A 48,277-nucleotide genomic window follows, 5' to 3' on the forward strand; every position below is an offset into this window, starting at 1 on the left:
TCACCGATACGGCAGCCAAGGATGCGCTGCGCGAAACGCAATCGCGGATCAATGCGATCTCGCTGATTCACAAGAGCCTCTATACATCAGGAGATGTGACAAACGTGGCGCTGGACGATTATCTGGGCACCATGCTGGGCAACCTGGAAACGGCGATGAGGAAGGACGGCCACACCGCCATCCTGAAGTGCTACCTGGAGCCGATGTCGCTAAGCACGGACGCCAGCGTCAACCTCGGCGTGGCCGTACAGGAACTGGTCACCAACGCTTTCAAGTATGCCTATCCCGGTGAAAAGCCCGGCGAGGTGCGCGTGCGGCTGAAGCGATTGGCCGACGGCAAGGCCGAGCTGACGGTCGAGGATGACGGCGTGGGGATCGCGCCAAACGCCGCCCGTGCGGGCACGGGCCTGGGCAGCAAGATCATCCAGACGATGGCGTCGGCGCTGCACACGCGGGTGGAATACATCAATCGCGCGCCGGGTACGTTGGCGCGGCTGGTGCTCACAACGGCGAATGCGTAGGGCATGGGGATGAAATTCACGCCTTCTGCGGTTGCTTTATTTCTGTGTCTCAGCGGCGCTTCGTTTGCCTCTGGCGGCGAGGGGCTGACCACGCCGGTCAAGTTGCCCGCATTCGATGCGGCACGGGCTTCCTGCAAAGCGCCTACTGGTTTGCAGAAGAAGCTGGTATTCGTGCAGGACAACAGGCGCGAATTCATGCAGGGCGCCGGACGCGGGCTGGAGGCCGCGGCGCGGGCGCGGGGCCTCGGCTATAGCGTCGCCTTTGCCAACAACGATCGTGCGCTGATGATCAGACAGGTGGGCGACATCGCGACCGACAAGACGGGCGCGATCGTGGTGGCGCCGATCGATCCGCCGTCGCTTGCGCCTGCCTTAAAGAAGGTCATCGGCGCGGGCGCCGCTGTGGGTGCCATCGTGCCACCGCCGGCGACGACGGTGCTGAACGCGCCGCAATACCTGACCGGCAAGGTTTTGGCGGAAGCGGCGGCGAACTACATTCGCGCGCGGCTTGGCGGAAAGGCCAAGGTCGTGCTGCTGACGCATGACGGCCTGCAATTTCTGGCGCCGCGTTTCACCGCCATGCGCGATACGCTGCGGGCACTCCCGGGCGTGACGATCGTGGCCGACATTTCGCCCGCCACGGTCGACAAGGAGGGCGGATATCGCACGATGAAGACGATCCTGCTGGCGCAATCGAGCGTCGATGTGGTGCTTGGCGCGGACACGGTGGTGCTGGGAGCCCTGGCGGCATTGCGCGAAGCGGGCAAGGCGCGGGCGGACCAGTTTCTGGGCGGTATCGACGGCGAGCAGGAAGCGGTCGTCGAAATCAAGAAAGGCGACAGCCCCTACAAGGCGAGCATCAGCCTTGCCTCGTCCATATTCGGCTATGCGATGGGTCAGCAGGCCGCCGATTGGCTGGACGGTAAGTCCATTCCACAGGCCATGGACATTTTGCCCAGGGCGCTCACCAGCTCCAACATCGCGGACTATGAAAGGGATACGGCAAACCCCGGTGCGGTGTATGCCGACCCGTCGCGGCGCGCGTTGTATCTGAAGATGTACGGCAACATCTGTTTCGATACACGCGAAAACTTCATCAATTTCCCCTGGTCATCAGAAGCCAAATAGGCCGCACCGAAGTGGCCGGCCTGCGTTGCCCACGATCTTCCGCGAGCGTGTCGAGACGGGGCTCCATGAGGGCAGCGGCCCGCCCCAGTTGCAAGATCGCACAGAATCGAGCAGCCGCCAGCCATGACCGCCAACCCTTTCGTCATCCTCTATGTCGAAGACAACGACTACATTCGCGAGTCGTTCGCCGAGCTGCTCGCCGCTGCGGATCGCCGGATCGTGAGTGTGGCTGACGGCGCCGGCGCGCGCGAGGCGATGCGCGAGCAGAAGGTGGACCTGCTGATGACGGACATCAACCTGCCCGACGGCTCCGGCCTCGACGTGGCGCGCGAGGCCCTTCGGCAGAACCCGAGGCTGCCGGTGATCGTCTGCTCCGGCGATGACTTGAGGGACGTCGCCCGGTCGCTCGGCCCGACTGCCCATCCGCTGAGGAAGCCCTTCGATCTGGACGAACTCGAGGCGCTGGTCGAGCGGCTCGCGCGACGATCGACTTGACTGCCGCCGCTGCGGCCGCCGGGCGGCGGCGCGGCTTTTGTGGGCCGTCTGATGCACCGGTGTCGCAGCTCGAGGACGTCGCCGGCATTCGCCACTCGGCTGCGCCCATTGGATCTCGGTGGCTGATGGCTTTGCGCTGTCCGGTTCTGCCCGGCAGTGATCGTTCGCAGCTGCGCCAGGGAGCTGCCGCTCGACAAGCACCTGGCAGACCGCCTACCCACCGAGATGTGTCGACTCGAATGCGATGCGCATCTCTCTTGCCCGTTGAGCTGATGGGACTCCATCATGAGATCGGGTCAGCGATGGTCACCGTCAGCCATGGAACAAGGGCAAGACCTACGGCCAAAGGGCGGCTTCCAATACTCGATGACATCTGGGCACTTCGAGTTCGCCTGCGGACAGTGGCTTCAGCTCAGCGGTAACCGTACCTCGAACACGCTGCCTCGACCCACGCCCTCACTGCGTGCCTGGATCGAACCTCCATGCAATTCAATCAAATGCCGTGCGAGCGCAAGGCCAATACCTTGCCCCCCCTGCGCCATGTCGTGGGCTGACTCGACTTGCCCAAACATGCGAAAGACCTCGTTGAGGTGCTCTGGTGCGATGCCTATGCCAGTATCGGCAACGCTGATCACGGCGAGCTGCCCTTCGCGCCTCGCAGCCAAGCCGATAAGACCTCGAGGCGGGGTGTACTTGGCCGCGTTGATCAAGACGTTCGAGAGCACTTGCGCCAAGCGCGTCAGATCGCCGTTCACTAACATGGGCTCGTGCGCGATGGCAACGCTCAGGTCGTGTCCGCCGTTGTCAATGAAAGGCCGGGCCGTCTCGACCGCTTGTTCGATCGCCGCGCCCAACTCGACCTGTTGCAGTCGGAGGTTCAGTTGCCCCCTGGTTAAACGGGACACGTCGAGCAAGTCGTCGAGGAGACGCGTCATTTGCGCGGTCTGGCGCTCGAGCAGGCCGAGGCACTGAACGGCACGCGGGTCCGATGCTCCGACGCGCCGGAGTACAGCCACGGCGTTGCGGATCGGCGCCAAGGGATTGCGCAGCTCGTGCGACAGGGTGGCAATGAAGTCGTCCTTCTGGCGGTCCGCGTCGCGCAGCAGCTCCTCGGCCCGCTTGCGTTCCGTGATGTCCATGACGATGCCGAACGTGCGTGTCGGCCGTCCCGACGGGTCGTACTCTGCCTGGCCCCGGTAGGCGAGCCACACTTCGTGTTGGCCGGGTCGGCATATTCGAACCTCATCGAAAAAAGGCGACCGTTGAGCAATGGCGTCCGTCCGTCTCTGGATGAAGCCGGCGCGGTCCTCCGGATGGACGAGTTCCATGATGCTGTCGGGGCTTGGAGCGAAAGCCGACGGATCAACACCGAACAATCGATACGTCTCAGGCGACCACCAGAGCGCGCCAGTGACGATGTCAAGCTCGTACGCCCCCATCTGACCCGCCGTGAAGGCGAGCCGGAGCCGCTCCCGCTCCTGGCGGAGAACTTGCTCCGCGTTCCTCGCCTCCGTTACATCGGCCATGATGCTGACAAGTCGCAGAGGCTTCCCGTCAGGCGCGCGGAGGGTGACCGCGCCACGACCGGACAGCCAGAGGATGGCTCCGTTCGGATGCACGATGCGGTACTCGGCCGCAAATGAATCTTGTCGTTCCGCCAGCTCTTGGAAGTTCTGGGCCAGGTACCGGTCCTCAGGATGGAGTGCGGCGACATACTCGTCGTCGGGCCCGCCGAGTCGACCTTGTCGATTGGCCAGATCGAGGCCGAACAGCTTCATGCCTTCATCGGACCAGGTCCTCGTTCCCGTGACGTGATCTGTCTCCCAGTAGCCCATGCGGCCGGCCTTGAGCGCCGCGCGCAGCGTGGAGTCGGCTACACGGGTGGACTCCTGCGCTCGCACGCGATCCGTCACGTCGGCGCCGACGACGAAAATGCCGGCCACATCGCCGCTTGCATGCTTGATCGGTTGGTAGACGAAGTCGACAAAGCGCTCGTCGATTGCCCTGCCCTCTTCAACCCACCGTTCGTACCGAGCGCCACTCGTGCGGTAGGCGGTACCACTGGCGAAGACGCCGTCCAAGAGACCGAGATACCCCTGCGCAGCCGCCTCCGGCCAAGCATCTGCGACCGTCCTTCCGATGACCGCCCGATCGCCGATGTGCTGCAGGTAGGCGGGATTGGCGATCGTGATCCTGTGCTCCGGCCCTTCCAACAGGGCCATGAAGATCGGTGCTAGCTCGAACAAGTGGGCCAGACGATCGCGCTCGAGCAACAACTGACGGGCGGCCACGACGTGCTGGGTCGTTTCTGTGCACACCACCAGGACACCCCCGATCCCTCCGGGCGAGCTTTCGTCGTCAATCGGGCTGTAGCTGTAGGTCCAGTAAACGTCGTCCAGGTGCCCGTGGCGGGTAATGGGCACCAGGTGATTCACGTTCCACGTGGCACCGCGACCTGCCATCACATGCTCGATCTGCGGCCCGATGATCGGCCAGATCTCGCTCCAGACCTCGCGGGCGGGACGCCCGAGCGAGCACGGGTGCCGCTCGGGGCCGATGGACTTCCGATAGGCGTCGTTGTACAGGCAGGCGAGCTGCGGGCCCCACCAGATGTACATCGGATGCCCCGTATTGAGCATGAGCCGGACTACGGTGCGAAGCGACTGCGGCCAGCGTCCAGGTGGCCCGAGCGTCGACGCGGACCAGTCGTGGCCACGCATCAGACTGCCCATCTCGCCGCCGTCGCGCAGAAAGTGCAGAGAATTCGAGCCAGTCACGGAGGGTCTGTGTGAGTGAGACGAGTCTTCGATGGCTGAGCGCCTGTACGGATCGTACCGTGCAGACATTGCAAGGCCGGGGGTGTCGAGGACAGTGCGATCGCCGCGCGTGCGCCCTTCCACCGGCAGCGTCGGCGACGCCTACGACAACGCCATGGCCGAGAGCTTCTTCGCCAGCCTCGAGTGGGAGCTGATCGACCGCAACAGCTTCACGACCAAGACCGAGGCCCGACTCGCGCTCTTCAGCTACATCGAGGGTTGGTACAACCCGAGGCGACGGCACAGCGCGCTCGGCCAGAGCTCGCCGATCGACTACGAACGTTCCGCCGAACACGACTTGACCACCGCCGGCGTTTGCTTGGCTGGCGCCACGCCGCAGGTGGACAAGTCTGCATCGCGACACTCCACCGAACCCGCTCGAATCCAAGCGCCTACCCGTCCGCGAAAGGTAGTCAACTCCAACTCCAGACTGAAACTACGTGCGGGTTGCAGCGCCCTTTAGAGCCCTGTCGGCGGACCAGTCACTGCCTTGCAGACCCCTGCGCCACGCCGCCGACCCGGCGCATCTGTCGCGCCTCGTGAAAACCAAACGAAAAACCGCTCTTGGTTGAGCCGTCGACGACGTTTGCCGGGGACACTCTGCCTCGAATGTCCGGCAGTACAAGTTCGACGCATGACGGCGATGAGGCGCGACAGCGCGCCCTCGAGCGCCTTCGCATTCTCGATACCCTGCCCGAACAGGTGTATGACGACCTCGTGCTGCTCGCCTCCGAGATCTGCGGCACCCCGATCGCACTGGTGTCGCTGATCGATCACGAGCGGCAGTGGTTCAAGGCGCGCCTCGGGCTCGACGTGGCCGAGACGCATCGGGATCTCGCATTCTGCTGGCACGCCGTCGTGGAGCCGGCCTCGGTGCTCGTGGTGCCCGATGCCCTGCAGGACCCCCGCTTCGCCGGCAATGCCCTGGTCACCGGGGCGCCGAACATCCGCTTCTACGCCGGAGCGCCGATCGTCCTCCACAGCGGCGAGGCGCTCGGCACGGTCTGCGTCATCGACACCGAACCGCGCAAGGTGAGCCCCAGCCAGTTGCGGGCGCTCCAGGCGTTGGCGCGGCAGGCGGCGGCGTTGCTCGAACTGCGCGAACGGACGATGGCTGCCGAGCAGAACAGTTCGGACCGCGCCCGCGCGCAACGCGCGTTGCAGCAGGCGACCGACCTCCTCGGTGAAATGGGTGCCATGGCCCACGTGGGCGGGTGGGAGCTCGATCTTCGGACCCATACCATCCAATGGACCGACGAGGTCTATCGCATTCACGATCTCGAACCCGGCAGTCCGATCGCGCTGGCGAGCAACATCGACTTCTACGCGGCCGAGGCGCAGCCCGTCATCCGTGCTGCCGTGCAGGCCGCGATCGATCACGGCGAGCCCTGGGACCTGGAGCTCCCGTTCGTTACGGCGCGCGGGCGCCAGTTGTGGGTGCGGGCCCAGGGCAAGGCGGTTCAGGAAGGTGGAACCACCACCCGCCTGATCGGTGCGTTCCAGGACATCACGGATCGCAGGCGAGTGGCTGACGCCCTGGCCGGCAGCGAAAGGCGCTTGCGCATGATCGCCGACAACCTGCCCGCCATGATCAGCTACGTCGACCGTGAACAGCGCTATCGCTTCGTGAACGCGCACGTCGGCAAGATCTTCGGCAGCGATCCTGAGGCCATGCTCGGGAGGACGATGCGGGACTGCCGCGGCGATGAGTTGCACGCCGAGCTGGCTCCGCACTTCCAGGCGGCGCTCGCTGGCGAGACCGTGACGTTCCAGAGCTCGGCCAGCGTCGGCGGGCGGCTCTTCCACTACCAGTCCGACTACATCCCGGACCGGGATCCAGCCGGCTCGGTCCAGGGGTTCTACGCGCTGACCTTCGACATCACCGCCCTGAAGGAAACGCAGCGCCAGCTCGACCGCCTGGCCCGGGTCGACGGACTCACCGGCCTTGCCAACCGGCGCCAGTTCGAGGAGTCGCTGCATCAGGCGATGGCGCGGACGCGACGCTCCGAGCTGCCGATGGCCGTCATGTTCCTCGATGTCGACCGCTTCAAGGACATCAACGATGCCTACGGCCATGCCGTGGGCGACACGGTGCTCCGCGGATTCGCGGAACGGATGAATACCGCCACGAGCAAGACCGACCTGGTCGCGCGCCTGGCCGGCGACGAATTCGTGATCGTGCTCGAGGGAATCGACCGGCAGAGGCTGGCCGATCTTGCGCAGACCATCCTTTCCGCCCTTCGCGCCCCGTTCGACGTGGACGGCAGGCCCCTCGCGGTCACCGTGAGCATCGGCGTGGCCCGCTACGAAGGCGGCGCGCTCGATGCATCCGCGCTGCTCAAGTCGGCCGATGCAGCGCTGTACGCCTCGAAGGACCAGGGCCGAGACCGCTGCACTTTCGCGTGACCGGCCCGGTTTCATCCTCGAGGGCGGCTTGTCCGCCTCCCAGGGCGCCGTCGGGCTGCATCCAGAACCGCGGCTCGACTCACGACGCGATCGCCTACGGGCCGACGGTGCCGGCGTCCGAGCTGCAAGGACCGGTCACCTACCCGCCCGCCGCCGCAGCACGCCGGGCGGGCGACGATGCTGCGCCGCCTGGTGGCCTCGGGAACCTCGGTGGCGTCAGGCGGTTCGCGCTTCGCGCAGGCCGAGCAGGTTCATCATCTCCTTCCTCATCTCGAACTTCTGCGCCTTGCCCGTCGCGGTGAGCGGGAACTGCTCGACGACACGCACGTAGCGCGGTACCTTGTAGTGGGCAATCTGGCCGCGGCAGAAGTCGCGCACCGTCACGTCGTCGAGCGCATGGCCGCGGCGAGCGATCACCCAGGCGCAGACCTCCTCGCCGTACTTCGGGTCTGGCACCCCGAAAACCTGCGCATCCTGGATCGCCGGATGGCGCAGCAGGTACTCCTCGACCTCGCGTGGATAGACGTTCTCGCCACCGCGGATGAGCATGTCCTTCACGCGACCCACGATGTTGGCGTAGCCGTCCGCGTCCAGGGTCGCCAGGTCGCCGGTATGCATCCAGCCGGCCTCGTCGATGGCCTCGCGCGTGCGCGCCTCGTCCTTCCAGTAGCCGCGCATCACGGCGTAGCCGCGCGTGCACAGCTCGCCGGCCGTGCCCACCGGCACCATCCGGCCGGCCCCGTCGACGATCTTCACCTCGATGTGCGGCTGGATCCGGCCGACGGTCGATACGCGCCGCTCGAGCGGGTCGTCGAGGCTCGACTGGAACGAGATCGGAGCCGTCTCGGTCATTCCGTAGGCGATCGTCACCTGGCTCATGTGCATCCGCGAGATCACTCGCCGCATCGTCTCGATCGGGCACGGCGCGCCGGCCATGATGCCGGTGCGCAGCGATGAAAGATCGTGGCGGGCGAGGTCGGGATGCTCGAGCATCGCGCCGAACATCGTCGGCACGCCGTGCAGCGCCGTGCACCGGTGGCTCGCGATCGAGCGCAGCGTCTCGCCGGCGTCGAAGCTCTCGCCGGGGAACACCATCGTCGCGCCCGACGTCGTCGCGCACAGCACGCCGAGGACCATGCCGAAGCAGTGGTAGAGCGGCACCGGGATGCAGAGCTTGTCGGCAGGCACCAGCGCCATGGCCTTTGCGCAGAAGCGCGCGTTGTTGACGATGTTGAAGTGCGACAGCGTGGCACCCTTGGGCGACCCCGTGGTGCCGCTCGTGAACTGGATGTTGATCGCGTCGTCGGGATCGAGCGCGCCGGCGAGGGCGTCGAGGCGCGCCCGCTGCGCCGGGCCGGCCAGGGCGAGCAGGCTGCGATAGGAGAGGCAGCGCGGCGGCACCGGCTCGTCGCCGAGCAGGACGACGTGCTTCAGCTCGGGAAGGCGCACGCTGTCGAGCACCTCGGTCCGGCCCTTCAGGTGGATCTCGGGTGCGATCTCGGCGAGCATGCCGAGCCAGTCGGTGCCCTTGAAGGCCCGGGCCATGACGAGCGCGCGGCAGCCGACCTTGGCGAGCGCGTACTCGAGCTCGGTCCGGCGGTAGGCCGGGTTGATGTTGACCAATACCAAGCCGATCCGCGCGGTCGCGAACTGGGTGACGATCCACTCGTGCCGGTTTGGCGCCCAGATGCCGACGCGGTTGCCGCGACGCAGGCCGAGCGCGAGCAGGCCCGCAGCCATCTCGTCGGCGCGCTGCTTGAGGTCGTACCACGACAGGCGCAGGTGCTCGGCGTCGAAGATGGCCGCGTCGCGGGGGCCATGGCGGGCGACCGTCTTGTCGAGCTGGTGGGAGAGGGTGATGAAGCGGAGCGGCTCGTCGGTCGAGCCCGACACGTACGACAGCGTGCCTGGGGGCCGCTGCCGGTCGTCACGACCGCCGGCGAGCCAGTCGGAGCGGAACGGGTTTGCCGACATGTGGATCCGGTCGCCCTTGCCCCTCAGAAGTTGCGCCAGTCGCCGAGCTGCTCGAAGGCATGCGCGGCGCGGTAGATCGTGGACTCCGCGTAGTGCGCTCCGACCAGCTGCATGCCCACCGGCAGCCCGGCCGACAACCCGCAGGGCACGTTCATGGCCGGATGGCCGCTGACATCGAACGGCGCGGTGTTCGCGAGCATCTCGAAGGCGCGCTGGCAGTAGAGCGCGAGTGGCGCGTCCTGCGCCGGGATCGGCGTCGCCTTCATCGGCGTGGTCGGCATCAGCAGCAGATCGTGGCGGGTCAGTGCCTGGTCGTAGGTCTTCCTGAGCAATCTAGACAGGTTCTGCGCCTTGGCGTAGTAGTGGCCGCGATAGGTCTTCATGAAGTACTCGCCCGCCATCATCGAGATCTTGAGCGTGCGCGAGAGCTGGTTGGCGCGAGCCCGCCAGTTGGAATGCGCGTCGAGCAGGCTGGTCGTGTACAGGCCCTCCCAGTTGAAGCCCATGCCGTTGCCGTTCATCATCTGCGCCTGCAGGCCTTCGAGAGCGATCGGCGTCCAGATCGCGACGCCGTCGAGGTGCATCGGTATCGAGATCTCGTCGACCAACGCGCCCAGGCCGCGCAGCCGCTCTGCGGCCTGGCGGACCTTCTGCACCACATCGGGCTCGCAGTTGTCGTGCTGGAAGCCTTCGGTCAGGACGCCGATCCGAAGCCCGGCGACGCCGCGGCCGAGCGCAGCGGTGTACTTGTCCACGCGCACGTTGTACTGTCGCGGGTCGAGACCGTCGGAACCGGCGATCACCTCGAGCAGCAAGGCGCTGTCGGCGACCGTGCCGGTCATCGGCCCGAGATGGTCGATGGTTGCCTCGATCGGCATCGCGCCCGTATAGGGCACGAGCCCATGGGTGCCCTTCATCCCGTAGCAGCCGGAAAACGAGCCAGGCATGCGGACCGAGCCGCCCTGATCACCGCCCACCGCCATCTCGACCTCGCCCGAGCCGACCAGCGCGGCGCAGCCGCTGGACGAACCGCCGGCGGAATAGCCCAGCTTGTACGGGTTGTGCACCGGACCGGCCTGCGAGGTGTGGCTGCCCCCGGACAGGCAGAAAGATTCGCAGTGCGCCTTGCCGACGATCGTGCCGCCGGCATCGAGGATGCGCGTGATGACGGTCGCGTCGATATCGGGGACATACCCTTCGAGCGACGAGGCACCGTTCATCATCGGCACGCCGGCCAGGCAGATGTTGTCCTTGATCACGATCCGCTTGCCCGCCAGGGGGCCGTAAGGTGCGCCCTTGATCTCGGTCTTGACATACCAGGCGCCGAGCGCGTTCTCCGCCGCCGAGGGCCGGGTTCCGGGCGTGCGCGGGTAGCGCACCTCCGGCAGGTAGTCGGGCAGCTGATCGACGCGGTCGTAGGCGAGCATCGTGCCTTCGAGCACTTCGAGGTACTCGCCGACCTCTTGGTCGGACATACTCATGTGCAGCTTTTCGACGATCCGCTTCATCTGTTGGAGCGTGGGTCGCTTGACCATGGTCATGGAATCACCTCGGGAAACTGCCGAAGGCGAAGCCGTCGACTGGGAGCGGGACAGTGGCGCGGTGCGAGCCGATACGGGCGGTGCCGGAGCCGCGACGCGACCCGCCGGCAGCCCGGGAAGGGCGTAGGTGTTCATGTCGGCACGACCCGCGGACAAAGTCGCGGCCGCATCGCCGGACCTGGCCTCTCCGCGCGCTGACGGGGCTGGGGTAGGACGGGACGGCGCGCCAGGCCCCGAACCCGCCGGCCGCGTCATCCTCATCTTGCCCATCCCCAGCAGCTCGGCGATGCCGCCGGCCTGGGCCGTGTGCGCGTCGACCTCCCGCTCGATGCGACCGCGCTCCATCACGACGATGCGGTCGGCGACATCGAGGACGAGATCCAGGTTCTGCTCGACGACGACGAGCGACAGCTTGTCGCGCTTGCGCAGGCCGGCGAGGATCTCGCCGATCTCCTGCACGATCGACGGCTGGATGCCTTCCGACGGCTCGTCGAGAAGGAGCAGCCAGGGCACCGCGATGAGGGCACGGCCGAGGGCGAGGATCTGTTGCTCGCCACCCGAGAGCGCTCCGCCCTTGCGATCGAGGATGGTCGCCAGCCGTGGCAGGGTGTCGACGACACGCTCGATCGCCGCTGGCTCGGTGTCGCCCGAGTCGGCGGTCCACGCGAGGCGCAGGTTCTCGAGCGCGGTCAGGCCCGGCAGGATGCCGCGCCCCTGCGGCACGTAGCCGATGCCCAGCCGGCTGCGGTCGTGCGCCTTCATCCGCGTCACGTCGATGCCGTCGATCGAGATCCGGCCGGCGGTCGTCGGCACCAGGCCGATCAGCGCCTTCATGAAGGTGGTCTTGCCGACGCCGTTGTGGCCGACGATGCCGATCGCCTCGCCGGGCCCGAGCTGGAGGTCGATGCCGTGCAGCACCGGCACGTGGCCATAGGCGGCCCGCAGGCCGGCAACCTCGAGGACGACGTCGCTCGCCGCAGCGGCTGCACCGATCGGAGATCCGGCTTCGATCACTTGGCGCGGCCCCCGATGTAGACCTCGCGCACCTTTGCATCGGCGAGCACCTCGTCGACCGGTCCTTCGCGCAGGACCGCGCCCTGGTGCATGACGGTGACCCGGCCGCCGAGCATGCGGACGAACTGCATGTCGTGGTCGACCACGACCACGGTCGCCTTCTGGTTGACCTCGTGGATGATGCGAACGAGCTGATCGGCCTCGGCGCCGGTGATGCCGGCGGCGGGCTCGTCGAGCAGCAGCAGCCAGGGCCGCTGGGCCAGGACCAGGCCGATCTCGACGAGCTGGCGCTGGCCATGCGCGAGCTCGCCGACCAGGCGCCGGGCGATCGGCTCGAGGGCCATCTGCTGCATCACCTCCGCGACGGCGTCCTGCGTCTGCTCACGTGTGCCGACACGGCGCGCTGACAGCCAGAGGTTTTCCTCGACGGTGAGGCCGTTCATCACCGACGGCACTTGCGTCTTGATGCCGACGCCGAGGCGGACGATCTCGTAGGCGCGCCAGCCGGTCACGTCCTGGCCCCGGATGAAGACACGGCCGTGGCTGTGGTCGAGCCGGATCTGGCCGGTAAGGCACTTGAAGAAGGTGCTCTTGCCGGCCCCGTTCGGGCCGATCAGGCAGCGCAGCTCGCGATCGGCGAGCGAGAAATTGACACTGTTGACCGCCTGCACGCCGCCGAAGCGCATCGACAGGTCACGGGTGTCCAGCACCGTCTCGGTCACTCGGTCCCCTCGGGCGCGGTCACTCGCCGTACCGCCTTCACGGCTTGTCTCCGCGATGGCCGCGCCGGCGCCGGGTGCTGCTCGCCTGGCGGCGGCTGACGCCGGCCTGCTCGCGCCGGGCACGCCAGCGTGCCAGGGTCGGCAGCAGGCCGCTCGGCAGAAGCAGGACGACCAGGATCAGGATCGCGCCGAGGACGAGCGAGTTGTCGATCAGGGTCTGCTGGCCCAGCAGCAGCTTCAGATAACCGAGGACGATGGCACCGAGCAGCGGCCCGACGAGGGTGCCGAGCCCGCCCACGATCGTCCAGATGATCACCTCGGCCGACTGGCCGAGGCTGAACACGCCCGGCGTGACGATCTCGGCCCAGTTCGCGATCAGGCAGCCGGCGAGGCCGGCCATGCCGGCGCTGATGGTGAAGATCGCCGTCTTGTACGCCGGCGCGCTGTAGCCGAGCAGCTCGACGCGCGCCTCGTTCTCGCGGATCCCGATCAGCACCTTGCCGAAGAACGAGCCGAGGATCCAGCGGCAGAGCAGGTAGCAGAGCACGAGCGCGCCGCAGACGACGTAGTAGAACGGCGTGCCGAAGGCCGTGACGCTGGGATCCCCCGGCAGGTTCAGGACGGGGAAGGCCGGAATGCCGTTGAAGCCGCCGAGCCGGACCGGGCCGATGCGATAGGCGTCGCCCGCCGTCGCATTCATGAACTTGAACAGGATCAGCGTGACGACCAGCGTGATCACGCCCATGTAGACGTCGCTGATCCGGCCGTAGAACATCATCGCGCCGATGACGGCCGCTGCCGCGGCGGGAAGAACGATCGCGAGCAGCAGCGGCCCGGTGCTCTCGCCCACCGTCATCGCCGCGATCGCGTAGGTGTAGGCGCCGAGCCCGAAATAGGCGGCATGCCCGAAGCTGAGAATGCCGGCGAAGCCCCACATCAGGCCCAGCGACATTGCGAATAGGGCCCAGATAAGGAGCAGGGTCGGTGTGTTCGTCCCGGTGACCGCCGGCAGGACCAGGGCAACGACGCAGCCGACGATGAACCAGCCCCATCGGATCCGCCCGACACCGAATGCGGGTCCGCCCGTCATGTCGAGTTCTTGAAGAAGCGGCCGGTGATGCCCTGCGGCATCAGCCGCAGGAGGATGATCGCCAGCGCCAGCATGGCGATCTCCCCGATCACCGGCGTCGAGCCGAACGAGACGATCTGGTTGACCGTGCCGAAGATCATCGAGCTCGCCAGGGTGCCGGAGATGATCGCCGCGCCACCGGTGATGACCGTGATGAACGACTTGGCGATGTAGAGCGCGCCCGAGGAAGGCAGGAGGCCCGTGAGGGGCGCCAGGACAGCGCCGGCGAGACCCGAGAGGGCGGCCCCGGCGGTGAAGGTCCACATGTAGATGCGTTGCGGGTTGTAGCCGAGCGAAGAGGCGACGTCGGCGTTCTGCATCGCTCCGCGCGCGATCAGGCCGACCCGCGTGTAGCGCAGGATCATCCAGAGCACGAGCATCGTCAGCGTGGCGACGGCGATGATGAAGAGGTTGTAGCCCCCCATCTGGTACGCACCCGCCTGGTAGGCGCCGATCGGCGCCGTGACGCTCACCGCGGTGTTGCCGAAGATCAGCGTCACCAGGCCGACCATAAGCAGGCTCAAGCCCCAGGTGGCGAGCATCGTGTCGATCATGCGTCCGTAGAGACGGCGGATGACGAGGCGCTCGACGACGAGGCCAACCAGGCCGACCACGAACGGCGCCAGAACGAGCATCGCGAACCAGATGTCCAAGCCCGCGCGGTGGGCGAAGATGGTGACGTAGCCGCCGAGCATCACGAACTCGCCGTGGGCGAGGTTGATGACCCGCATCATCCCGAACACGACCGCCAGCCCCGCGCTCGTCAGCGCGAGGAAGGCGATCATGTACAGGATCTCGAGAAAGACGACGGCTGCGTAGTCCAAGGCGGGCTCGGGTCGCCGCTGCGCTTCCTAGATGGTCACCTCGAACTGCTTGTTCTCGTTCGGATTCTTGGCCAGGTTGCACGAAGCGGCCGTGTCGCTCGGGGCGCGCTGCTTGAAGGCCTGCTTGATCGTCAGCTTCTGGCCCTTGACCTCCATCACCTTGATGTCGAGCGAGGCGTGGTGGGTGACGGGGTCGATCTTGACCTGGCCGCCGGGGCCCTCGATGCTGATCCCGGATTCGATGGCCTTCAGCATCTTGTCGCGATCGAGCGAGCCCGCCTTCTTCACCGCCTCGGCCCAGAGCTTGATGCCCTGGTACTGCGAAACGGCGATCTCGTGGACGATCTTGGTGTCACCGAAGCGCTTGGCCCAGCGCGCGAGGAACTCCTTGTTCGCGGGCGACGGGTCCTCCTGGCTGTAGTTGCCCGCGATGAGGATGCCGTCGCCTTCGGCCGGCGAAAGCGCCAGATGCTCGTTGCCCACCCCGAAGGTGGTCGAGAAAAGCGGAATCTTCTTGTTCATCCCTGACGCCGCCCACTGCCGGAAGAACGAAAGATGGGCGCCACCGACGAGCGCGGCGCAAACCGACTCGGGCTTCGCGGCCTGGATCTTCGCGATCGTGGAGCCGAAGTCGGCGACGTCGAGTGGGAAGAAATCGGTCTGCAGCACCGAGCCGCCGCGCTGCTTCACGTAGTGCGCGACCCACTTGGCCGTGATCTGCCCGTAGTTGTAGTCGGCGGCGAGGACATAGACCTTCTTGCCCCACTGCTTCTGGGCGATCTCGACGATCGGCTCGACCGCCTGCGCCGGCGTCGTGCCGGTGACGACGCAGTTGCGGTCGCAGACACCGCCTTCGTAGAGGACGTTGTAGAAGTAGAGGATGTTGGCGCGGCGGAAGGTCTGGCGAATCGCCTCGCGCGAGGCCGAGGTGATGCCGCCGTGGACGACGTCCACCTTGTCGTCGCGCGCCAGCTGCTGTGCGTACTTGGTGTAGAGAGCGATGTCCGATTGGGTGTCGTACTGGACGACCTGGATCTTCCTGCCGAGCAGGCCACCGGCGGCGTTGATCTCTTCGGCCGCCATCGTCGTCGCCAGCACCATCGGCTTGCCGTAGGCATCGAGGTTGCCCGAGTTGTCGAGGACCGAGCCGAGCTTGATCGCCGCGCCCTGGCCGAAGGCATGGAAGGGCAGCGCAATGCCGGCGGCAGCGCCGGACGTCGAAGCGATGAAATGACGACGTGAGAACTTCATGGAAATCTCCTGCTGTGATTGAGGCGCCGGATGGCGACGAACGACGCGAGCCCGGCGTCAGCCCTTGGGCGACGACCTGTCGCCTTTGGAATCCGGAGCGTCCGGACCCGGGGCTCCTCCCTTCGGGCCACCCACCGCCGCAGACAAGTCCACGCCGATCGAATCGCCGATGCTCTTCATGGCCGGCAGCTGCAAGGCCATGCCCAGAATGCTGTCCATCACCTGCGTGACCGGGGCGCGCTGGGCCCCTTCTCCGCCGGCGCCGCCGCTCCACTGGCCGTTCGACGAGCCACCGAAGCCGGTAACCTGGTGGATCCGGATGCTGTCGATCTTCTCCGCCGGCTTCATCATCTGGGCGATGATCTCCGGCAGCCGGTCGAGGCGGTGCTGCTCGAGCTTGAGGTGCATTAGCTCCGTGGTGCGTGAGTTCTCGGCGTCGATCATCGCCCGCGCCCCTTCCGACTCCGCCTTCAGGCGCACGCGATGCGCCTCGGCCCGGGTCGTCGTGGCCGAGGCCGCGGCCTTGGCGTTCATCAGCAGCACCGCCGTCTCGCTCTGGGCTTTGGAGGTCTCGACCTCGCCACGCTCCTGCTCGCGCTTGATGGCGATCTCGCGCGAACGGTCGGCAACGGCGCGCTCGCGCTCGGTCTGCAACTGCTCCTGCGCCAGCACGATCTCGGTACGCGCCAGCTCCGCCTGCGCCTGAGCCCTCGCCTCCTCGGCATGCTTGGTCGCCATGGCGATCGAGCTGTCGACCTTCCTCACCTCCGAGCTGAGCTGGGCCTCGATCTCCAGCTTCCTCAGCTCGCGAGCTTTCTGGATCTCGGCCACGCGAGTCGACTGCTCGCGCTCGATGCGCGCGTTCTCGGAGGCGACGGTCGACTGCTCGCGGGCCCGGGCGGTCTCGGCGTCGCTGGACGACTTCAGCTTCTCGATCTCGAGCCGCTGGCCGATCTGCGCCTCTTCCTCCTCGCGGGACAGGCTGAGCCGCTGCTTGGTCGCCGCGAGCTGCGTCTGCCGCACCGAGATGTCGGCGTCTGCCTCGATCTCGGCCCGCTTCTTCTTGCTGTTGGCGATGATCTCGGCCAGCTTGCGCAGGCCGACCGCGTTGAAGGCGTTGTTGTCGTCCAGCGAGGCGAACGCCGCCTGATCCATCCGCGTCAACGAGACCGATTCGAGCTGCAGGCCGCTGTGCGCCAGGTTCTCGCGCACCGATTCCCGGATCGTCCGGACAAACTCGGCGCGCTTGTCATGCAGGAAATCCATGGTGAAGGTGGCGCCGGTCGCCTGGATGGCGTCGATGAAGCGGCCCTCGAGGAGGTTGCGGACCCCGTCCGGGCTGAGCGACTTCGAGCCGATCGCCTGCGCGGCCGTGGCGACTCCCTCGACGGTCGGCTGCACGCGCAGATAGAACTCGAGCTCGACGTCGACCCGCATGCGGTCTTCGGTGATCAGCGACTTGGCGCCGGTGCGGCTGACTTCGATCCGCAAGGTCCGCATGTTGATCTCGTCGACCTTGTGCAGGAACGGCAGGGCCAGCGTGCCGCCCGTGAGGACGATCTTCTGGCCGCCGAAGCCGGTGCGGATGAGGGCGATGTCTCTCGACGTCTTGCGATAGAAGCGGTTCAGGAACGCCACCGCGACGGCGATGACGACGATCGCGACGATCAGGCCGAAGAGCCAGGCCAGCAGGGTCATGGGTCACTCCCTCGAACGACAGGGCGATGGCGTCGACAGCCAGCGCACCCTGCGCATTACTTTCCGTGGAAACTATAGCAGGGACCTTGCCGAGTTCGTCACGGCCCAGACCGAACGAGAAGAAGACGGGGCCCGCTACAGGGCCACCGGCCGCTGGAAGAAGTGGCCCCCCGCCTCGGCGAGATAGGCGGGATGCGAGCAGCACTCGTTGCCGCGATAGGAGGTGCCGCGCACCGAGCGGAACTCGAGCGGCGCGGCCAGGTTGCCGAGCAGGGGTGCGTCGCCTTCCGCTGCCCGCCGCGCCAGGGCCGCCATGAAGTGCACGCCCTCGTAGGTCGACTGGCCGAGCGCGTTGAGGGTCGGCGCGCGCTGTCCGAAATGGTTGTAGTAGCGCTCCTTGAACGCCATGTTCGCGTCGTTGTCGAGCGACGCGAAGTAGCCTGAAGAGGCGAAGAGGCCATCGGTGTTGTCGGCGCCGATCGCCAACAGGCCGTTTTCCTCGATGGCGCAGGAGAGCCGGAACGTGTCGCGCGACAGGCCGCAGCGCCCGAACGCGCGATTGAACTGAACCGCGTCCTGGCCGACCAGGGAGAGCAGGATTGCATGCGGCTTCAGCCGGGTGATCTCGTCGAGCAGCTCCGAGTAATCCTCGGTGCCGAACGGCAGGTAGCGGTCGGCCACGACCTCGCCGCCCTGCCCGTCCACGTACCGGGCGGCGAGCCGATGCGACACGCGCGGCCACACGTAGTCGTTGCCTATGAACATCCAGCGCCGTGCCGAATAGCGGCTGGCCAGGTACTCGATGGCGGGCCGCAGCTGCTGACCCGGCGTCTCGCCGATGGCGAACACGCCCGGCGTGCGTTCGCCGCCTTCGTAGAGCGGCGTGTAGACATACGGGATCTGCCGCGCGACGTCCTTGAGGACGCGCTGGCGAACCTGGCTGGTATGCATGCCGACGATGGCATCGATCGCGCCCGCGTTCATGAGGCCGGCCGTGACGCTGCCGACCTCGATGGCTTCGTCCGACGAGTCGATCACGCGCAGCCGGACGCGGCGATCGAGCAAGCCGCCGCCGGCGTTGATCTCCGCCTGGGCGAGCTGTGCACAGGCGATGGACGAGGGCCCCCAGATGCCTGCGGAGCCGTTGATCGGGACGAGCAGTCCGACGACGAAGTCGGCGCCCTCGGCCAGCGCCTCGCGACGGGCAGCGGCACGACGCGCGCGGACCTGCGATGGCACGCTCTTAGCGCCGGCGCAGCTGTCGACCGCCATCTCGGGCATCGTCACTCCCCATGGGCCCGCGTGCGAGCGTCGGGGCTTTGCCATCCCCTTCTTTGCTTTCCGTGGAAAGCGACTTCTACAATAGCACAGCATGAACCGGCTCGATCCCCATCTCGGACTGCTGCTCGAGCGCGCCAGTCGCGTCGTCGGCGAGCGGCTCGATCGCGCCTTCGGACGCGACGGCATCACCTCGGATCATTGGCGAGTCCTGCGCCTGCTCGCCGACGGCGAAGGCCACACGATGGGCGAGATCGCCGAGCAGCTGCAGATGAATCCGCCGACGCTGACCAAGCTGGTCGACCGCATGGTGGGCAGGTCGCTCGTCCAGCGCGCCGCCGACCCGGAGGACAGCCGCCGTGTCCTCGTCTACGCCACCGACGCCGGCCTCGCCCTGCTGCAGGAGCTGCAAGGCAAGGTCGACCAGCACCACGCTGGCCTGCAGGCGCTCCTCGGCGATCGCAACGCGCGCCAGCTCGAGCGTCTCCTGACGACCCTGATCGACGCCGAAGCAGCGGAACGGCCGTCCGCGTGATTTCGCGCGCAGGACGGTGCGAGGCACCCACCGGAGGCCGCTAGAGCTTCGGGTGGCGGCGGTGCCAGTCGGTAACGCGCTGGAAAGCGCGGCCGACGCGCAGGATCGCCGGTTCTCCGAGATGGCGGCCCACGAACTGCGCGCCGATCGGGAGACCGCTTGCCGTGAACGCGACCGGCACGGTCAGGGTCGGGTGCCCCGACAGGTCGAACGGCGCGGTGAAGCGTGTCAGCGCCGCAAGTTCGGCGGGAACCCGGCCCAGCATGGCCATGCGGGCCACCGTGGGGGCGGCGATCGGCTGAGCCGGGAGGAGCATCGCATCGACCCTCTCGAGCGCGGCGACCACGCGGCCGCCGAAATCGCGACGGCGCAACAGGATGCGCTGGTACGCCATGCCCGACAACGATCGGCCCGCGTCCAGCAGGCCGGCCAGCCCCGGCCCGTAGCGATCGCGCTGCGACGGAAAGGTCGCATCGTGCGCGACCGCCGTTTCGACGGCGCAGTGCGGTCCCCAGTCGGCGACGGCCGCGCCGACATCGGGAAACCGCATCGGCACGAGGGCCGCGCCGAGCGAGCGCATCGCCGCCAGCGTCGACTCGACCGCGCCACGCGTATCTGCATCGACTCCCTCTAAGGCGTAGCGCTCGTCGAAGCCGATGCGGACGCCGCGCAGGCTGCTGTCGTCGGCGGCCAGGTAGTCAGGGACGTCGCTGCGGAGCGCCGTGGGATCGAGAGGGTCGCTGCCGGCAATCGCCCCGAGCACGATCGCGGCATCGACGGCGCTGCGGCACATCGGGCCGATGTGGTCGAGCGAGGCGGCCAGCTCGTGGCAGCCGAACCGGGAGACCCGGCCCCAGGTCGGCTTCAGCCCGGTGTTGCCGTTGGCTGCCGAGGGAAAGCGGATCGAGCCTCCGGTGTCGGAGCCGAGCGAGCCGAAGCACAGGCCGGCGGCCGTCGCCACCCCCGAGCCGCTCGACGACGCGCCGGACCAGTGGTCACGGTGCCAGGGATTGACCGGGGGCGCGATCTCGGGGTGGTGATCGGCGAAGGCGCCTTCGGTGAGCTGGAGCTTGCCGAGCAGGATTGCACCGGCCTCGCGCAGCCTGCGGACGACGGTGGCGTCGGCAGCGGGCACGAAGTCGCAATGCAGCGGCATGCCCGCCGCGGTCGCGATGCCCTCGGTCCAGCAGAGATCCTTCACGGCGACGGGCACGCCGTGCAACTGCGAAAGGATCTGACGCCGGCCGATCATCTGCTCCGCGCTCCGAGCCTGGGCCAGGGCCAGCTCCGGCGTGACCAACGCATAGGACTTCAAGGCCGGGTCGACGCGCTCGATGCGGCGCAGCATCGCCTCGGTGAGCTCGACCGGCGAGACCCGGCGCGTCGCAAGCCGGCGCGAGAGCTCGCCGATCTCGAGGTAGTGGAGTTCGTCCGCGGGAAGATCGTTCAGGGCCACGATCGATTCTTGCGCAGATCCTCTTCGCAAGGTCGGCCTGCCCCGGGACGCTTGGCATCGCGTCCGAGAACGGACTTGATCACCTCACCGACAAGGCCTGGCACCGATGGCAGCCAGGCGTTCGTCGGCGGCGGATTCGTTGTACGCCTGCCCCCGGGCCGGAATCGCGACCGCCTGCTTCGCTTCACTTCGCGCTGCGCGGACGGCGTCGATCACGGAAACGGCGGCCTCCCGGGCCTTCCTGGCCTGCTCCCTGAGCCGCCTGGCGGTCTTCACCGGATCGTGCCGCGGACTCGGCTCGACCCAGGGAGGAAAGTGCGCCTGCGTATTCATCGGACAACTGGCTTGCCGCCATGCGGGCAAGCCATGTGCCGATGCCTAGGCCGATGCAGGGGGCGACTGACGCAGCAGGCGGAGGTGCGCCTCGACGGCAGCGGCTGAAAAGCCGACGTCGCCGATGGCGTTGGCCAATTCGGCTGCGGTGCAGCCCAGCTTCTCGCACCAGAAGTCGATCTGGGTCGAGTCGGTCAGCACGATCTCGTCGGCTGCCGCCCGCAGCGGCCGGGTCTGCAGGTTCATGGCGACGGGCCTCCCACCCGTGCATCGCGCGCCCTCGCGGGGTCTCCGCAGTTTACGGCCCCGGGACGATCCGGCAACCCTCCCCCACCCGGGCTGGGACCGTCGGCCGCCCGGCCGCCTGCCTCTGGCGTTTACTTCGGCTGCTGCGTGGCCGCCGCGGGGTGGGCCAGGCGCCACTTCCGGCAGGTGTCGCAGGGGCAAGTCCGCGGAGAGGAAGCGGCAGGGGGAGCAAGCACTGTGTCCATGGATACCTCGCCCGTGCCCAACGGGCGCCGGCGTTTCCCGGCGGACTGCGCCGCGTGTAAAGACTTGCAGCGCAGCGGCGCGCCGACAATCGCGCGTCCACCCACGACCGGAACCTGTCATGACCGAAGGCCTGCGGAAGGGACTCACGTCCTACGGCGACGCCGACTTCTCCCTGTTCCTGCGCAAGGCCTTCATCAAGGCCATGGGCCTCTCGGACGACGCCCTGGCCCGGCCGGTGGTGGGCATCGCCAACACCTTCAGCGACTACAACGCCTGCCACGGCAACGTGCCGAAGCTGGTCGACGCCATCAAGCGCGGCGTGATGCTTGCCGGCGCCCTGCCGATGGAGTTCCCGACCATCTCCATCCACGAGTCGTTCGCGCACCCGACCAGCATGTTCCTGCGCAACCTGATGGCCATGGACACCGAAGAGATGATCCGGGCCCAGCCGATGGACGCGGTGGTGCTGATCGGCGGTTGCGACAAGACGATCCCGGCGCAGATGATGGCGGCCGCCTCGGCCGACGTGCCGGCGATCATCGTGCCGGTCGGGCCGATGCTGGTCGGCCATTACCAGGGCGAGCAGCTCGGCGCCTGCACCGACTGCCGGCGCCTGTGGGGCGAGCACCGCGGCGGGCGGATGGATGCCGAGGCGATCGAGCGCGTCAACGAGCGGCTGGCGCCGACGCCCGGCACCTGCAGGGTCATGGGCACGGCGAGCACGATGGCCTGCCTGGTCGAGGCGATGGGCCTGGCCTTGCCGCGCTCGGCATCGATCCCCGCCACGCATGCCGACCGCCTGCGCTCGGCCGAGGCCAGCGGTCAGTTCGCCGCCGCGATGGCGGTCAAGGGGACCCCGAAGCCGTCGCAGGTGATGACGCCGGCCGCCTTCCGCAACGCGATGGTCGTGATGCAGGCGATCGGTGCCTCGACCAACGGCCTGGTTCACCTCGTCGCCGCCGCCGGCCGGCTCGGCATCCGCCTCGACATGGCCGAGTTCGACCGCCTCGGCCGGGACGTTCCGGTACTGCTGGACCTGAAGCCGTCGGGCCGGCACTACATGGAGCACTTCCACTGGGCCGGCGGCGTGCCGCGCCTGCTGCGCGAGCTCGAGGGCCTGCTCGATCTCGACGCGCCGACCGTCATCGGCGGCACCCTGCGCGACTACATGGCCTCGGCGGAGGATGTCGCCGGCCAGGACGTGATCCGCAGCCGCGCCCATCCGGTCAAGGCCTCGGGCAGCATGGCCATCCTCGGCGGCAACCTGGCGCCGCGCGGCGCGGTCATCAAGCAGTCGGCGGCGTCACCGGAGCTGATGACGCACACCGGGCGCGCCGTCGTCTTCGATTCGGTGCAGGACCTGACCGAGCGCATCGACGACCCCGCCCTCGACGTCAAGGCCGACGATGTGCTCGTCCTGCGCAACGCCGGGCCGCGCGGCGCGCCGGGCATGCCCGAGGCCGGCTACCTGCCGATCCCCAGGAAGCTCGCCCAGCAGGGCGTCAAGGACATGGTCCGCATCTCCGATGCGCGCATGAGCGGCACCGCCTTCGGCACCATCGTCCTGCACATCGCGCCGGAGTCGGCGGTGGGCGGGCCGCTCGCGCTGGTTCGGGACGGCGACACGATCTCGCTCGACGTGCCGAACCGGCGCATCGACCTGCAGGTCGACGACGCCGAGCTGGCCCGCCGTCGCGCCGCCCTGGGCAGCGGCCCGGCCCCGGGCGCGGCGGCAGCGCCCGACCGCGGTTACGCCGCCCTGTTCCACCGCAGCGTGCTCCAGGCCGACGAAGGCTGCGACTTCGACTTCCTGGTGCCGGGGCGCGGGCCCCGAACCGCAGCGCCGTGAACGTCGTTTCGCTCTTGCCATGCGCTTGCGACCGGGCCACGCTTCACGGGCGCCGGATCGTGAAGCGGATCAGGCGCCGGCGCAGGGAGTGACGCGCCTGAAGCGAAACACCGGGTGCCGGGACCCCCTCGCCATAGGATGCGGCGTGCACCCGTCGACGCTTCCCGGACCGCTGCAGCAGACGGCCTCGCCCCCGGCCAAGGCGCAGGACAGGCCATCGAGACCGTCGCTGGCAATCTGGCTCGCAGGCATGCTGGCCGTATCGGGACTCTGCGCGATGGGCTACGCCCTGTATTGGGAGCTACCCGTCATCCAGGCGCTGGTGCGGACGGGGCGTTGATGAGTCCCGACAAACTCCTCGCCGGAGGCCGGGCCTTCATCGACCGGCAACGCGCCCGGCTGGTGCGGCTCGACCTCTGGGACCTCCGCGCCCTGCGCTGATCGGTCACGGGCCGGCCGGTGCGGCGCCGCCCCGCACCGGCATGATGTGCACGCCTTCGGCAGCGATTTCCAGGTAGACCATGCTGCCGTCGCGCAGGCCCGCCCGCCTGACGAACTGGGTCGTCGACTCGAGGTGCAGGCGCGCTGAGGCGACGGCCGCGGGCTCGCACCGCAGCGTCGTGATCTCGCCCAGGACACGAATTCCGCGGACGCGGCATGGCACGACGTTGGCGGCTCCGCTCGGCTCTGCATGCACCTGCACATGTTCGCCCGAGACCACCCAGCGAACGTTCGCGCCGTCGGCGACCCGGCCCTTGTCGACCACGGCCAGCGCCACGCCGCCGTCCACGGCGCCCCAATGCAGACAACCCATGCCGCTGGCGCTGCCGGCGCGCTGGAAGACGCCTTCCTGGACGTCGCGCAGGCCGACGAGCGCCGCGACGCGGGCATTGCGCGGCCGCGACAGGAGTTGCTCGGGCGGCCCGTCCTGGAGCATGGTTCCCGCGTCGATGATGCAGATGCGGTCGGCGAGCAGCCGCGCTTCGCGCACGTCGTGCGTGACCATGACGATGGGCAGGCGGAGGCGCTCGCGCAGGGTGCCGAGCTCGTCGTAGAGCGACTGCCGCGTCGGCTGGTCGACGGCCGAAAACGCCTCGTCGAGCAGCAGCAGCTGCGGCTCGCGCGCCAGCGCCCGCGCCAGCGCGAGGCGTTGCCGCTGCCCGCCGGACAGCTCGTGCGGCTTGCGGTCTGCGAGGCCGTCGAGACGCATGTCGCACAGCAGCCGGAGTGCGGCGCCGGCCGGCGCCGACTGCGGGACGGCGAGCTGGACGTTGGCGATCGCGCTCAGGTGCGGAAAGAGCGCGTAGCTCTGGAAGACCATGCCGACCGGGCGCTGCCTGGCCGGCACCCGGATGCGGCGCTCCGTGTCGAACCAGACGGCGTCGCCGAGCGCGACGCGCCCGCTCCCGATCGGCAGCAGGCCGGCGATGGCGCGCAGCACCGTCGTCTTGCCGCTGCCGGACGGCCCGACCAGCGCCAGCAGCTCGCCGGGCGCGCAGCGCAGCGCCACGTCGAGCGGGATCGGACCGGGCTGGCGCAGGACGACGTCGAGCATGGGCTGCGGGCCGTCAGCGGCGTCGCGGCGTCCAGCGCCGCCGCGTCAGCAGCGTCGACGCGAGCAGGGTCAGCATCGACACCCCGAGAAGCACCGCCGACATGACGCCGGCTGCCGCCATGTCGAAAGCCTGGACCCGGTCGTAGATGGAGATCGCGATCGTCCGCGTCTCGCCCGGGATGCTGCCGCCGACCATCAGCACCACGCCGAACTCGCCGAGCGTGTGCGCGGCGGTCATGATCAGGCCGCTGACGATGCCGCCCCAGGCGAGCGGCAGCTCGACGTGCCACAGCGCCCGCCACGGCGACAGCCCGCAGGACTGCGCCGCGTCGTGCAGCTCCGCCGGAATGCTCTCGAAGGCACGCTGCATGGGCAACACCGCGAACGGGATGTTGAAGACGACGCTCGCGAGCAGCAGCCCTTCGAACGAGAACGCCAGCGTCTGGCCGAAGAACCGCTCGTACAGCGTGCCGAGGGGCGACGCCCCGCCCATGGCGACCAGCAGGTAGAAGCCGAGGACCGTGGGCGGCAAGACGAGCGGCAGGGCCAGCACCGCCTCGGCCACGGGCTTCAGCGGATGGGTGCTGGCTGCCAGCCAGCGGCCGGCGGCGATGCCGATCGGCAGCAGGATCAGCGCCGTGGCGAGCGCCAGTTCCGCCGAAAGCCGGAGCGCCGCCCAGTCCATCAGGGCCTCGCCGTGCCGGCAGCGGGCTCGACCGGCAGCGCGAAGCCGTGCCGCTCGAGGACGCCTCGGGCCGCCGCCTGCTGCAGGTAGGCGTGGAAAGCGCGGGCGGTGTCGCCGGCCTTGCGGGTGAGCACCATGCGCTGGCGCAGGGGGCCGTGCATGCGCTCGGGCAGCAAGGCGAAGCGCCCGGCACGGGCGAGCGAGGGCGCCAGGGCGAGCGAGTAGGCGAACAGGCCCGCCTGCGCCGATCCCGAGGCCGCGAACTGCGCCGCCTGGGATACGTTCTCGCCGAGCACCAGCGCCGGCTGGACCGCGTCCCACAGGCCGGCCGAGGCCAGGGCCTCCCGCGCTGCACGGCCGTAGGGCGCGTGCTCGGGGTTGGCGATCGCGAGGCGGCGGATCCGGCCCTCGGCGAGCGCCTGCCGCAAGCCGGCGAGCTCCGGGTCCGCCTCGACCGGCGATCCATGCGGCGCGAACACGACGATGCGGCCGCGCGCGTACGGAACGCCGCGGTCCGGTGTCAGGCCGGCGTCGGCGAGCTGGAAGACGAAGCCTTCGTCGGCCGACAGGAACAGCTCGAACGGCGCGCCCTGCGCGATCTGCCGGAACAGATTGCCGGAAGAGCCGTAGGTGACGCGGACCGCCTTTCCCGTCTGCTGCCGGAAGGCGACGACGATCTCGTCGAGGGCGAACTGGAGATCGGAGGCCGCAGCGACCGTCGGCGCGCCTTGCGCCGTGACCGCACCGACGCACAGCAGCACGGCCCAGCCGATCAGGTACCGACTGAGCGACCGCAAGGCGACTGGCAGGCGGCGGGTCGTTGTATTCGTTCGGATACAGCGGACTGTACCGCAGGGCGGCCGCCGCGACACGACGCGGAAGGGTCATCGTTCGTCCGATAGCATCCACCGCGATGAGCGGAAACGACCTTCGCGAGACGCGGGCCACGACCGGGGTCGTCGGCCTCGACGACGTCCTCGGCGGCGGCCTGCACCGGCGTCGCCTCTACCTGCTCGAGGGCAAGCCGGGCAGCGGGAAGACGACGATTGCCCTGCAGTGCCTCATGGCCGCGTCGCTGCGCGGGGAGCGGGTCATCTACATCACCCTGTCCGAGACGCGGGAGGAGCTGCTCAGCAGCGCCGCCTCGCACGGCTGGACCCTCCCCGAGACGATGGCCATCTTCGAGCTCCTGCCGCCGGAGAACGTTCTCGACGAAGGCCAGCAGCAGAGCCTGCTTTACTCGGCCGACCTCGAGCTGGGCGAGTCGACCAAGCGCATCTTCGCCGAGGTCGACCGGATCGATCCGTCGCTGGTGGTTCTCGACAGCCTTTCCGAGATCCGCCTGCTCGCGCAGGGCTCGCTTCGCTACCGGCGCCAGGTGCTCGCCATCAAGCACTATTTCGCCAGCCGCGGCGTGACGGTCATCCTCCTGGACGACCAGACGGTCGAGGACAACGACAAGACGGTGCACAGCATCGCCCACGGCGTCATCCACCTCGACGAGATGGCGCCGGAGTACGGTGCCGAGCGGCGGCGCCTGCGCGTCGTCAAGTACCGCGGCACCTCGTACCGCGGCGGCTTCCACGATTTCACGATCGAGACCGGCGGCGTGGTCGTGTTCCCTCGCCTGCGCTCGGCCGAGCACCGGACGAACTTCGAGCGCACGGTGGCCAGCAGCGGCAACACCGAGCTCGACCTTCTGTGCGGGGGCGGGCTCGAGGTGGGCTCGAGCGCGCTCATCCTCGGTCCGGCGGGTGCAGGCAAGTCGATGCTCTCGCTCACCTTCGCCGCTGCGGCCGTGGCCCGCGGCGAGCACGCCACGCTGTTCATCTTCGACGAGGAGCAGGGGCTGCTGCACCACCGGATGCTCGGCCTCGGCATCGACCTCGCGGCGCTCGCGCGCACCGGCCGCCTGCACATCGAGCAGGTCGACGCCGCCGAGCTGTCCCCGGGCGAGTTCTCGCAGCGCGTGCGCAGCAACGTCGAGCGCCACCGCTCCAGCGTCGTCGTGATCGACAGCCTGAACGGCTACCAGGCATCGATGCCGGAAGAGCAGTTCCTCATCCTGCACATCCACGAGCTGCTGCAGTACCTGAATCGGCAGGGCGTATCGACGATTCTCACGATCGCTCAGCATGGCCTCGTCGGCGAGATGAAGAGCCCCGTCGATGTCACCTACCTGGCCGACACGGTGATCCTGATGCGCTACTTCGAGGCGGTCGGCCGCGTCCGCCGGGCGATCTCCGTGGTGAAGAAGCGCGGCGGCTTCCACGAGGACTCGATCCGCGAATACCGCTTCGGCCCCCGGGGCATCACGCTCGGCGAGCCGCTGGCCGGCTTCCAGGGCGTCCTGCGCGGCGTACCGACGTTCGTCGACAAGGGCGAGGGGCTGCTGGAGGCATCCGACTAGCGCCATGCCGGACCGCCCCGAGCGCGTGCTCATCTTCGCACCGGCCGGCCGCGACACGCAGGTGGCGCAGAGCGTTCTGGAGGCCAGCGGCACCGAGACCTCGGCCTGCTATTCGCTCCCTGCCCTGCTCGCCGAGATCGAGCAAGGCGTCGGCGCGGTGATCGTGACGGACGAAGCCATCGCCCAGGCGAACGTTCAGCCGCTGGCGAGCTGGTTGCGCGGCCAGCCGCCGTGGGCCGACCTGCCCTTCATCGTCCTCACCCGCCAGGGCGGCTCGATCGAGCGCAACCCGGCGGCCGAGCGCCTGACCAGCGCGCTCGCCAACGTCAGCCTCCTGGAGCGTCCGTTCCATGCCACGACGCTGGTGAGCGTCGTCCGCTCGGCGCTGCGCGCGCGCCGGCGCCAGTACATGGCGCGCGACGCGCTCGACGAGCGCGACCGCCTCCTCGCCGAGCTCTCCGACGAACGCGGCGCACTCGAGCAGCGGGTGGCGGAGCGCACCGCCGACCTGGCCGCCGCCAACATCGTCCTCCAGCGCGAGATCGAGGCCAAGAACCGCGCCGAGAACCAGCTGCGCCAGTCGCAGAAGCTCGAGACGATGGGCCAGCTCGTCGGCGGCGTGGCGCACGACTTCAACAACCTGCTGATGGTGATCCTGTCGAGCCTCGAGCTGCTGCGCCGCCGCACCGGCAACGATCCGCTGACGCTGCGCCTGCTCGACAGCGCCCGGCGCGGCGCCGAGCGGGGCTCGGTCCTGACCAAGCGCCTGCTGGCCTTCGCACGCAAGCAGGACCTGGAGCCGGAGCGGACCGACCTGGTCGAGCTCGCGGCCGGCATGACCGACCTGCTGCATCGCTCGGTCGGCCCGCAGATCGAGATCGAGGTGCGCCACGAGAGCGAGGTCCCGGCCGTCATCGTCGACCGCATCCAGCTCGAGATGGCCTTGCTCAATCTCGTCGTCAACGCCCGCGACGCGCTCGCCGGCACGGGCCGGATCGCGATCGTGATCCGCCGCGAGCCCGACGTCGGCGCCGCCGAGGCGCCGCTGGCCGCCGGCGATTACGTCAGCATCGGCGTGGAGGACAGCGGCCCGGGGATGGACGCCGAGACCCTGCGCCAGGCGGTTGAGCCCTTCTTCTCCACCAAGGGCGTCGGTCAAGGCACCGGACTCGGGCTGTCGATGGTGCACGGCATGGCGCGCCAGTCCGGCGGCGCCTTCGTGCTAAGGAGCCAGCCGGGGCAGGGCACGACGGCGAGCATCTGGCTGCCCTCGGCCGAGCACGTTGCCATCCCGGCGCCGGCCGTGCCGAGCGCGCCGGTGCAGGCGCCGGCGCGCACCGGCACCATCCTCATGGTCGACGACGACGAGCTGGTCGCCGCGAGCACGGCAGCCATGCTCGAGGACCTGGGCTACGCCGTCGTGACGCGCCATTCGGCCCGGGAGGCCCTGGAGGTGCTCGGCAGCGGCACCGTTCCCGACCTCCTGCTGACGGACCAGGCGATGCCCGTCATGACCGGCGTGGAGCTGGCAGCCCAGGTGCGACGGCTTCGGCCGGGGCTGCCGATCCTGCTCGCCACCGGCTACGCCGAGCTGTCCGGCAGCGACCTGCAGGGGATGGCCAAGCTGACCAAGCCGTTCAGCCAGGCCGAGCTGGCGCGCGAGCTGAACCGGCTGCTGCTCAGCGCCTGACGGCCCCCGGCCGCGAGCGACGAGCGGCTTGAAAAACTGGCAAACCCCTGCAACTTTGGCCTTTCCGGCGGGCTCCAAAATTGCTTGCCAACCTATACTGAGAACCAGATGTCGGATCGTTCACCGAAATCGCCCGCAAGGCGCGGGCCCGAGGGGTCGTTCATGGGTGTGAAACTCAAGGTTGCCGGTTGGCTTGCGTTGGGCGCCGTTGCCGGCGCGCTCGCCACCATGCAGCTCGAAGCCACGGCGCGCAACACCGTCTCCCGGCTGCCCATCGAGGAGCTGCAGCAACTCGCCGCCGTCTTCGGCATGGTCAAGAGCGATTACGTCGAGGCCGTCGACGAGAAGAAGCTCATCAGCGACGCGATCGGCGGCATGGTCGCCGGCCTCGACCCGCACTCGCAGTATTTCGACAAGAAGACCTTCCGCGAATTCCGGGAGGGCACCACCGGCCGCTTCGTCGGCATCGGCATCGAGATGGGCATGGAAGACGGCCTGGTGAAGGTCATCAGCCCGATCGAGGGCTCGCCCGCGTTCCGCGCCGGCCTGAAGAGCGGCGACCTGATCACCAAGATCGACGACACCCTGGTCAAGGGCCTGACCGTCGACCAGGCCGTCAAGCGAATGCGCGGCGAGCCGAACACCAAGGTCGTGCTGACCGTCTTCCGCAAGAACGAGGGGCGGACGTTCCCGGTCAACATCGTGCGCGAGGAGATCCGCACCCAGAGCGTTCGCGCCAAGATGGTCGAGCCGGGCTACGGCTGGTTGCGCGTCAGCCAGTTCCAAGACCGGACGGTGGAGGACTTCACCAGCAAGCTGCAGGATCTGTACAAGCAGGACCCGAACCTCAAGGGCCTGGTGCTCGACCTCCGCAACGACCCCGGCGGCCTGCTCGAGGGCGCCATCGCCCTTTCGGCGGCGTTCCTGCCGGAAGGCTCGGTCGTGGTCAGCACCAACGGGCAGCTCGCCGACTCGCGGGCGACCTTCAAGGCATCGCCCGAGTTCTATCAGCGCCGCGGCGGCGCCGACCCGCTGAAGCGCTTGCCCGAGGCAATCAAGAAGGTGCCGCTCGTCGTCCTCGTCAACGAGGGCTCGGCGTCGGCCAGCGAGATCGTCGCGGGCGCGCTGCAGGACCACAAGCGCGCCACGATCATGGGCGCGCAGACCTTCGGCAAGGGCTCGGTGCAGACGGTTCGCCAGCTGTCGCCCGACACAGCGCTGAAGATCACGACCGCGCGTTACTACACGCCGAGCGGCGCGTCGATCCAGGCCAAGGGCATCGTTCCCGACGTCTTGCTCGACGAGAGTGCCGAAGGCAACCTGTTCGCTGCCCTGCGCACGCGCGAGGCCGACCTCGAGAAGCACCTGCAGAGCGGCCAGGGCGCCGAAGTCAAGGACCCGGTCCGGGAGAAGGCGCGCGAGGAAGCGCGCAAGAAGTTCGAGGCCGAGACGGCCGCCCGTGGCGGCGTCCCGAAGCCGCCGCCCGAGTTTGGCAGTGCCGAGGACTTCCAGCTCGGTCAGGCGATCAACCGCCTGAAGGGCAAGACGGTGATGGCCAGCAAGACGGCCGTCGAGCGCAAGGCCGAGGTCGACACGACGAACTGAACGTGGCGCCCTGCGCCGTCGCTTCGACGCCCGTGCGCCGCACGGGCGTTTTCTTTTGAGCGGCGGCGCCATGCACGACGACGACCTGCTGCGCTACTCGCGCCACCTCCTGCTCGACGAGATCGGCATCGAGGGCCAGCGCCGGCTTCTCGCCGCCCATGCCCTCGTCGTCGGGGCCGGCGGCCTCGGCTCCCCGGCGCTGCTGTTTCTCGGCAGCGCCGGAGTCGGCCGGATCACGATCGCCGACGGGGACCGGGTCGACCTCACCAACCTGCAGCGCCAGATCGCGCACGACCTGTCCCGGGTCGGCCGGCCCAAGGCGGCATCGGCGGCGGCCTCGATCGCCGCGATCAACCCGAACGTGGTCGTCAGCGTCGTCGACGAGCGCGTGAGCGGCGAACGCCTCGAGGCGCTGGTCGCGGCCACCGACGTGGTCCTGGACTGCAGCGACAACTTCGCCACCCGGCAGGCGCTCAATGCCGCATGCGTCGGGCATCGCAAGCCGCTGGTCGCCGGCGCGGCGATCGGCTTCACCGGGCAGATCTCGGTGTACGACACGCGCTCGTCCGGCTCGCCCTGCTATGCCTGCGCCTTCCCGCCCGACCCGGGATTCGAGGACGTGGCCTGCGCGACGATGGGCGTGTTCGCGCCGCTGGTCGGCATCATCGGCAGCATGCAGGCGGCCGAGGCCCTGAAGCTGCTGGCGGGCGTGGGCAGCTCGCTCGCCGGTCGCCTGCAGATGCTCGAGGCCCGGACGATGGAGTGGACCGAGCTTGGCCTGCCGCGCGACCCCGCCTGTGCCGTCTGCTCCACTCGGCCCGCGGGCTGAGGCCGCGCGCCGAGCCGCCTACTCGACCGTGATGTTCGCCGTCCGTATGACGGCGGCCCAGCGTGCCACCTCCTCGGCGAGGAAGGGCGCGAAGCGATCCGGCCCGCGCGCGTCGACGCGGAAGCCCTGGGCCCGCGCCCGCTCCTCGATGTCGGGCGCCGACATGATCTTCACGACCTCGGCGCCGAGCTTCGCGACGATGGCATCGGACGTGCCGGCGGGCACCATCATCGCCGTCCAGTTCTCGACCAGCAGCGAAGGCATGCCCGCTTCGGCCGTCGTCGGCACGTCGGGCACGGCCGGATGGCGGGAGCTGCTCGCCAGCGCCAGCGCGCGCAGCTTGCCGCTCTTGACGTGGGCGAAGGACTCCGGGAAATTGGAGAAGACGACGTCGAGCTGGCCGCCGATGAGGTCGGTCATCGACGGCGCGCCGCCCTTGTAGGGAACGTGCTGGATCTCGGTCTTCGCCAGGTCGTTGAAGAGGGCCAGGGTCAGGTGCGGCGGCGTCCCGTTGCCGCTCGAGCCGGCGTTCAGCTTCCTCGCCTTCGCCGCCGAGAGCAGGTCGCGGAAGGTCTGGATCGGGCTGGCCGCCGGGACGACGACGAGCATCGGCGAGCCGGCCATCAGCGCCACCGGCTTCAGGTCGCGCATGAAGTGGTACGGCGCCTTCGGGAACAGCGTCATGTTGGCCGCGTGGGTGAGCGTGATCGCCAGCAGCGTCTGCCCGTCCGGCGCCGCCTTCGCCACCGCGTCGGCGCCGATCTGGCCGCCGTTGCCCGCCTTGTTGTCGATCACGACGCCGACCTTCCAGCGCTCGGCGAGCTGCTGGCCGACCAGGCGCGCCATCACGTCGGTGAGGCCGCCGGGCGGAAACGGCACGACGTAGCGGAGGGTCGCGCCCGGCTTCGGATAGTCGGGGCCGGGCTGCGCGTTCGCGAGCACGGGCGCGGCGCCGAGCGCGGCGATCAGGATCTGGCGTCGTTGCATGGGGTCTCCTGAAGGCTAGGTCTGCCAGGCGGCGAGCACGGCGTCGGCGACGTCGATGCCGTCGACCTCGGCGCTGCGGAGCAGGGCCGCGCGGCGCGTGCCCGGCAGGCGCACGCCGTCGTCGCGCAGCATCTCGTCGACAAGATCCTCGATGCGGTCGAGAAAGGCGTCGCGTCCGGCGAGCGCGCCCGGATCGATGACGACGAACAGCTGGCCGATGCGCGGCCGGTTGCCTTCGTCGACGAAGAAGCTCGACGCCTCGAAGCCGAAGCTCGCGCCGACGAGCGCGCTCGCCAGCAGCTCCACCACCAGCGCCAGCATCGCGCCCTTGGGGCTCGAGGCGGCGCCGATCGGCAGCATCGAGCCGTCGAGCGCTGCCCTCGCGTCGGTGGTGGGCCGGCCGTCCTCGTCGAGGGCCCAGCCCGGCGGTATCGGCCGCCCTTCCCGAGCCGCCACCATCACCTTGCCGCGCGCCACCTCGCTCAGGCTGAGGTCGATCATCAGCGACTCGCCGCGGCGCGGGAAGACGGCCGCGACAGGGTTGGTGCCGAAGATCGGGTGCCGGCCGCCGGCCGCGGGCATCGCCGCCGGCGAGTTGGCGAAGGCGAGGCCGACCATGCCGGCGGCGGCGGCGGGACGAAGGTGATCGACGATCACGCCTGCATGGTGGCTGTTGGTCACCCCGCTCAGGCCGACGCCGAACTCCGTCGCGCGTCGCACCGCTTCGCCGACCGCCAGCTCGCAGGCGGCAAAGGCGAGGCCGTCGCCGGCATCGATCAGGGCGGTGGCCCCCTTGCCCGCGACGACCCGGGCGACGGCCGTGCCGTCGACGCGGCGGTTGCGAAGATGGGTCGCGTACTGGGCGACGCGGCTCATCCCGTGCGAGCCCAGGCCCTGCGCCTCGGCGAGGACCAGGGCCCGTGCCGTCGCTGCCGCCATCTCCGGACGCGCCCCGGCACGGGCCAGCGCCGCCTCGACGCGCTCGCGCGCGGCAGTCAAAGTCAGCCTGGCCATCAGCGCAGCGCCTCGAGCACCTTCTCGGCGATGAGGAAGGAGACGCGCTCGTTCGACTGCGCCGAGACGCCGGCGATGTGCGGCGTGAGCAGCAGGTTCGGGCAGCCGACGAGCGGGCTGCCGCCCGGCAACGGCTCGGTCGCGAAGACGTCGAGCGCCGCGCCGCCGAGGTGGCCGCTGCGCAGCGCCTCGGCGACGGCGGCCTCGTCGACGATGCCGCCGCGCGCCGTGTTGACGAGGATCGCGCCCGGCTTCATCGACGCGATGCGTGCGGCATTGAACAGGCCCCGGGTCGGCGCAACCAGCGGCACGTGCAGGCTGACAACGTCGGCCTCGGCCGTCAGCTCGCCGAGCGACACGGCGCGGACACCGGCCTCGACGAACGACGGATGGGCGGCGCCCAGAATCGCGTCGAAGGCGATCACGTCCATGCCGATGCCTTGCGCCAGCTTCGCCGTGATGCGGCCGATCGAGCCGAAGCCGACCAGGCCGAGCGTCTGCCCGCGCGCTTCGCGGCCGTTCGCCAGGGCATTGCGCGGCCACCAGCCTGACGCCACCTCGCCGCTCGACTGGTAGGCGCCGCGCAGCAGGAGCATCGCCGCCGTGACCACGTACTCGGCGACGGAGAGCGCGTTGGCCCCCGTCGCCGGGATGACCTGGATGGCGCGGGCGCGGCAGGCCTCGACATCGATGTTGTCGAGGCCGACACCGAGCCGGCCGATCACCTCGCATCGCACCAGCGCGGCGAGCAGCTCGCCGCGGACCTGGGTCCGGTTGCGCACGATCAGGGCGTCGGCAGCGGCGGCTTCGGCGAGCAGTCGCGCGGCATCGTCGACGAGCGCCGGGTCGTAGAGCACGTCGTGGGCGCCGGCCAGGCGGGCGACCGCCCGCTCGTCCATGAACTCCGGGATGACGATGCGCATCGGCGAGCGCCGCGGTCAGGCGCTCTCGTACAGGCGCGTCATCACGAACTCGCGGTGGCCGAGGGCCTCGGCCGCGGTCAGCCGACCGTTGGCCGTGCGCAGCATGCACTCGAGCAGGTGGTCGCCGGCCTGGTCGAGGTTGATCTGGCGCTGCAGCAGCCCCGACGTGTCGACGTCGACGTGCTCGCTCATCAGGCGCACGGTGCGCGGGTTGGCGCAGATCTTGATGACCGGCAGGATCGGGTTGCCGATGACGTTGCCCTGCCCGGTCGGGAAGAAATGCACCGCGTAGCCCGAGGCGGCGCACAGCGTCACCATCTCCGCCGCCGCGCTCGACGAATCCATGAACCACAGGCCCGGGTGCGTCGGCATCTCGGCCTTGTCGAGGACGCCGTCGACGGTGCAGTGCTTGCCGATCTTCTGGATGTTGCCGAGCGCCTTCTCCTCGATCGTCGTCAGGCCGCCGGCGATGTTGCCCTTGGTCGGCTGCGAGTCGGAGAGGTCGCTGGTCTTGTGCCGGTTGATGACGTCCTGGTAGCGATCGAACATGAACTGGAAGCGCTCGCGCACCGCGTCGCTGGCGCAGCGCGCGGCGACGATGTGCTCGCCGCCGGTGAGCTCGGTCGTCTCGCCGAAGCAGAGCGTGCTGCCGAGGGCGTGCAGCTTGTCGAAGGCGTTGCCGACGGTCGGGTTCGAGCCGCAGCCCGAGGTCGTGTCGCTCTCGCCGCACTTGGTCGAGACCCAGAGCTCGTGGATGGGGCAGGCCTCGCGCTGCTTCTCGCTCGCCTGCTGCACGAACTCGCGCGCCGCCTTGGAGGCACGCATGATCGTCGCGTGGTCGCCGTGGCCTTCGATGCCGAAGCCGACCACGGGCTTGCCGGTGGTGGCGATGCCGTCCACCACGCGCTTGGTCCAGCCTTCCTCGATGCCGATGACGACGACGGCGGCGACGTTCGGGTTGCAGCCGGCGCCGATCAGCGTGCGGAAGTGCAGCTCCAGGTCGGCGCCGAACTGCAGCCGCCCGTACGGGTGCGGAATCGCCAGGGCGCCCTTGATGTTGTGCGCCACCGCCTCCGCGGCCGAGTTCGACAGGTCGTCGAGCGGCAGGACGATGACGTGGTTGCGGACGCCGACGCGCCCGTTCTCGCGGCGGTAGCCGAGAAACGTGGATTCCTTCGATACGACTGCCATGGCTACCACCTCTTCGTCTTGACGTTGTGCACGTGGGCGTGCTCGCCCTTCCTGATCGGCGCGACGACCTTGCCCATGTCGATGCCGTACTTGACCACCGTGTCGCCGACGTTCATGTCCTTCAGGGCCACCTTGTGGCCGATCGGGATGTCCTGCCGGGCGGCCACGTCGACCATCCTGTCCTCGTCCATGATCCAGCCGGTCATCGCCGTGCCTTCGGTGACGCCTTCGACCACGACCACGGCGACCGTGTCGCCAGCGTCATGCAAAACAAAATGAATCATCCAGAGCTCCGGTGTCCTGCAACGGGGATCGCGATCATCGGCCGTTCGTTTCCCCCGCGTCAAGCAACTCATCTAGATGACCTGGACGGCGCCGGCGCCGGATGAGAGACTTTCCGGCTCATGACGCGCCGCCGACCTTCCCCTGCCTTCACGGCGGCCGCTTCCCTGGCCGCCGGCGCGCCGCTCTACCGGGTCGTCAAGCGCAGCCTGCTCGCCGCGTTCGAGGCGGGCGCATTCCTGCCCGGCGACGCGCTGCCGAGCGAAGCGGAACTGGCGCGGCAGTTCGAGGTCTCGATCGGCACCCTGCGAAGGGCCGTCGACGAGCTGGTGGCCGAGCACATCCTGTCGCGTCGGCAGGGTCTCGGCACCTTTCTGGCGTCGCACAGCGCCAGCCGCTTCCTGTTCCAGTTCTTCCACGTCGAACGGGGCGACGGCTTGCGCGAGCAGCCGCAGGTCGAGCTGGTCTCCTTCGAGCGACTGCGCATCCCCGAAACGGCCGCCCTGGCGCTTCGCGTGCGCCCCGGCGAGCAGGGCATCCAGATAGAGAACCGCTTGAGTCTCCAGGGCCGGGCCGTCGTCCACGATCGCCTGATGCTGCCGTCGGCGCTCTTCAAGGGCCTGACCGAGAAGCGGGTGCGCGAGCGGCCGGGCACGATCTATCAGCTGTACCAGTCCGACTTCGGCATCACCGTCGTGCACGCCCTCGAGCGGTCGCGGGCCGGGCCGGCCGATCGGCTCACTGCCAAGGTGCTTCGCATCGCGCCGGGCACGCCGGTGATGCACGTGCACCGGACCGCGCTGACCTTCGGCGACCGTCCGGTCGAGTATCGACACTCGACCATCGACACGACGCGGCACGACTACGTGAACCTGCACAGCCGGTCGGGCCCCGGATCGGAGCCGGCACGCCTCTCCCTGCAGGAGCCCGCGCATCGCGCAACGCACGCACTGGAGCGACCCGGCGGGTAGCCGCGTCCCTCACCGCCGCGGCGCCGGCCCCGTCGACCCGCGCACGACCAGCTGCACGTCCAGGACCGTGTGCGCCGGCACCGGCTCGCCTCGCAAGGCAGCCATGAGGCGGTCCGCGGCGAGCCGCCACATGGCCTCGGTCGGCACCTGCACCGTCGTCAGGGGCGGAGCGAGCTGGTTGGCCAGCTCGAGGTCGTCGAAGCCGACGATCGACAGCGACTTCGGCACGTCGAGGCCCCTGCTCTGCGCTTCGAGCAGTGCGCCGAACGCGAGCACGTCGTTGCCGCAGACGATCGCCGTCGGCGCAGGCCGCGCCGCCATCAGCTCGGCAAAGCCGTCGCGCGCGGCCGCGATGCCATACCGGCGCTCGACCAGGCGCGCGGCCGGCAGATCGATCCCGGCCTCGTGCAGGGCGCGGCGCACCCCTTGCAGCCGAGCCGCCGCCCGGTCGTTGTCGCGGGTCGAGCCGGCCAGCATCGCGATGCGGCGATGGCCGAGATCGAGCAGGTAGCGAACGGCCCGCGCCATCGCACCGGCGTTGTCGAAGCCGACGCTGTTCATCAGCGGATCGCTGGTGAGCGACATCACGTGCACGCAAGGCAATCGTCGCTTGCGCAGGAAGGCGAGCAGCTCCGCACGCTGCCCCGCGCCGCACAGGGCCAGGCCGTCGGCACCGCGGGCGACCAGGTTCACCGCCTGGCGCATCTCGGCGTCGGCGTCGTAGTTTGAGGTGGCGATCAGCAGTTGCTGCCCGGCCTCGGACAGTCGGCCCTGCAAGGCGTCGATCGCCTTCGCGAAGATGGCGTTGTCGACCGTCGGGAAGATCGCGCCGATCGTCCCGCTGCGGCGCAGCATCATCGAGCGCGCGCCGGCGTTGGGCAGGTAGCCGAGCCTGGCCACCGCTTCCTCGACGCGCTTGCGCAGCGCCTCGCGCACGGCGCCGGGCCGGTTCAAGGTGCGCGAGACCGTCGCCGTGGAGACGCCTGCCGCCTGAGCCACGGCCTCGATCGTCGGCAACCCCGGATGACGCATCGTCATGTCTGAAATGTACGCGCTTGCAGGATGGAGGCGTCTTTCGGAACGGGCTGCATTGCCGGGAAAACACCGATGCCCGGGCGTGGCATGGCCCCTTGACCACAGCAGAGCACTCGACCCATACTGAAAGCGCTTACAAGCATAGGCTTCAGACTTCCACTCATGCCCGACGCCTTGTCCTTGAGCGCCACGCCGCCCGATGCAGCGGCGATGCGGCCGAAGGTGCCCCGCAGAGGCATGGCGACGCTGGCGTACGCGGCGATCGCCATCGTCGGCGTGCTGCTCGGCTGGCAGCTGCTCACCGCGGTGACCGGCTGGATCTCGCCGAACACCTTCCCCGCGCCGGCCGAGGTCGCCGCCGCCCTGCGCCAGATCGGCACCGAGGGCTACGCCAACGCGCCGCTGTACGAGCACGCGTTTCGCAGCGTGCTGCTGGTGACGATGGGCTTTGTCGTCGCCTCGACGATCGGCGTCGCGCTCGGCCTGGCGATGGGCGCGAGCCGCCGCGTCGAGGCCGCGGTCAACCCGGTCTTCCTGCTGCTGCGCCCGATCCCGCCGCTGGCGTGGATCCCGCTGGCGATCGTCTGGCTCGGCCTCGGCGACGCCGCCAAGATCTTGGTGATCTTCTTCGCCGCCTTCGTGCCGTCGGTCATCAACAGCTACACCGGCGTGCGCCAGATCGACCGAGCCATCTTCGAGGCCGGCGCCACCCTGGGCGTCAAGGGCGTCCGCTACTGGCGCGAGGTGCTCATCCCGGGCGCGCTGCCGAACATCTTCACCGGCTTGCGCCTGTCGCTGCAGGCCTCGTGGACGACGCTGGTCGCGGCGGAGCTGGTCGGCGCCGTCGCCGGGCTGGGCCAGATCCTGAACCAGGCTGCGCAGGACATCTACCCGGCGATGATCGTCGTCGGCATGGCAAGCGTCGCGCTCAGCGGCTGGCTGATGACGATGGCCCTCGGCTGGATCGAGGCGCGCGCCATGCCCTGGAAGCGCCTGTCGTGATCGGACCGCGGCTCGCACCCGCGCCCTTCTGGACGCTGACGCTGCTCGGCGCCGCGACCTTCCTGTCGGTGTGGAGCGTGGCCGCCCTGTCGGGACTGACGACGCGGGAGTTCCTGCCCGCCCCGTGGGACGTCGTCGGCCGGTTCGCGCAGCTCATGGTGGAGCCGTTCGCTGGCTACACCCTGCCCCAGCATCTCTGGTCGAGCTTCCAGCGCTTCGGCACGGGGTTCGTGCTGGCGGTCGTCGTCGGCGTGCCGCTCGGACTGCTCATGGCCTGGTTCCGCTGGGTCGACCGGCTCGTCACGCCGCTGTTCGAGTCGATCCGCTTCGTCGCACCGATCGCCTGGGTGCCTTTCGCGGCGCTCTGGTTCGGCACCGGCATCGGCGGCCCGGTGCTCATCATCTTCATGGGCGCCTTCCCGCCCGTGCTCATCAACACCTACCGCGGCGCCCGCCAGGTCGACCCGAAATACATCGAGGCCTCGCGCATGCTCGGCGCGAGCAGCTTCCGCTCGATGACGGAAGTGCTGCTGCCGGCGGCGGTGCCGTCCATCGTCGCCGGGCTGCGCATCTCGGCGGGCCTGGGATGGCAGTCGCTCGTCGGCGCCGAGCTGATCGTCGCCTCCAGCGGCGTCGGCTACCTGATGGTCAAGGGCCAGGCGTCGATCTCGACCGCCACCGTGATGAGCGGAATGATCGCCATCGGCATCGTCGGCATCGCCATCGACTACGGGCTGAGGCGGCTGCACCAGCACATCGACGCGCGCAGAGGCGTCTGACTCGGAAACCCCATGGCCAACATCAGCTTCAGCGACGTGCAGCGGGTCTTCCACCAGAACGGCCGGGCCTTCGTCGCCCTGAAGGACGTGAGCCTCGAGGTCGCCGACCGCGAGTTCGTGGCCATCGTCGGCCCCTCGGGCTGCGGCAAGACCACCTGCATGCGCATGGCCGCCGGCCTTGAGCACCCGTCGGCCGGCACCGTCAGCGTCGACCGCGAGGTGGTGCGCGCGCCGGGGCCGGACCGCGCCGTCGTGTTCCAGGCCTTCGCCCTGTTCCCGTGGAAGACGGTCTGGGACAACGTCGAGTTCGGCCTGATCTCCCTGGGTGTCGATGCCGCCGAGCGCCGGCGCCGCATCGAGCACTACATCGGCCTCATGGGGCTCGGCGGCTACGAGCGCGCCTTCCCGCACCAGCTTTCCGGCGGCATGCAGCAGCGCGTCGCGATCGCCCGGGCCTATGTGCTCGACCCGAAGGTGCTGCTGATGGACGAGCCCTTCGGCGCGCTCGACGCCCAGACCCGCGTCGTCATGCAGGAAGAGCTGGTCCGGCTGGCGCGCCAGCACCCGCGCACGGTGCTCTTCATCACCCATGCGGTGGAGGAGGCGGTCTACCTCGCCGACCGCATCGTGGTGATGACGGGCCGGCCCGGGACCATCCGCGAAATCATCGACGTCAAGCCGGTCCGTGAAGCCGACGACTGGGACCGGCACGAGCGCATCGAGGACGTCATGGACCTGCCTTCGTTCGTGCGCCTGCGCACGCATGTCTGGAAACTGCTGCGCGACCAGGCCGTCGCGGCGGCGCACTGATCGCTGTTCACCCCAAGGAGAGATTCATGAACCGATTCGCACTGTCCGCATGGAAGCGCGCCGCCGTCGGCGCCGCGCTCGCCGCGGCCACGATGGCCCATGCGCAGCCGACGCTCACCGAGATCAAGGTGAGCTACCAGCCGGCGCTCTACTGGGCCCTGCCCTTCTTCGTGGCCACCGAGAAGAACTGGTGGGCCGAGGTGGGCCTGAAGCCGGTGTTCAGCACCTTTCCGGCCGGCGTGCCGCAGATCGCCGCGGCCAATTCGAAGTCGTGGGATGTCGGCGGCACGGGCTCGGTGCCCGCCGTCCTCGGCCATGTGCGCTTCGGCATCAAGACCATCGGCCTGACCAACGACGAGTCGGCCGGCAACGCCCTCCTGGTGCGCCAGGACGTGGCGGCGAGGATCGCCCAGAACCCGGCTTCCATCAAGGGCCAGACGATCCTGCTGACGGCCAACTCCACGGGCGACTACGCCGTGCAATCCTGCCTGAAGCGATACGGTCTCACCAAGGCCGACGTCACGATCAAGAACATGGGCCAGGCCGAGATCATCTCGGCGGTGTCCTCGGGCAATGCCGAGCTGGCAGGCCTGTGGGCGCCGAACATCTACACCCTCGAGGAGAAGGCCGGCGCCAAGGTCCTGTGCTCCGGCAAGGAGGGCGGCGTGGTGGTCCCGGGCGCACTGATCGCGCGCGGCGACTACGCCGAGCAGAACCCGGAGAACGTGGCCAAGTTCCTGGCCGTCTACCTGCGGGCATGGAGCTGGATGACGGCGCACCGGCCGGAGGCGATCGAGATGATGCGGAAGTTCTACCAGCAGGGCGGCGTGTCGATCAGCGACGCCTCGATGATGAAGGAGTTCACGTCCCGGCCGACCTTCGACCTCAAGCAGCAGCTGGCACGCATGGACCGGGCGCGCGGCAACTCCGACGTCGACACCTGGTTCGGCCAGATCTCCATCTTCATGCGGGGCACCGGCGCGATCCAGACGGTGCCGGCATCGGCCGACTACGTCACCGACACCTACATGAAGCGCGTGCAGGCCGACCCGAAGCTGCGCGATTTCGCCAACCGCACGAACTGAGCCGACGCGATGCCACTGCACTACCTGAAGCGGGCGACCAAGACGCCGGAATCCGAAACCGCCGTGGCGCAGCGCGTCGCGAGCGAGATGCTGGCCGGGATCGAGGCCCGCGGCGAAGCGGCGGTGCGCACCTATGCGAAGGAGCTCGACGGCTGGGACGGCGACATCGTCCTGGACCGGGCCGAGATCGACCGGCGCGCCGCCGAGGTGCCCTCGCAGGTGCGGCGCGACATCGACTTCGCGATCCGACAGGTGAGCGACTTCGCCCGCGCCCAGCGCGACTCCCTGCAGGAGTTCTCGATCGGCCTGCACGAGGGGGTGACGGCCGGCCAGCGCGTGCTGCCCGTCAACGTCGCCGGCTGCTATGCGCCGGCCGGCCGCTATGCGCACATCGCCTCTGCCTACATGGGCGTGGCCACCGCCAAGGCGGCCGGCGTCGGGACCATCGTGGCCTGCTCGGGGCCGTTCCGCGGCGGGCCGATGCACCCGTATCTCCTCTACGCGTTCGACCGGGCCGGCGCCGACATCATCCTGACGCTGGGCGGTGTGCAGGCCATCGCGACCATGGCCTACGGCCTGTTCACCGGCAAGCCGGCCGACGTGATCGTCGGTCCCGGCAACAAGTTCGTCGCCGAGGCCAAGCGCAGCCTGTTCGGCCGCGTCGGCATCGACGTCTTCGCCGGCCCCTCGGAGGTGGCGGTGATCGCCGACGACAGCGCCGACGCCGCGATCGTCGCCAGCGACCTCGTCGGCCAGGCCGAGCACGGTCACGAATCGCCGGCGTGGCTGTTCACCACTTCGAAACCCCTCGCCGAGGACGTGATGAGCCGCCTGCCCGCTCTCGTCGAATCGCTGCCGCCGACGGCCCGCGATGCCGCGACGGCGGCGTGGCGCGACTACGGCGAGGTGATCGTCTGCGACACGCGCGAGGAGATGGCCGCCGTGTCCGACCGCTACGCCGCCGAGCACCTCGAGGTGCATGCACGCGACCTCGACTGGTGGCTGTCGACGCTCACCTGCTACGGCTCCCTCTTCCTCGGCGAGGAGACGACCGTCGCCTTCGGCGACAAGGCCAGCGGCCCCAACCACGTGCTGCCCACGAAGGGGGCCTCGCGCTACTCCGGCGGCCTCTCGGTGCACAAGTTCATGAAGACGGTGACCTGGCAGCGCATGACCCGTGCCGCGGCGCGCGATATCGGCGAGGTGACGGCGCGCATCTCGCGCCTCGAAGGCATGGAAGCGCATGCCCGCACCGCCGACGACCGGCTGGCGAAGTTCTTCCCCGGCCAGTCGTTCGACCTCGGCGAACGCGTGTCGGTGTGAACGCCTCGGCACGGCCGCGCCGGTGAAAGGCGACGAACTGTTCGCCCTGCGCGGCAGGCGCGCACTGGTGACGGGGGGCAGCTCGGGCATCGGCGCGGCGATGGCACGCACGCTGGGCGCGGCCGGCGCCCGCGTCGTTCTGGTGGCGCGACGCCGGGCCGAGCTGCAGGCGGAGGCCGATCGCCTGCAAGGCGAAGGCATCGCCGCCGACGTCCTCGTCGCCGACCTGGGCGACCTCGCCGCCGCGCGCGCGGCCGCCGCCGAGGCAGGGCAGCGCCTCGGCGGCATCGACATCCTCGTCAACGCGGCCGGCGTGAACCTGCGCCAGCCTTTCGCCGAGGTCACGCCCGAGGCCTGGCAAGCGCAGGTCACCCTGCACCTCGGGGTGCCGTTCTTCCTGGCCCAGGCGCTCGCGCCCGGGATGAAGTCGCGCGGCTGGGGCCGCATCATCAACGTGGCGTCGCTGCAGAGCTTCCGCGCCTTCGACCACGGCGCGCCTTATGGAGCGGCCAAGGGAGGCATCGTTCAGCTGACGCGGGCGATCGCCCGTGAATGGGGTCCCTGGGGCGTCACCTGCAACGCGATCGGGCCGGGCTTTTTCCCCACGGCCCTGACCGCGCCGGTGTTCGACGATGCGGAGCTCGCCGCGCGCCATGCGGCGCAGACCTGCCTGGGCCGTAACGGCGCGCTCGACGACCTGGCCGGCCCGACCCTGTTCCTGGCCAGCGACGCGAGCCGCTACGTCACCGGCCAGACCCTCATGGTCGACGGCGGCTACACCGCCAGATGACACGCCTGGAGGCGCGATGAAAGCACTGGTCTACACGGGCCCCCGCGAGATCCGGCTCCTCGAGCGCGAGATGCCCCGCGCCGCCGAAGGCGAAGTCGTGCTGAAGATCGAGGCGGTGGGCATCTGCGGGTCGGACATGCATGCCTGGCACGGCCACGACCCGCGCCGGCAGCCCGGCCTGGTCCTCGGCCACGAGTTCGTCGGCGCCATCGTCGAGTCGAGGGCGCCGGGCTTCGCATGCGACACGCGCTGGACCGGCAACCCGCTGATCGTCTGCGGCGTCTGCGAGTACTGCGCGCAGGGTCGCAACAACCTCTGCGCAGACCGCACGATGGTGGGCATGACGCGTCCCGGCGCCTATGCCGAATTCATGAGCATCCCCGCCGCGTCGCTGATCGCGCTCCCGCCGGGGGTGCGCACGACCGCGGCGGCCCTCACCGAGCCGGCGGCAACGGCCTGGCACGCCATCGCGCTGTCGATGCGCGTGCTGGCCCGCCCGCTGCACGAATGCCGCGTGCTGGTCATCGGCGGCGGTGCCATCGGCATGCTGGCCGGGCTTCTCCTGTGCCATCTCGGGGTCGCCGAGCTGGCCATGACCGAGCTCAATGCGCTGCGCCGTGCCGCCATCGCCTCGCACGTCGGCTGTCGCGCCATCGATCCGCGCGACGAGCCGCTCGCCGACGCGGCGTTCGACTACGTGATCGACGCCGTCGGCGCCCAGGCCACGCGGCTGCAGGCGTTCGCTGCCGTCAAGCCGGGCGGCGCGATCATGCACATCGGCCTGCAGGACTGGGCGAGCGAGATCGACATGCGAAAGCTCACCCTCGCCGAGATCACGCTGCAGGGGACCTACACCTACACCACCGCCGACCTGCGCGCCGCCGTGGCCGGGTTGCATCGAGGCGTGTTCGGCGACCTCGCCTGGGTCGAGGAGCGTCGCCTGGAGGACGGCTCACAGGCCTTCCTCGATCTCGACGACGGCCGCTGCGCCGCTGCCAAGATCGTGCTGAGGCCCTGAACGATGGGCGCGTCGCCGGACGGACTCTGCTTCGCCACCGACCTGAGCCGGCCCGAGCCGATCCCGCCGGCGGGCATCGACCGAGCGCTGGCCCTGATGCAGAGCGGCCGACTGCATCGCTATGGCGAGAGCGGTGGTGGTGCCAGCGAGCCGTCGCAGCTCGAGGAAGAGTTCGCCGCCTTGCTGGGTGCGCGCTACTGCGTCGCCCTCAGCTCGTGCGGGGCGGCGATGTTCGTCGCCCTGCACGCCCTCGGCGTCGCGCCGGGCGACAAGGTGCTGACGGGCACGTTCACGCTCGCACCGGTGCCGGGCGCCATCGCCCACGCCGGCGCCGTGCCGGTGCTGGTCGAGACCACGTCGGCGCTGAAGATCGATCTCTGCGACCTCGAACGCAAGGCGGAGGAAAGCGGCGCGCACGTGCTGCTGCTCTCGCACATGCGCGGCCACATCGCCGACCTCGCCGCCGTGCGCGCCGTCTGCGACGCCCGAGGCATCGCGATCGTCGAGGACTGCGCACACACCCTGGGCGCGCGCTGGGCCGGGCGGCAGACCGGCACGTGGGGAAAGGTCGGCTGCTTCAGCACGCAAAGCTACAAGCACATCAACTCCGGAGAAGGCGGGCTTCTCGTCACCGACGACGACGACGTGTGCGCGCAGGCGATCCTCGCTTCGGGCAGCTACATGTTCTACGCGGAGCACCGCTCGAGGCCGCCGGCCGAGGCCTTCGAGCGCTGGCGCTACCGGACGCCCAACTTCAGCCTGCGCATGTCGTGCCTCGCCGCGGCGCTGCTGCGGCCGCAGCTCGCCGCGCTGCCGGAGCGCGCCGCCCTCTGGAATGCGCACTACCGCGCACTCGAGGCCGGGCTGGCCGCCTTGCCGCGTCTGGCCGTGCCCGCGCGCGACCCGCGTGAGGAGTTCGTCGCCAGCTCGATCCAGTTCCTGCTCGACCTCGACCGCGAGGGAGCGGCTCGGTTCATCGCGGGCTGCGCATCGCGCGGCCTGCACATCAAGTGGTTCGGCGCCGACAGTCCGGTGGGTTTCACGAGCAACGCGACGCACTGGCGCTACATCGAAGGCCAGCCCGCCGCGCAAGGGTCGCTGGCACTGATGGAGCGGCTCTGCGACATGAGGATTCCGCTCGCGCTGTCCACCGAAGACATCGCGCTGATCTGCAGGATCGTCGCGGCTGCGCTGGGCGAGGCATAGCCATCGGTCGGGCCGGGGACGGCCCTCCGGGAGTCGGCTCCGCCCCGGTAGAGACGGTAAGCTCGCCGGATGAACCAGCCCAGCATCCCCGAGCGCACGTTCCCCACCGCTCAGGAAGACGCCGAAAAGGAGATCGTCGCCGCACAGCCCCTGTACGAAGGCCCGGAAAGCGCCTACCGCCTCGCCTTCACCGACGTCGACTTCCTGCTTCGCGAAGAGCTGCGCCCCATCCGCCTGCAGCTCGAGCTCCTCAAGCCGCAGCTGATCCAGGACGAGCAGGGCATCGAGGCGACGATCGTCTTCTTCGGCAGCGCCCGCATCCTGGCCCCGGAAGTCGCCGAGGGCGAGCTGGCTGCGGCACGCGCGGGCGGCGACGCCGGCGCCTTGCGCATGGCCGAGACGCGCGTCGCCATGTCGCGCTTCTACGAGGAGGCGCGCCGCTTCGCCGGCATCGTCACGCAGCGCTCGGCGGCGTTCGAGAAGCCGCTCTACGTCGTCACCGGCGGCGGCCCGGGAATCATGGAGGCGGGCAACCGCGGCGCCTTCGAGGTCGGCGGCAAGAGCGTCGGCCTCAACATCGTCCTTACCCACGAGCAGGTGCCGAACCGCTTCATCACGCCGGAGCTGTGCTTCCAGTTCCACTACTTCGCGCTCCGCAAGATGCACTTCCTGATGCGCGCGGTGGCCCTGGTGTGCTTCCCGGGCGGCTTCGGCACGCTCGACGAGATGTTCGAGGTGCTGACGCTGGTGCAGACGGGCAAGTCGCGGATGCGGCCCATCCTGCTCTTCGGCCGCGAGTTCTGGACCCGCCTGATCGATTTCGACCTGCTCATCGACACCGGCATGATCTCGCCCGGCGACGTCAAGCTGTTCCACTTCGTCGAGACCGCGGAGGAGGCCTGGGCGACGCTCTCGGCGCAGTACGGCTACGACCTGCCCGAGACGACCACCGGCGATCTCGCGCTCGACATCTAGCATGAAGCCCGATGGCGCCTCACTCCGTTCGCTGCCCCCCGGGGGGGCGGCAACGCCCTTGGGGCGGCCCGGCGGGCGTTGCAGCGCATGAACAAGCTCGTCACGCTGATCGGCGCGCCCACCGACATCGGCGCCGGCAGCCGCGGCTCGAGCATGGGCCCGGAGGCGCTGCGCGTCGCCGACATCGGCCCGGTCCTCGTCGGGCACGGCCTCGAGGTGCTCGACCGCGGCAACCTCAGCGGGCCACCGAATCCCTGGCAGCCGCCGAGCGACGGCTACCGGCATCTCGACGCGGTGGCCGAATGGAACCGCATCGTCCACGACGCCGTCCACGCCGAGCTCGCCACCGGTCGCATGCCGATCCTGCTCGGCGGCGACCACTCGCTCGGCATCGGCTCGATCAGCGCCGTCGCCCGGCACTGCCGCGAGACGGGCAAGAAGCTGCGCGTGCTGTGGCTCGACGCGCACGCCGACTTCAACACCAACGAGCTCACGCCGAGCGGCAACATCCACGGCATGCCGGTGGCGTGCCTGTGCGGCTTCGGTCCGAAAGAGCTGATCGAGATCGGCGGCCACGTGCCTGCGATCAGCGCCAAGTGGGTGCGGCAGATCGGCATCCGCAGCGTCGATCCCGGCGAGAAGCGCCTCGT

Annotated in this window: 41 protein-coding genes and 2 pseudogenes; 22 read left to right on the forward strand and 21 right to left on the reverse strand. The window is 69.3% G+C overall.

From position 1 onward, the window contains the following. From AC30N0_RS03090 to AC30N0_RS03100, 3 genes are all read left to right on the forward strand, one after another. A partial coding sequence (locus tag AC30N0_RS03090; RefSeq protein ID WP_489516469.1) for a sensor histidine kinase occupies positions 1–521 on the forward strand: 521 nt, incomplete at its 5' end. Positions 522–524: 3 nt separating this feature from the next. Beyond that, on the forward strand, positions 525–1,649 hold the full coding sequence (locus tag AC30N0_RS03095; protein WP_489516470.1) for a sugar ABC transporter substrate-binding protein: 1,125 nt from the start codon (positions 525–527) through the stop codon (positions 1,647–1,649). Between the two features lie 123 nt (positions 1,650–1,772). Then, entirely contained in the window at positions 1,773–2,144 is a 372-nt protein-coding gene (locus AC30N0_RS03100; RefSeq protein ID WP_489516471.1) for a response regulator, read from the forward strand. A gap of 407 nt (positions 2,145–2,551) precedes the next feature. On the opposite strand, the gene AC30N0_RS03105 is transcribed toward AC30N0_RS03100, so the two are convergent. Further along, positions 2,552–4,921, reverse strand: coding sequence for a PAS domain-containing protein (locus tag AC30N0_RS03105; protein WP_489516472.1), 2,370 nt, complete (start codon positions 4,919–4,921; stop codon positions 2,552–2,554). Between the two features lie 109 nt (positions 4,922–5,030). Between AC30N0_RS03105 and AC30N0_RS03110 the strand changes: the two are divergent. Together AC30N0_RS03110 and AC30N0_RS03115 are read left to right on the forward strand one after the other, a co-directional pair. Next, positions 5,031–5,243: pseudogene (locus AC30N0_RS03110) on the forward strand (integrase core domain-containing protein); the annotation flags it as partial. A gap of 281 nt (positions 5,244–5,524) precedes the next feature. Continuing rightward, positions 5,525–7,366, forward strand: a complete 1,842-nt coding sequence (locus AC30N0_RS03115; RefSeq protein WP_489516473.1) for a sensor domain-containing diguanylate cyclase — start codon at positions 5,525–5,527, stop codon at positions 7,364–7,366. A 216-nt stretch (positions 7,367–7,582) separates the two neighbouring features. On the opposite strand, the gene AC30N0_RS03120 is transcribed toward AC30N0_RS03115, so the two are convergent. From AC30N0_RS03120 to AC30N0_RS03160, 9 genes and pseudogenes are all read right to left on the reverse strand, one after another. Further along, positions 7,583–9,340 carry an AMP-binding protein gene (locus AC30N0_RS03120; RefSeq protein ID WP_489516474.1) on the reverse strand — a complete coding sequence of 586 codons (1,758 nt, stop codon included), beginning with the start codon at positions 9,338–9,340 and terminating at the stop codon, positions 7,583–7,585. Between the two features lie 23 nt (positions 9,341–9,363). Next, the gene (locus AC30N0_RS03125) at positions 9,364–10,875 is read right to left on the reverse strand and encodes an amidase (protein WP_489516508.1); all 1,512 of its coding nucleotides are present in this window, start codon (positions 10,873–10,875) and stop codon (positions 9,364–9,366) included. Positions 10,876–11,373: 498 nt separating this feature from the next. Further along, a pseudogene (locus AC30N0_RS03130) lies at positions 11,374–11,895 on the reverse strand (ABC transporter ATP-binding protein); the annotation flags it as partial. Next, positions 11,892–12,617: an ATP-binding cassette domain-containing protein gene (locus AC30N0_RS03135; protein ID WP_489516475.1), complete on the reverse strand. Its 726-nt coding sequence runs from the start codon at positions 12,615–12,617 to the stop codon at positions 11,892–11,894. The pseudogene AC30N0_RS03130 and the gene AC30N0_RS03135, both read right to left, overlap by 4 nt. A 37-nt stretch (positions 12,618–12,654) precedes the next feature. After that, positions 12,655–13,707 (reverse strand): branched-chain amino acid ABC transporter permease, encoded by a 1,053-nt coding sequence (locus AC30N0_RS03140; protein WP_489516476.1) that lies wholly within the window; start codon positions 13,705–13,707, stop codon positions 12,655–12,657. Then, positions 13,704–14,570: a branched-chain amino acid ABC transporter permease gene (locus AC30N0_RS03145; protein ID WP_489516477.1), complete on the reverse strand. Its 867-nt coding sequence runs from the start codon at positions 14,568–14,570 to the stop codon at positions 13,704–13,706. Before AC30N0_RS03145 ends, AC30N0_RS03140 begins: the two co-directional genes overlap by 4 nt. A 27-nt stretch (positions 14,571–14,597) precedes the next feature. Then, entirely contained in the window at positions 14,598–15,821 is a 1,224-nt protein-coding gene (locus AC30N0_RS03150; RefSeq protein WP_489516478.1) for an urea ABC transporter substrate-binding protein, read from the reverse strand. Between the two features lie 57 nt (positions 15,822–15,878). Beyond that, positions 15,879–17,519 carry a flotillin family protein gene (locus AC30N0_RS03155; protein ID WP_489516479.1) on the reverse strand — a complete coding sequence of 547 codons (1,641 nt, stop codon included), beginning with the start codon at positions 17,517–17,519 and terminating at the stop codon, positions 15,879–15,881. 135 nt (positions 17,520–17,654) lie between these two features. Beyond that, entirely contained in the window at positions 17,655–18,800 is a 1,146-nt protein-coding gene (locus tag AC30N0_RS03160) for a substrate-binding domain-containing protein (RefSeq protein ID WP_489516480.1), read from the reverse strand. A 91-nt stretch (positions 18,801–18,891) separates the two neighbouring features. On the opposite strand from AC30N0_RS03160, the gene AC30N0_RS03165 reads away from it, so the two are divergent. Then, positions 18,892–19,332, forward strand: a complete 441-nt coding sequence (locus tag AC30N0_RS03165; RefSeq protein ID WP_489516481.1) for a MarR family winged helix-turn-helix transcriptional regulator — start codon at positions 18,892–18,894, stop codon at positions 19,330–19,332. Positions 19,333–19,372: 40 nt separating this feature from the next. Here the strand turns inward: AC30N0_RS03165 and AC30N0_RS03170 are convergent, their stop codons facing one another. Both AC30N0_RS03170 and AC30N0_RS03175 read right to left on the reverse strand, forming a co-directional pair. Further along, positions 19,373–20,791 (reverse strand): amidase, encoded by a 1,419-nt coding sequence (locus AC30N0_RS03170; RefSeq protein ID WP_489516509.1) that lies wholly within the window; start codon positions 20,789–20,791, stop codon positions 19,373–19,375. Between the two features lie 375 nt (positions 20,792–21,166). After that, positions 21,167–21,367 (reverse strand): DUF3606 domain-containing protein, encoded by a 201-nt coding sequence (locus tag AC30N0_RS03175; protein ID WP_489516482.1) that lies wholly within the window; start codon positions 21,365–21,367, stop codon positions 21,167–21,169. A 364-nt stretch (positions 21,368–21,731) separates the two neighbouring features. Here AC30N0_RS03175 and AC30N0_RS03180 point away from each other — a divergent pair, with 364 nt between their 5' ends. After that, positions 21,732–23,462 (forward strand): IlvD/Edd family dehydratase, encoded by a 1,731-nt coding sequence (locus AC30N0_RS03180; protein WP_489516483.1) that lies wholly within the window; start codon positions 21,732–21,734, stop codon positions 23,460–23,462. 445 nt (positions 23,463–23,907) lie between these two features. Here AC30N0_RS03180 and AC30N0_RS03185 read toward each other — a convergent pair whose 3' ends face one another. From AC30N0_RS03185 to modA, 3 genes are read right to left on the reverse strand one after another with little or no spacing between them, the layout of a single operon-like run. Beyond that, a complete protein-coding gene (locus AC30N0_RS03185; protein ID WP_489516484.1) occupies positions 23,908–25,017 on the reverse strand; it encodes an ABC transporter ATP-binding protein in 1,110 nt (369 codons plus the stop codon). Positions 25,018–25,030: 13 nt separating this feature from the next. Then, positions 25,031–25,702: a molybdate ABC transporter permease subunit gene (modB, locus tag AC30N0_RS03190; RefSeq protein WP_489516485.1), complete on the reverse strand. Its 672-nt coding sequence runs from the start codon at positions 25,700–25,702 to the stop codon at positions 25,031–25,033. Next, the gene (gene modA, locus AC30N0_RS03195) at positions 25,702–26,499 is read right to left on the reverse strand and encodes a molybdate ABC transporter substrate-binding protein (protein ID WP_489516486.1); all 798 of its coding nucleotides are present in this window, start codon (positions 26,497–26,499) and stop codon (positions 25,702–25,704) included. The genes modB and modA overlap by 1 nt, the downstream gene beginning before the upstream one ends. A 116-nt stretch (positions 26,500–26,615) precedes the next feature. On the opposite strand from modA, the gene AC30N0_RS03200 reads away from it, so the two are divergent. The 4 genes from AC30N0_RS03200 to AC30N0_RS03215 all read left to right on the forward strand — a co-directional run bounded on the left by AC30N0_RS03200 (position 26,616) and on the right by AC30N0_RS03215 (position 32,236). Then, positions 26,616–28,112, forward strand: coding sequence for an ATPase domain-containing protein (locus AC30N0_RS03200; RefSeq protein ID WP_489516487.1), 1,497 nt, complete (start codon positions 26,616–26,618; stop codon positions 28,110–28,112). 4 nt (positions 28,113–28,116) lie between these two features. Continuing rightward, entirely contained in the window at positions 28,117–29,802 is a 1,686-nt protein-coding gene (locus AC30N0_RS03205) for an ATP-binding protein (RefSeq protein WP_489516488.1), read from the forward strand. Positions 29,803–29,964: 162 nt separating this feature from the next. Next, complete coding sequence (locus tag AC30N0_RS03210; RefSeq protein WP_489516489.1) at positions 29,965–31,407, forward strand: S41 family peptidase; 1,443 nt, start codon at positions 29,965–29,967, stop codon at positions 31,405–31,407. Between the two features lie 70 nt (positions 31,408–31,477). Continuing rightward, on the forward strand, positions 31,478–32,236 hold the full coding sequence (locus AC30N0_RS03215) for a HesA/MoeB/ThiF family protein (protein ID WP_489516490.1): 759 nt from the start codon (positions 31,478–31,480) through the stop codon (positions 32,234–32,236). A gap of 18 nt (positions 32,237–32,254) precedes the next feature. On the opposite strand, the gene AC30N0_RS03220 is transcribed toward AC30N0_RS03215, so the two are convergent. From AC30N0_RS03220 to AC30N0_RS03240, 5 genes are read right to left on the reverse strand one after another with little or no spacing between them, the layout of a single operon-like run. After that, on the reverse strand, positions 32,255–33,223 hold the full coding sequence (locus AC30N0_RS03220) for a Bug family tripartite tricarboxylate transporter substrate binding protein (protein ID WP_489516491.1): 969 nt from the start codon (positions 33,221–33,223) through the stop codon (positions 32,255–32,257). Between the two features lie 15 nt (positions 33,224–33,238). Beyond that, positions 33,239–34,237 (reverse strand): Ldh family oxidoreductase, encoded by a 999-nt coding sequence (locus AC30N0_RS03225; RefSeq protein ID WP_489516492.1) that lies wholly within the window; start codon positions 34,235–34,237, stop codon positions 33,239–33,241. After that, on the reverse strand, positions 34,237–35,160 hold the full coding sequence (locus AC30N0_RS03230) for a hydroxyacid dehydrogenase (protein ID WP_489516493.1): 924 nt from the start codon (positions 35,158–35,160) through the stop codon (positions 34,237–34,239). The genes AC30N0_RS03225 and AC30N0_RS03230 overlap by 1 nt, the downstream gene beginning before the upstream one ends. Positions 35,161–35,175: 15 nt before the next feature. Further along, positions 35,176–36,351, reverse strand: coding sequence for a UxaA family hydrolase (locus AC30N0_RS03235; protein ID WP_489516494.1), 1,176 nt, complete (start codon positions 36,349–36,351; stop codon positions 35,176–35,178). A gap of 2 nt (positions 36,352–36,353) precedes the next feature. Further along, positions 36,354–36,635, reverse strand: coding sequence for a UxaA family hydrolase (locus AC30N0_RS03240; RefSeq protein WP_489516495.1), 282 nt, complete (start codon positions 36,633–36,635; stop codon positions 36,354–36,356). A 120-nt stretch (positions 36,636–36,755) separates the two neighbouring features. On the opposite strand from AC30N0_RS03240, the gene AC30N0_RS03245 reads away from it, so the two are divergent. Then, a complete protein-coding gene (locus tag AC30N0_RS03245; protein ID WP_489516496.1) occupies positions 36,756–37,604 on the forward strand; it encodes a GntR family transcriptional regulator in 849 nt (282 codons plus the stop codon). Positions 37,605–37,613: 9 nt separating this feature from the next. Here the strand turns inward: AC30N0_RS03245 and AC30N0_RS03250 are convergent, their stop codons facing one another. After that, positions 37,614–38,642 carry a LacI family DNA-binding transcriptional regulator gene (locus tag AC30N0_RS03250; RefSeq protein WP_489516497.1) on the reverse strand — a complete coding sequence of 343 codons (1,029 nt, stop codon included), beginning with the start codon at positions 38,640–38,642 and terminating at the stop codon, positions 37,614–37,616. 159 nt (positions 38,643–38,801) lie between these two features. Between AC30N0_RS03250 and AC30N0_RS03255 the strand changes: the two genes are divergently transcribed. The 10 genes from AC30N0_RS03255 to AC30N0_RS03300 form a co-directional block, all read left to right on the forward strand. Next, the gene (locus AC30N0_RS03255; RefSeq protein WP_489516498.1) at positions 38,802–39,641 is read left to right on the forward strand and encodes an ABC transporter permease; all 840 of its coding nucleotides are present in this window, start codon (positions 38,802–38,804) and stop codon (positions 39,639–39,641) included. After that, positions 39,638–40,420: an ABC transporter permease gene (locus tag AC30N0_RS03260; RefSeq protein ID WP_489516499.1), complete on the forward strand. Its 783-nt coding sequence runs from the start codon at positions 39,638–39,640 to the stop codon at positions 40,418–40,420. Before AC30N0_RS03255 ends, AC30N0_RS03260 begins: the two co-directional genes overlap by 4 nt. A 12-nt stretch (positions 40,421–40,432) precedes the next feature. Then, positions 40,433–41,230 (forward strand): ABC transporter ATP-binding protein, encoded by a 798-nt coding sequence (locus AC30N0_RS03265; protein WP_489516500.1) that lies wholly within the window; start codon positions 40,433–40,435, stop codon positions 41,228–41,230. A 26-nt stretch (positions 41,231–41,256) separates the two neighbouring features. Further along, complete coding sequence (locus tag AC30N0_RS03270; RefSeq protein WP_489516501.1) at positions 41,257–42,315, forward strand: ABC transporter substrate-binding protein; 1,059 nt, start codon at positions 41,257–41,259, stop codon at positions 42,313–42,315. A gap of 9 nt (positions 42,316–42,324) precedes the next feature. Continuing rightward, complete coding sequence (hpsN, locus tag AC30N0_RS03275; protein WP_489516502.1) at positions 42,325–43,638, forward strand: sulfopropanediol 3-dehydrogenase; 1,314 nt, start codon at positions 42,325–42,327, stop codon at positions 43,636–43,638. Between the two features lie 22 nt (positions 43,639–43,660). Next, the gene (locus AC30N0_RS03280) at positions 43,661–44,428 is read left to right on the forward strand and encodes an SDR family NAD(P)-dependent oxidoreductase (protein ID WP_489516503.1); all 768 of its coding nucleotides are present in this window, start codon (positions 43,661–43,663) and stop codon (positions 44,426–44,428) included. A gap of 16 nt (positions 44,429–44,444) precedes the next feature. Continuing rightward, positions 44,445–45,446, forward strand: a complete 1,002-nt coding sequence (locus tag AC30N0_RS03285) for an alcohol dehydrogenase catalytic domain-containing protein (RefSeq protein ID WP_489516504.1) — start codon at positions 44,445–44,447, stop codon at positions 45,444–45,446. 3 nt (positions 45,447–45,449) lie between these two features. Next, complete coding sequence (locus tag AC30N0_RS03290; RefSeq protein WP_489516505.1) at positions 45,450–46,652, forward strand: DegT/DnrJ/EryC1/StrS family aminotransferase; 1,203 nt, start codon at positions 45,450–45,452, stop codon at positions 46,650–46,652. A gap of 69 nt (positions 46,653–46,721) precedes the next feature. Further along, the gene (locus AC30N0_RS03295; protein ID WP_489516506.1) at positions 46,722–47,627 is read left to right on the forward strand and encodes an LOG family protein; all 906 of its coding nucleotides are present in this window, start codon (positions 46,722–46,724) and stop codon (positions 47,625–47,627) included. Between the two features lie 87 nt (positions 47,628–47,714). Next, the coding region (locus tag AC30N0_RS03300) for an arginase family protein (RefSeq protein ID WP_489516507.1) at positions 47,715–48,277 on the forward strand (563 nt) is incomplete at its 3' end.

The sequence above is a fragment of the Rhizobacter sp. genome, assembly GCF_031412495.1.
Lineage (GTDB): Bacteria > Pseudomonadota > Gammaproteobacteria > Burkholderiales > Burkholderiaceae_C > Schlegelella_A.

What these genes read in the sequence shown, in the direction of transcription:
- AC30N0_RS03140 (WP_489516476.1), bottom strand. Translation starts at nt 13,707, where the DNA reads ATGACGGGCGGACCCGCATTCGGTGTCGGGCGGATCCGATGGGGCTGG.
- AC30N0_RS03155 (WP_489516479.1), bottom strand. Translation starts at nt 17,519, where the DNA reads ATGACCCTGCTGGCCTGGCTCTTCGGCCTGATCGTCGCGATCGTCGTC.
- AC30N0_RS03200 (WP_489516487.1), top strand. Translation starts at nt 26,616, where the DNA reads ATGAGCGGAAACGACCTTCGCGAGACGCGGGCCACGACCGGGGTCGTC.
- AC30N0_RS03235 (WP_489516494.1), bottom strand. Translation starts at nt 36,351, where the DNA reads ATGGCAGTCGTATCGAAGGAATCCACGTTTCTCGGCTACCGCCGCGAG.
- AC30N0_RS03220 (WP_489516491.1), bottom strand. Translation starts at nt 33,223, where the DNA reads ATGCAACGACGCCAGATCCTGATCGCCGCGCTCGGCGCCGCGCCCGTG.
- hpsN (WP_489516502.1), top strand. Translation starts at nt 42,325, where the DNA reads ATGCCACTGCACTACCTGAAGCGGGCGACCAAGACGCCGGAATCCGAA.
- AC30N0_RS03150 (WP_489516478.1), bottom strand. Translation starts at nt 15,821, where the DNA reads ATGAAGTTCTCACGTCGTCATTTCATCGCTTCGACGTCCGGCGCTGCC.
- AC30N0_RS03245 (WP_489516496.1), top strand. Translation starts at nt 36,756, where the DNA reads ATGACGCGCCGCCGACCTTCCCCTGCCTTCACGGCGGCCGCTTCCCTG.
- AC30N0_RS03215 (WP_489516490.1), top strand. Translation starts at nt 31,478, where the DNA reads ATGCACGACGACGACCTGCTGCGCTACTCGCGCCACCTCCTGCTCGAC.
- AC30N0_RS03120 (WP_489516474.1), bottom strand. Translation starts at nt 9,340, where the DNA reads ATGTCGGCAAACCCGTTCCGCTCCGACTGGCTCGCCGGCGGTCGTGAC.
- AC30N0_RS03285 (WP_489516504.1), top strand. Translation starts at nt 44,445, where the DNA reads ATGAAAGCACTGGTCTACACGGGCCCCCGCGAGATCCGGCTCCTCGAG.
- AC30N0_RS03250 (WP_489516497.1), bottom strand. Translation starts at nt 38,642, where the DNA reads ATGACGATGCGTCATCCGGGGTTGCCGACGATCGAGGCCGTGGCTCAG.
- AC30N0_RS03270 (WP_489516501.1), top strand. Translation starts at nt 41,257, where the DNA reads ATGAACCGATTCGCACTGTCCGCATGGAAGCGCGCCGCCGTCGGCGCC.
- AC30N0_RS03210 (WP_489516489.1), top strand. Translation starts at nt 29,965, where the DNA reads ATGGGTGTGAAACTCAAGGTTGCCGGTTGGCTTGCGTTGGGCGCCGTT.
- AC30N0_RS03125 (WP_489516508.1), bottom strand. Translation starts at nt 10,875, where the DNA reads ATGGTCAAGCGACCCACGCTCCAACAGATGAAGCGGATCGTCGAAAAG.
- AC30N0_RS03185 (WP_489516484.1), bottom strand. Translation starts at nt 25,017, where the DNA reads ATGCTCGACGTCGTCCTGCGCCAGCCCGGTCCGATCCCGCTCGACGTG.
- AC30N0_RS03255 (WP_489516498.1), top strand. Translation starts at nt 38,802, where the DNA reads ATGCCCGACGCCTTGTCCTTGAGCGCCACGCCGCCCGATGCAGCGGCG.
- AC30N0_RS03240 (WP_489516495.1), bottom strand. Translation starts at nt 36,635, where the DNA reads ATGATTCATTTTGTTTTGCATGACGCTGGCGACACGGTCGCCGTGGTC.
- AC30N0_RS03160 (WP_489516480.1), bottom strand. Translation starts at nt 18,800, where the DNA reads ATGCCCGAGATGGCGGTCGACAGCTGCGCCGGCGCTAAGAGCGTGCCA.
- AC30N0_RS03295 (WP_489516506.1), top strand. Translation starts at nt 46,722, where the DNA reads ATGAACCAGCCCAGCATCCCCGAGCGCACGTTCCCCACCGCTCAGGAA.
- AC30N0_RS03205 (WP_489516488.1), top strand. Translation starts at nt 28,117, where the DNA reads ATGCCGGACCGCCCCGAGCGCGTGCTCATCTTCGCACCGGCCGGCCGC.
- AC30N0_RS03165 (WP_489516481.1), top strand. Translation starts at nt 18,892, where the DNA reads ATGAACCGGCTCGATCCCCATCTCGGACTGCTGCTCGAGCGCGCCAGT.
- AC30N0_RS03180 (WP_489516483.1), top strand. Translation starts at nt 21,732, where the DNA reads ATGACCGAAGGCCTGCGGAAGGGACTCACGTCCTACGGCGACGCCGAC.
- AC30N0_RS03230 (WP_489516493.1), bottom strand. Translation starts at nt 35,160, where the DNA reads ATGCGCATCGTCATCCCGGAGTTCATGGACGAGCGGGCGGTCGCCCGC.
- AC30N0_RS03225 (WP_489516492.1), bottom strand. Translation starts at nt 34,237, where the DNA reads ATGGCCAGGCTGACTTTGACTGCCGCGCGCGAGCGCGTCGAGGCGGCG.
- AC30N0_RS03175 (WP_489516482.1), bottom strand. Translation starts at nt 21,367, where the DNA reads ATGAACCTGCAGACCCGGCCGCTGCGGGCGGCAGCCGACGAGATCGTG.
- AC30N0_RS03290 (WP_489516505.1), top strand. Translation starts at nt 45,450, where the DNA reads ATGGGCGCGTCGCCGGACGGACTCTGCTTCGCCACCGACCTGAGCCGG.
- AC30N0_RS03095 (WP_489516470.1), top strand. Translation starts at nt 525, where the DNA reads ATGGGGATGAAATTCACGCCTTCTGCGGTTGCTTTATTTCTGTGTCTC.
- AC30N0_RS03265 (WP_489516500.1), top strand. Translation starts at nt 40,433, where the DNA reads ATGGCCAACATCAGCTTCAGCGACGTGCAGCGGGTCTTCCACCAGAAC.
- modB (WP_489516485.1), bottom strand. Translation starts at nt 25,702, where the DNA reads ATGGACTGGGCGGCGCTCCGGCTTTCGGCGGAACTGGCGCTCGCCACG.
- AC30N0_RS03100 (WP_489516471.1), top strand. Translation starts at nt 1,773, where the DNA reads ATGACCGCCAACCCTTTCGTCATCCTCTATGTCGAAGACAACGACTAC.